A 56,752-nucleotide genomic window follows, 5' to 3' on the forward strand; every position below is an offset into this window, starting at 1 on the left:
GATCGACATGCCGATCGCGGTAATAAGCGGCGCCAGGCGGAACGATCCGCGCAGCGGACGATAAGCAACGCGCTCGATCGTCCAGTTCCACAAGCTCGTCATCAGCATCGCAACGACCAGCATCGCCAGCAGCAGAACTGCAACCGGAAGGCCCGCGAACATGGACGTGAGGACGAGAAAAACAATCAGGCCGGCAAAGCCGCCAAGCATGAAAATATCGCCGTGAGCGAAGTTGATCATGCCGATAATGCCGTAAACCATCGTATAGCCAATAGCCACAAGGCCATAGATGGATCCAAGAGTCAGCCCATTAACGAGCTGCTGGACAAAATATTCCATATGTCATTTCCCCTGGATGCAAGCCAGTTCAGCCAGCATCTCTTGTTATTAGAGCCTTTGATGAGCCCTTGATTAAGGATTTCATACCGCTTTCAAACCAAAAGGGAAGTGCAAAATCGCAAAGCCCCAAAGTTCTTTGTCGTTTTGGTGAAAATGACTTTTTTGCGTTCAAGAATTCGCTTTTTTTAGCATACTGAGCCCAAGAAAGCGCTTTTTGACTGTAAACGGCCCAGCTAAGCCAGAACCATCCCCCGGCGACCAGGCGCTGCAGCATATGTCCGCAGCTGAACGTCTCTCCCGGAGGTCAACGGCAGACCATGCGCGGGATAAGATTCCCATGGCCGCGAGAATTGCCTATATAAGGTAAGGCGCTTTGCGTAGGCGCAACATGTGACATCCGGAAGGCGAGCAATGCTCGAAACATTTGAGCGCGCCGCTCTGGAAGCGGGCAAGGCTATCATGCAGGTTTACCGGGAGGGATGCCCGTCGGCCAGGAAGGCAGACAACAGCCCGGTCACCATTGCCGACGAGCGAGCCGAGCGCATCATCATCGCACAACTTGAAACCGCCTTCCCCAACACGCCGATCATCGCTGAAGAATCGGTGGCAGCCGGCAACGTGCCTGTGATCGGCAGGTCCTTCTTTCTTGTGGACCCGCTCGACGGTACTCGGGAATTCATCGACAGGCGGCCCGAATTTACCGTGAATATTGCCTACATAAGCGACGGGCGCCCTCTCGCCGGCATCGTCTATGCCCCTGCCCTTGGCGTCGCCTTTGCTGGGGAAAACGACAAAGCCGAGAAGCTCCTTGTCGATGACCATTTTCAGGTGACCCAGCGGACTGTCATCCGGGTGCGCCCGCAACCGGCCGACCGGACGGCACTGGCAAGCAGATCCCACAACAGCCCCCAGACGGACGTCTTTCTCGCCGCAAATGCGATCTCGCAATGCACCAATATCGGCTCTTCGTTGAAATTCTGCATGCTGGCTGAAGGCCTGGCCGACGTCTATCCGCGCTTCACGCGCACGATGGAGTGGGATACGGCCGCCGGCGATGCCGTGCTGCGTGCGGCGGGTGGCTCGACAGTCACGCTGGACGGGTTACCATTGACCTACGGCAAGACGTCACAGGCGCATGACAGCGACTTCGCCAACCCGAACTTCATTTCCTGGGGCAGTGCAAGATCCGCGCTGGAGCGGGCATAGCCCCGTCGAAAAAACGCGCAAGATCAAGCGACACGTGGCCTTCGCCGTCCACGCTCGGTCTGCGGCATCTAGGATTTGCGGCGAATGAAACCACGCCGGGCGCCGGTCCGGCGGTTCCTGGAGCCGCCAACCGTGTCCGACCAGGCAAACAATCGCGCCCTGCCCTACATGCTGCCATCTCAGGCCCGCAAGCACGTGACCCACAACGAGGCGCTGCAGCGTCTCGATGCCATTGTCCAACTCTATCGCCGGCGAACCCTCCCTTCCGCCGTCCGACGCTTATGAGGGGGCAATGCCATCTCGTCGCTGAGGGCGCCGGCGGCTCCTGGTTTGGAAAGGACGGCATGCTCGCACTCCGCCAGGACGCCGCCTGGATGAAGCGGCACGCGATATCGCTCTGTCGATCAGGTCTGTAGGCGCCTAGAGGAGGCGGTAGCGGAATGCACGGGCAATTGCCTGCATGCGATTGACGGAATCGAGCTTTCGCATTGCGCTCTTCAAGTAACCGACAACCGTATGCGCGGAGAGGTCAAGAATAATCGCGATCTCTTCGCTACTCTTTCCCGCGGCCGACCAGCGCAGGCATTCGATTTCCCGGCTGCCGAGGCTTTCGGTCGGCTTCTCCACAGGGTTCTGCTGCCCGAATAGTTCCAGGAATTCCATCGCCCGAAAGACCTGCTCCATCACCTCCGCACGAGTGAGGTGCGCACGCTCACCCGAGAATGCGAAGATGTACTGCCGCAGGTGCATATCATGCAGTGCAAACGCAAACGTGGTCTTCAAGCCATGGACTCTGAAGAGCGCCGCAAGCCGCTGGTTCTCCCGGTTTGCCGCCGTGCTCTCGAACGACGCCTTATCGCAGAGGACCGGCATCGCTGTCTTCTTGAGCGCTGAGACCAGTTGACAGCAAGAGAAGACATCAACCTCCTCATAGAAATCAATGAGCTCTTGTGGCCAGTTGCAGGCAAGACAGTTGCTTGCGAAGCCGCTGCGGTCTCCACGTGGAAATTCCGCCAGCAAGTAGTGGTTGAATCCCGTCTCCCTTGCCATCTCGGCCACGCAATCATTGGCTCGTTCCGCCGACATTTTCTGCCCAGACGCGATGCGCGAGAAAACAGCATCATCCGCGCCGTCGCGGACGGCGCGTTCTTGTCTCTTCATTCTCTTGTCCCTCGGCGGCTAACTCCGGCTCAGTTTCTTCATTTGCCGACCCGAAAGTGGCCGCGCGGCGTCGTGGAAAAGCAAAAGACCCCGTATCAAAAGGATACGAAGCAAAAGGCCTTAGTCATTCCGGACACGACAATAAGAACGGAGACGAATTCTTGCGCTCACAACTATGTTGCGGCGCTTATAAATTGGCGATTATCAATTGCCCACCAACCATTACGCATGGCTCCTATGCGCTGACCACAAATTTACGTTGGGGAAGGCTGCGCGGGCGCAAATCGCTTCTTGGGAAGCCGACGCCTAAATTTCTTATCAAAGTGTTACGATGCGCTTAGGCAATTCTTAAATGTGACAAGCTAGAGTGGCTGGCGTGGTCTTGAGTTGTGTAGAGAGTCCAATGACCGAAATGATACGTCCCCGAGTAAAATATGTCATCGGCCCCGATGGCAGCCCGCTGACGATTGCGGATTTGCCGCCGCCGAATACACGGCGCTGGGTGATCCGCCGCAAAGCTGAGGTTGTAGCGGCGGTCCGCGGTGGCCTGTTGAGCTTGGAAGAAGCCTGCGAGCGTTACACGCTGACCGTCGAAGAGTTTCTGTCCTGGCAGTCTTCCATCAACAGCCACGGCCTTGCCGGTTTACGCACCACGCGCATCCAGCAGTATCGCCACTGACAAGCCCTTCCTGGGCAACGAATTCTGCATTTCGGGCCGCTTGCATTTCCTGAGGGGGATAGACAAACGGCCCGAAATCATTGACGCGGCCAGCAGATGCCCTGCTTCAACCAGCTGCGACAAGCTTCATCGCGAGTTCCGTGCCCATAGACCACTTGGCAGGAACTCGATCGGTGAAGCCGGCGTCGCACTGGGGGCCATTTCCCCCTCAGCTCATCGAACACAGTGTCCTCACCGACCGGCTTGGCGTCGCCAGCGTGATATGCGAGTTTCCACCAACAGCATACTGTTGATGAGGAATGGCAATGGACATCAGGAACGAAGAGAATCCCTCCGGCGGCCGCTACGTTGCAGACGTGGAAGGCCACGAGGCCGAAATGACCTACTCCCGCGCCTCGCCGAAGCTCGTCATCATTGACCACACCGGGGTTCCCGATGCACTGCGCGGCAAAGGCGTTGGCCAGGCACTTGCTCTGCACGCGGTCGAGGAAGCACGCAAGGGGGGATGGAAAATCTTCCCGCTATGCCCGTTCTTCAAGGCGCAGGCGCAACGCCACGAGGAGTGGCACGACGTCGTCAACGGCTAGAGCCACGCAACGCCAAAAGCCATGTATGACGGACGCGACAGCCCATCATGCATGGCTTTTCTTTCGAGGCGATGGCCAAGCGCCAAACGGCGCCCGTTTCCTGCCCTTAGGCTCTTGCCCGGACTGCGCCGTCGCGCTCTTCCAGCGCGGCTGCACGTGCGTATTCCGCCTGCATCTCTTCGAGCGCTTGTTCGAGCGACTCTTCCTGCATCTTCAGTTCCTTGATCGAGACCTGAAGATTGTCCGCGCGCTGGCGTGCTGCCTTTGCGAAGGTCGGATAGGCGAAGTGATTCGGGTCGGAAATGCCGGACTTCTTTTCTTCGACGACGATCTGGCTTTCCAGATCCTTCGTCATCCGATCAAATTCGGACATCATCATCTGCAATTGCTGCAGTTGGCGACGTTTTTCGTTCACCTGAAACTCCTTCAGACGAACTAGGCTCTCACGCGACTTCATACGCATTACTCCAGTGATGCGAGACCCCTGCTCCACTTAAACCGCCCCTGCGGGCCGTTTTGACGCGGCCCGCAGAAAAATTTCCGTCGGTATTAACAAAAACCTACCGTTGGTAACCTTTCGTTTACGGGCATCGTTAATGATAGTGCCGATGATTTAAGGGTCGGTAAACATAACTACGCGATTTCCGATACCGTTTCATTGGTGAGTCGAATGAATCGCTTACCGGCCGTTCTTAATGTAAAACTTAAGAATCTGGCTTTGCGAATTTTCGTTGGAAAACAGCGGAATGGACAAAATATTTAATAAATTCGTTACCTCTTGCCAGAGTGAATCAGAATTTGTTAACCATTTCGTGGCAGCTTCCAAATCACGCAGTGACATATTCGGTATCGCGTAGGGGGCCAGACCACCTTTCGGCGGCGGTAAAGGGGATAAGAATGCGGGTACTACTCATCGAAGATGATAGCGCGACAGCGCAGAGCATCGAATTGATGCTCAAATCAGAAAGTTTTAACGTCTACACCACCGATCTCGGTGAAGAAGGCGTGGATCTCGGGAAGTTGTATGATTACGACATCATCCTTCTCGATTTGAACCTTCCCGACATGTCCGGATATGAAGTGCTGCGCACTCTTCGCCTGTCCAAGGTCAAGACACCGATCCTGATTCTCTCCGGCATGGCCGGTATTGAAGACAAGGTTCGCGGCCTCGGTTTCGGCGCCGACGACTACATGACCAAGCCGTTTCACAAGGACGAACTGGTCGCGCGCATTCATGCAATTGTCCGTCGTTCCAAGGGCCATGCCCAGTCGGTGATCATGACCGGCGAACTGATCGTCAACCTCGACGCCAAGACTGTCGAAGTTGGCGGCCAGCGCGTGCACCTGACGGGCAAGGAATACCAGATGTTGGAGCTGCTTTCGCTCCGCAAGGGCACCACGCTCACCAAGGAAATGTTCCTGAACCACCTCTATGGCGGCATGGACGAGCCGGAACTGAAGATCATCGACGTCTTCATCTGCAAGCTGCGCAAGAAGCTGGCAAATGCTGCCGGCGGCGCGAACTACATCGAAACCGTCTGGGGCCGCGGCTACGTTCTGCGCGAGCCGGATGGTGCCGAGTACGCCGAAACCGCCTGACGTTTCATCCCCCTTTGCCAAGACGAAAGAAATCCCGTCCTTTGTGGCGGGATTTCTGTCTCTGTTTTCGATATAGAAAAAGCCGCCCGGAGGCGGCTTCGATCGGCTGCCAGAGGTGGGCAACTATGCCGCGATAGCGCGGTTGCCGAAAACGGCCGTCAGTATCTTGCGGTCGAACGGCTTGAGCAGAAAATCGGTGGCCCCTGCCCGCTTGCCCATCATCAGCTTCTTGAGATCGGCCTCAACCACGCAATAGTAGATCTTGACCTCCTTGCCGCCTTCCATGCCGCGAATGGTCGAAATCAACTCGAGCGCGCTGTCCATACCGGAATCGACGATGAGGTATTCGGGGAGTTGAACCTGGCAGTTGGAAAGAGCTTCGACAGCATTCGAGGCTTCGCTGACCATGAAATCAAGCTCGGAAAGGATGCGCTTGCCCACCTTCCGAACGACGTCAGATGAATCGGCGATCATAAACCTCTGCATGTCTGCTCCTTGCCCCAGCTTCTGTCGCGGCTGGCGTATTACCAGCCAAAGATAGAAACATTAGGCTAAGGATTTATTACCTCGGCGAGCCGAATCGCCGTCGAGGCCTCCATCAAGCGGCGACGACGTCAGCGGTAAATGTCAGTTCTTCGGTGGTCGCGCTGTGGCCAAGTTCCATGCCGCATTCATCGGCAAGCAGCACGGTATAATATGGCTGAATCGTGTGGGCATCGATGGCCTCCTCGATGTCCCCGGTCGAAATCTCCACGAATTTCGGCGGCAGGCGCATCAGCTTTCCCTTCGCGACGATCTTGAATTTTGCGTCGAGCTCGGGGTTCTCCAGCGTGACTTCGAGGATGCCGCCACGTGGAATCGACGAATAGGCCACGAGAAAGAGATTGAGCAGCAACTTGACGCGGTTCTTGGCGATAATCGCACGCGGGCCGCTCCAGGTAACTTCGGTCTTCTTTTCGGCCGCCGCGAAATCCTTTGCCGCGCGTTCGGCTTCACCAGTATCGATCGAGGCACCGACCGATCCGGAAGCACCGAAGGCAAGCCGGGCGAACTTCAGACGGACAGACGCGTTGAGCGCGCTCGTCCTGATGAGATCCATCGCATCGGCATCGGCGCCGCCTTCGTCCAGAAGCTCCAGACCATTGTTGATTGCGCCGACCGGCGAGATGACGTCGTGGCAGACGCGGCTGCACAGAAGCGCGGCCAGGTCGGGGCCGGTCAGGGTGAGGTTTGGATTCTTCGACATCATCGTCTCCAGGGGCGACAGGTTCATTGCGCCGTCTATCTTGCGTCATCTAAATTGCGCGAAGTTTGCGCCGTACTCGGCGCCATAATGACACCATATTTGGTAAACCGATTGTTAAGACCATACGCGCAAAATGAATGAAACGCCGGAAACGGCTCATCGTACCGACCATGATGAACGGATCACACCATGCGCTCCAATTTCCTCGGAAGATTTTTTGCCATCTGCCGGCTCTTCGTTGCGCTGACACTTTCGCCTCTCATGCTCGTTCCAACACAGGCATCGGCGCAGCAGTCCAACAACGGCCAGTATTCGATGCAGGAGATCGTCGACGCTGGACACTCGTTCTTCGGCTCGACCAGTGGTGGGCTGGCCAAGGTGATCGAAGCGGCCTTTCAGAAATATGGCCTTCCGAATGGTTACATTCTCGGCCAGGAAGGCTCGGGCGCCTTCATCGCCGGCCTCACCTACGGTGAAGGTCAGTTGAATACAAAGAATGCCGGCGAGCATCCGCTCTACTGGCAAGGTCCGTCGCTCGGGATCGATTATGGTGGTCAGGGGACACGCGTCATGATGCTGGTGTACGACCTGCCTTCGACCGATGCCATCTACGCACGCTTCGGCGGCGTCAGCGGTCAGGCCTTCGTGATCGCCGGCTTCGGCATGACGCTTCTCAAGAACAACAATGTACTTGTCGTACCGATCCGCACCGGTGTAGGCGCCCGCCTCGGACTGAACGTCGGCTACCTCAAGGTCACGCCGAATCCGACCTGGAATCCCTTCTGATTGCCATCTGCGCCAGCGAACTCTGGCTCGCCGTTACCTTTCCGCCACTTGCCCTACGCGTCAGGTCCGCTTAATCATTGTTCTGACGCAAATCAACTTTTGGAAGCCGTGGCCGCGCCGTGATCGAATATGCTCTCTTGTTCGGACTGGGCTTCCTGACAGCAGCGTTCCTCGTCTTCCTGGTATCGCCTGCTGTCCACCGCCGCATCGTCTGGTACACGGAAAACCGGATGCGCGCGACCATGCCGCTCAGCCCGCAGGAAGTGCGCGCGCAGAAGGATATGGTCCGAGCCCTCTACGCCGCCGAGAACGCCAAGACGACACAGCATCTGGTGCGCGAGCGCGAAAAGTCGCTGGCGCTGCAACTGAAGCATGACTCGCTGGCGCTCGATGCAGGACGGTTTGCCGCCGAGATCGGCGGACTGCAGGCCCAGATCAGCGATATGAGTGTCGAGGCCGCGGAACAGCGCTCGCGCCTGCGCAAGGACGAGAACTACATCAGCCAACTGAAGACGAGCCTTCACATCGCCGAGCAGGCAAGCGCCGCCAAGGAAGGCGAACTCGATGCCCTTCGCATGCGCCTCAACAAGCTTGCGGAGCAAGCCGACAATCTCAAGATCGATTTGGCAGCGCGCGAGACCGAAATCGAGAGCATGACATTTAAGGCGAACGCCGTCCGCGTCGAGCGCGACAATCTTCGCCAGGACGTCAGCCTGCTGCAGAAGCGCGCCAAGGATGCAGAGCAGACACTGGCCCAGCATGAGCACGCCGTCATTAGGCTCGAAGACCAGGCAGGTCGCGATGCGGCGTCGGCGGCCGACAAGGATACCCTTCTCGGACGCCGTCAGCAGGAAATCGCCAAGCTGAAGGAACAGATCAAGGCGGCGAACGCCGAACTGCGCAAGGCAAACCGTGCGTTGCGCAACGCTGGTCTTCCGCCCGTAGCCGTAGATGCGGTTTCAGAGGAGCGGGCAACCGAGGAAACGATGTCGAGCGAACTCGAGACAGCAGCGATTGCAACGCGCCTGAGCGAAGAAGCGCGCAAGCGCAGCGCCGCCGTCTCAAAACAACTTCTGAAAGCGAAATCCGACGCCAGCCACGATGGTGCCATACGCGAGGAGATAGCCGGCATTGCGGCAAGCATGGTTGCGCTGACCGCTATCAACGAAGGCCCGTCTTCGCCGATCCGCGACCTTCTGCCGGATGCCACCGACAATCAGGACGGCGAACGCATCAACCTCGCGCAACGGGCGGCGACGATCCTGTCCGAGCCGGGCTGAAATCAAATCAGTTTCGCGGCCGATGACATGGCGAAGAGAGCAATGCCCGTTGCCGTCGCCACATTCAGGCTGTCCAATCCCTCCGATTGCGGGATGCGCGCGCTGTGGAAGCGCTCCAGGACAGCAGGAGGCAGGCCCTCGCCTTCTGTGCCCACAACCAGCGCCATACGCTTCGTCGGGGGGATAGCTCGGATGTCGGCCTCGCCACGCGGCGAAAGCGTCCAGATTGCAAATCCGTTCGCCGCAAGCCGTGTCAGCACGTCGAGCCCAGTTCCTTTCCGTTCGTAGGGAACACGCAGTACCGAGCCGACTGAGACGCGCAATGCCTTGCGATAGAGCGGATCACACGACGTCTCATCAAGAAAGATGGCATCCGCCTTGAAGGCGGCCGCATTCCGGAACATGGACCCGGCATTGTCATGGTTGGAAATACCGCAGCCGACAAGGACGAGCGACCGTTCGGGCAGCCGGTCGATAAGCTCGGCTTCGACCACTTCTCGCCTGCCAAGCGCCAACACGCCGCGATGGAGATGAAACCCGACGATCCGGTCCAGCACCTGCGCCTGCGCGACATACACCGGTACGTCGTCCGGTAGCCTCTCGAGTATCGCAGCGACACCATCGACACGGTTCTTGAGCAACAGCACCTTTTCGGTCACAAAGCCGCCACCCTGGCTAGCCTCCACCAGCATGCGAAGGACGACCGTGCCCTCTGCGATGAAGCGGTTCTGCCGGCCGGTCAGATCGCGCTCGCGGATGTCGCGAAAATCGGCGATACGAGGATCGTCCGCACTCTCGATGGCAACGAGGCGAGAAGCCATTTTCCCTAGCCGCCGTTAATCGTCACATCAGCGACGATGCGTCCTGACTTGATATCGACGACGAGGGACTTCATGATTCCGTCGGCGGTTGCCCCAAAGAACATGATCTGGCCTCCTGACAGCGACGACGACTGAATGACGAAGCCCGGCGGCAACGTGGCCGTCACATTCACTGGCGCATCCGACGGCACACCCGCCGATGTCACGGCTGTTGGTTCCTTCGCGGGAGCCCGCATCGTCTTGTAGACAACGGCGCCGAAGACAGCCATAAGGCTCACGAACATGATGATGCCTGAGACGATCTGCAGGCGGATCATCTTGCGCCGGACACGTTCCATCACAGGATCCAGGGGCTTTTCGTCCTGATCGTCTTCTGGCTGGATATTCGTCATGTGTGGCGTTCCGTTCTATAAAATAATTCGGAGAAGAAGCGTCTTGAGCGACCCCTTTAAACAAGCATCCGGCATTAGAAAAGTCCTGACTGCCGACGAGAACGCCGAAGGCCGTCTTGACGCGTGGATGACCGGGCAGCTTGGTGAAGAGTTTTCGCGCAGCCGCGTGAAGGCGCTGATCAAGGAAGGCCAGGTCTCTGTGGCCGGCAAGGTCGTCGCAGATCCGCAGAAAAAGGTGCGTCCGGGCGACACCTTCGAGATCGTGCTGCCCGAGCCGCAGGATCCGACACCTCAGGGCGAAGATATCCCGCTCGATATTCTGTTCGAAGACGATGACATCATCGTCATCTCCAAGCCTGCCGGTCTTGTGGTGCACCCTGCGGCTGGCAATTGGACCGGCACGCTCGTCAACGCACTGATCTATCATTGCGGGGACAGTCTTTCCGGCATCGGCGGTGTCCGCCGTCCAGGCATCGTCCATCGCCTGGACAAGGACACCACGGGCGTAATGGTCGTCGCCAAGAACGACATCTCTCATCGTCATCTGTCACTGCAATTCGCCGATCACGGGCGGACCATGCCGCTGGAGCGCGCGTATCAGGCGATCGTCTGGGGCCGTCCTCGCTCGCTGACCGGAACGATCAATGCGCCGCTGGGCCGCGCCGTCGGCGACCGTACGCGCCGAGCCGTCAAACGACCCGAGACGCAGGATGCCGACGAGGCGATCACCCACTACGAAGTACTCGAGCGCTTCCACGAGACCCCCGACGCGACATCGCTCGCCTCCCTTGTCGAGTGCCACCTTGAAACCGGCCGCACGCATCAGATCCGCGTGCACATGGCGCACATCGGCCACCCATTGCTCGGCGACACCGTCTACGGAGCAGGTTTCAAGACAAAGGCAAACCTCCTTCCAGATACCGCCAGGAAGACCGTCAATGCCTTCGCAAGGCAGGCGCTTCACGCCTACATGCTGCAATTCGAGCATCCCCGCACAGGCGAGGTCATGCACTTCGAGGTGCCGCTGCCGCAGGACATGGAAGAGCTGGCAACCGCCCTGCGCGCCTAGCCAGAGTAACGCCTTCGTGAAGCGGCGTGTGGCCTTGAACCCCTGTTTAGCCATACTTATCTGTACATTGACTTAGTGCGGGCTCGGATAGAGCCGCACGTCCCGGTTCGCCTTTCGACGCAGGGGCGCGTTCCATTGGGAACCGGAATTCAGATAGGAGGGTGCTTTTATGGCCCGAAATAACTTGCCGTCCATTACCGCCGGCGAAGCCGGTCTCAATCGCTATCTCGACGAGATCCGCAAGTTCCCGATGCTGGAGCCGCAGCAGGAATATATGCTGGCGAAGCGTTATGCGGAACACGGCGATCGCGAAGCGGCACACAAGCTCGTCACCAGCCACCTGCGCCTCGTTGCGAAGATCGCAATGGGCTACCGCGGCTATGGCTTGCCGATTGGCGAAGTCGTCTCTGAAGGGAACGTCGGCCTGATGCAGGCCGTCAAGAAGTTCGATCCGGAACGCGGTTTCCGTCTTGCCACCTACGCTATGTGGTGGATCAAGGCTTCGATCCAGGAATACATCCTGCGTTCTTGGTCCTTGGTGAAGATGGGTACGACCGCCAACCAGAAGCGGCTGTTCTTCAATCTGCGTCGCCTCAAGGGCCGTATCCAGGCCATTGATGACGGCGATCTGAAGCCGGAACACGTAGCCGAGATCGCCACGAAGCTGAACGTCTCCGAGGAGGAGGTCGTTTCGATGAACCGTCGCCTGTCGGGCGACGCGTCGCTGAACGCACCCATAAAGGCCTCGGAAGGCGAATCTGGCCAATGGCAGGATTGGCTCGTCGACGACCATGACAGCCAGGAAGAAGTTCTGATCGAGCAGGACGAACTCGATACGCGCCGCCGCATGCTGGCGAAAGCGATGAGCGTTCTGAACGACCGCGAGCGCCGCATCTTCGAGGCGCGTCGCCTCGCGGAAGAGCCGGTAACGCTGGAAGACCTCTCGTCCGAGTTCGACATCAGCCGCGAACGCGTTCGTCAGATCGAGGTCCGCGCCTTCGAAAAGGTCCAGGATGCCGTGCGCAAGGAAGCACTCGAACGCGCCAAGGCCGTTCGGGTAGTCGAAGCCACAGCCTAAGGCACAAATTCTCTTCAAATGAAAAGGGCGGGACCAGATGGTCCCGCCCTTTCTTTTGTCTCAACCGGCAATCACTGGCTGGTCGATACGTCGCCGAAAGCAGCCCATTCCTTGATCGCGGCGTTGAAAGCCTCCCCACCTGTGGTGCCCTTCTGCATCGTCAGAAGCGCGCGGCGGCCGTTGCGATAGGTGATCGGAATATCGATCCAGTCGCGGCTTGCAAGAAGATCGAGGTTCGCCTTGCGCGCATCCGGATAGTCGTTGAGCGCAATCATGTGGAAATCGTCGGTGATCTTCGCCGGCACGGCAATCAGCGCGTCGCCACGATCCTGCTCGGTGCGCTTCAGGGAAATGCGCTGAACGCTCTCGATGGCTCCGCCTTCGAAATTCGGCGGCAGCGAGAAGACGACCTCGACGATGTGGCTCGCCGGCAGGGACGCATCGGAATTGCGTTTGAACGTCAGCTGCGCCGACAGATTGCGTTCCGGAACGGTTACGGTCGCCTGTACGGTCGCCTCCTGCCTGCCGTCCGAGCCCGCCTCGTGCTGGAGGGTCCAGACGACCGAGCCCTGGATGGCGGTCGGCGAGCTCTGGCCGATCCGCTCCTCGTACAGGAACATCTTCTCGGTGGAACCGAGCGGCGCGGCCTGCGTCGCTGCTCCCGCCGGCGGCGTCGCCGCTTTCGCGGTGGCGGCCGGGGCGCTCGCTGCGGGCGTCGCTGAGGTAGCTGGCGGCGTCGTATCGGCCGAAGCAACGTTCTGCTCGGCTACCGACTTTCCTTCCGCCGTCGGTGTTCCCGGAACGGAGGCGGGACCGCTGTCGACCTCGGTACCATCGGCAAGAAGCCGCTGGTTGAACTTGTTGTTGACGGAAGCGCCGTCATTCACGGAAGCAACTTCCTTGTTTGCTTCAGCCGGCTTTGCCTCACTGGTCTGCGGCCTTGCCGTGTCGGGCTTGGCAGGGGTCTGCTCATTCTTCGAGCTCTGCGAAGGAGCGGCGCTGACAAGGTTCTTCACCATTGACGACAGCGCATCCTGATTGGTCCAGGCGGCATATCCGCCGCCGCCGACCACGCCCAGCGCAACGAGGATCGTCACGATAGAGCCGATGCCGAAGCGGCGGCGCTTCGGTTCCATACGAAGGTTTTTGCCTTGGAATTTGGCAGCAACGGCGCTGTCGAGATCGGCGGCAGGAACGCCGTCATCATCCTCGGCAACGACGCCACGGTTGTCGTATCCGCGAAGCGGCCTTGCCTCTTGCCAGGCTGGATTGGTTTCCGGTGCAGCTTTTGCTGTCGGCGTCCCATGAACTTCCGAGAAGAGATCGCCGTCGTCGAAATGCGCGCTGATCGGGACCTTCTTGCCACTTTCGATCGGTGGCAGGTCGTCGAAGGCTGCAGCCTCCCAGGAGAAGCCCTCGTTCGCGGCGGGCATCTTCACGCCGGCCGGCGTGTGGTCGATCCCTGCGATGACGTCTTCGAACGCGCGCGCCGCTTCACTTGCTGGAGCAACTGGCGCTGCTTCGGAAAACTGCCTGAGTTCTTCGAGCGCCCAGTCCGTCTGCGCATCCTTAGCCGGCGGTGCAGGCGTTTCCTCTACGGGCTCGGCCCATACCGGATCGAAATGTCCGGCGGCATCCGCGTGGAGCGGCTCCTCCTGGCTGCGATCCACGAATTCTTCCGGCGGACGATCCAGCCCAAAGACCGGTTCGACCAGGCGGTTGGTCAGATCGTAGTCGCGCGCAATCGGCTGCAGAGCCGGTTCCTCGTGGGGCGGCTCGGCCGGTCCGACAATGGGCTCCTCAGGTGCGCCAACGGGCTCTTCGTGACCGTCGTGATCCTCGTGAACAACCTCTTCGGATTGGGCGGCATGCCAGTGCTCGACAGGCTCGGCTTCGCTTAACGGAGCCGGCGGCTCTTCATGCGCCCAATCTGCGTCCTGCTGCTCGGTATGTTCCGGCGCAGCAGCGATAGGCTCCTCATGATAAGGAGCAGGCTCTTGGTGATAGGGAGCGGGCTCTTCGGTCGGCTCTTCGTCGGCAGGCGCAGAGCCTTCGGCTGCCACACGGTCTTCGTGGACCGGCGTCTCATGTGCCGGCTCCTCGACTGCGGCCTCGCTGGCAAGCGGTTCGGAAGCGGTTGCTTCCGGGTCATTGCCGGCGTCGGCGCTTGCCTCGACCTCAGGCTCGGGCGCGAGCGCAGCATCGTCGAGCGGAACTGCTTCGGCATGCTCCGCTTCGACTTCGCGGATTGCAGCTTCGAGCTTTTCAAGCTGTCGTTGCAGCATCGCTTCCGGTGGGCGCGGTTTCATATTCTCGAGCTGCCGCTGAACAGCACCGCGAGCGCGCTCGTAGACTTTCACCCGCATCTCGGGAGTATTTTCAGACAGGCCGTCAACCGCCCGCCGGATAACTGCGATAAAATCCGCCATTCGAACTTTCTCTAAGAGTGCGGTCCGCCCTGCGAACCGCACAAATAATGACCCGCGACCTTAATCCTCAAACGGATCGGTCACAAGTATCGTGTCGTCTCGCTCAGGACTTGTAGACAAGAGAGCGACAGGCGCCCCGATCAACTCTTCGACCTGGCGGACATACTTGATCGCCTGGGCCGGCAGGTCGGCCCAGCTGCGCGCGCCGACAGTGGATTCCTTCCAGCCTTCAAGCGTCACGTAGATCGGCTCGACGCGGGCCTGCGCGCCTTGGCTGGCCGGAAGATGATCGATCTGCTCGCCGTCCAGCTTGTAGCCGACGCAGATCTTCAGTTCCTCCAGCCCGTCGAGAACATCAAGCTTCGTCAGCGCGATCCCGGTAATGCCGTTCGTTGCAACCGACTGGCGCACCAGCGCCGCATCGAACCAGCCACAACGACGCTTGCGGCCGGTTACCGTGCCGAATTCGTGGCCCTTTTCGCCAAGGAACTGGCCGATGTCGTCATGCAGCTCGGTCGGGAACGGCCCCTCGCCAACGCGCGTCGTATAGGCCTTGGTGATGCCGAGGATATAACCGAGCGATCCCGGGCCCATGCCCGAACCGGCCGCAGCCTGACCGGCAACGGTGTTCGAGGACGTCACGAACGGATAGGTGCCATGGTCGATGTCGAGCAAGCTGCCCTGTGCGCCTTCGAAGAGGATGCGGGCGCCCTTGCGGCGTTCCTTGTCGAGGAAAAGCCAAACGGTATCGCGGTAGGGAAGCACGCGGTCGGCAATCGACGTCAGCTCGGTCATGATCGTGTCGTGGCTGACCTCGGCGACGCCAAGGCCGCGACGCAGTGCATTGTGGTGCGTCAGGATGCGGTCGACCTTGCCCGGCAGCGTATCGAGATCGGCGAGATCCATCACGCGGATCGCACGGCGGCCAACCTTGTCTTCATAGGCCGGACCGATGCCGCGGCGTGTGGTGCCGATCTTCGTGCCGCTGTTGGACGCTGCATCTTCGCGGAAGGCATCGAGCTCGCGGTGCAGCGAAAGAATAAGGGTCGCGTTGTCGGCAATGCGCAGGTTCTCGGGAGAAATCTTCACGCCCTGCTTTTCCAGCTTCTCGATCTCGGCGATCAGCGCATGCGGATCGACGACGACGCCGTTGCCGATGACAGCCATTTTGCCGGGACGCACGACGCCGGATGGCAAGAGCGACAGCTTGTAGCTGGTCCCGTCGATGACCAGCGTATGGCCTGCATTGTGTCCGCCCTGATAGCGCACAACGATGTCCGCACGTTCCGAAAGCCAATCGACAATTTTGCCTTTGCCTTCGTCACCCCATTGCGAACCGACCACAACTACGTTCGTCATTCACGTCTTCCTGTTAAAGGCGGATTTAACCGCACCCTTCTCAAACCCGCGCATCTATAATGCTTTGTTACCGGGAAAGCGACCCTGTTATGCCGCCAGAATCGGCTTTTTACGTGACAAATCAGCCATCATCGGGCTATTGGCCGATCATACCCTGAGGTTGAGAACCGCATCGCCGCCATCTGAAAGAATCGCCTGTGCAGGTCGCCGCTTATATTTCTCTCGTCGTCGCAGCGCTGTGCTGGGGCGGAAACGCGGTGGCGGGCAAGCTCGCGCTTGGGCACGTCAGCCCGATGATGCTGACGTTTCTGCGCTGGTTCCTTGCAACAGCACTGATTGCCGCCGTTTCGTTACCGCAATTGAAGCGCGACTGGCCGGTTGTCCGCAGGAATCTGCCGCTGCTCTTCTTTTACGGCGTCATCGGGTACACGCTCTTCAACGCCATGCTTTACTCGGCCGTCAAGTATACGAGCGTGATCAACGTCGCGATCGAGCAGGCCGGCATTCCGATGCTGATCTTCCTGCTGAATTTCGTCTTCTTCCGCACAGGCGTCTCTACTGCACAAGTCGTCGGCTTCGCCATGACACTCGGGGGCGTTGCATTGACCGCCGCGCACGGCGACCTGGCGACCCTGCTGCGGCTTGACCTCAATCGCGGCGACGGTCTCATGCTGATCGCTGTCGCCGCCTACTCGGTCTACACGATTTTTCTTCGCTGGAAGCCGCCGCTCGACTGGCGCACATTGATGGCCATCCCCGCGCTCGGCGCGACGCTGACAGCCGTGCCGCTTCTCATTTGGGAGGGCAGCCAGGGCGCCGTTCGGCTGCCTGACAACAAGGGCTGGCTGATCGCCTTCTACACCGCGATCTTCGCCTCCCTGCTCGCACAGATCCTTTACATCAAGGGCGTTGAGGCGATCGGCGCAAATCGCGCAGGGCTCTTCATCAACCTCGTGCCGGTCTTTGGCACGCTGTTGTCGGTCGCCCTGCTTGGCGAGCAGCTGCAGGCCTTTCACTTGATTGCGCTTGCGCTTGCATTGGGCGGCATCGCCATTGCCGAAAAAGGCCGCCCCCAGCGAGCTGCCTCGACGGCACCTGCTTCGCCTATGGATTAGCCGAGCTCCAGCGTCGTTACGCCGAAGACGTTCTTGAGCGCGACGTTTGGCGCTGTTCCCCGATACATCCGGGCGGTTTCGAAGACAGGCGCCAAGCCCATGCTCTCGGCAAGCTCAACCGCCTCCCCATTGCTGGTCGGAATATCGATGAAGACCTTCGCTCCCCTGGCATGCGGCGTGAGGGCCGAAAGCAAGGCTGCGGCGCTGTCCTTGTCGGCTGCAAACAGCGGGCCGATCTTGAAGCCTTCATAACAACGACGGATGGTCCCGTAGCCACGAATCTTGCCGCTCTTGCGCACCACAGCCGAGTGCCGGTCCTTGCGCGTTGCACACCACGATGCCACAAACGCCGGCCGCGGAGCCGGAAAGATCGTCGCGTCATAGCGCAGCAATCCGTCAAGCTTGTCTGAGACGGCATGCGCGACCAATGTCGATTCGGGCACGGCTGATATCACGCCGCCGTAGCGAACCGTCCGATAGGCCTCTTCAAAACCGGCCTTGCGGTAATTGTCTTGCTGCGCGGGGACACCGTCCAGGCCGATGCTGCGGCCTTCCGCAGACGCCATGCCGGCATTCCAGATGGCTTTGCCGTAGCCCCTGCCCCGAAAATCCGGATGGACGATATAAAGCCCGAGGAACGCAAAATCCTCGCCATATTTGACGACGGAAATCGAGGCGACCGGCACCTCCCCCAACACGCCAACGAAAAAACCGGATGGGTCCGCATCGTGGAAGGCAATGGAATCGTCGAGGCCGGGATTCCAGCCCTCCTGACGTGCCCATTCAAGCACTAGCTCCAACTCACCGGGTCGCATCGGGCGAACGGCAAACTCCGAATTCATGCGGCATCCCTAAATCAGATCGACCGCAAGTACGCACTCGCGGGACAAATAAGAATGAAAGTCCAACAGCCGTAAAGCCAGCCGGCAGTGAAGAAACATGTTCATGGCTGAGGCGATCTGCATCGATCGTCATGACGCACGACGCGAAATTCTTCGCATCGCAGCATCATGGAACAGGGAGATTACAATCTCAAGGGAATTACTTAAGACAACATGAAGGCACGGCAAGTTCCCAGTAACGGCCACGTGAGGGCAACCAGTTTCTGCTTTGCGCCAAGATCGTCCACGTCGTTCGCATGCCCGAATTTTGGAGCCATAAGCTTCGAAAACAGCCGTCGCGTTCGCATGATGCCGAGATGGACGCCCTAGGAGATGGCGATTACCTCAAGCTCTTGTCCACCTACACTGACGACATCACCAATCGTTTTGCCGATGAGCGTCCTTGCCACCGGGGATACGAAGGAAATCGAGCCAGCTTTGGGATCAGCTTCGTCCTCTCCCACCACCCGATATGTCTGTACGCGTCCATCGTCACGACTGAAGGTCACGGTGCTTCCAAAGGCGACGTTGTCGAATGAAGTCGGGTCAGGAATAACCTGCGCCGTGCGAACTCGTGCGGCCAAATAACGTAAATCCCGCAGAGGGTTTGCTGCCTGCCGCCGTCGTTCATTCACGTCTTCTATGGTGCTCGCGGCACCGTAGGCTTCGCGAGCTTGCTGGAGCTGCAATTCCAAAGCCTTCAACCCCGCTTCCGTAACAAGGTTAGGATGCGGCGAAATTGGACGGTCAGGCAAAAGCGTTTCCGAAGCCGCTTCGGCACTTTCTTCTTTGACGAAGGCAACACTCAATTTCGAAACTCCGCTTTGGTGCTCTCTGTGCTCTCGCAGTGCATGAGCGATAGGTCCCGATTGATCGGAACCACACATACCCAGCAATAGTGCGGCGACATCGACCCGCAGGTGGCCGCAGCAATCGATCTTATACCATCTCTTCCGATGGTCACAGCGGCCACCAGAAGAACGACGGCACGCTTGCCTTCCAAAAGAGCCGCTCTCGAAACGCTTTGCCGTTTCGGCAAATGCGGCTCGGCCGCCAGCCAGAAGCCCGCCCGCGATCGGCTTGCCCAACCCACTGCGGAGAGGAGCCGCTCCCTCAAACGATTGGGGGCAAACTCCGGGTCCCAGAGCAGGTTGCCGTCCCTTATGGCATCGAGCTGCACCGCATCGGATTGAATGATGCGATCCTCGCGTTCCGGGAGTTGTCGGTCAGCCCGCTCGTGGTGGCCGTATCAGGGTCGAGCAGATTCTTTGAACCCGTATCGATAAGAACGAATGACTGAGCGGTGTCGCGAAGCGTCAGCGAGAAGACCACGATAGCACTCAGCACTCGGTCAGCACTAGGATTGGCAGACCCACCATCAGTATCGCGCGAGCTTGCCGGTGGGCTAATCAAATCGTCATTCGAAGGTCTGCGACATCGTTCATGCGAGCGCAAACGAATACTCGCTCAGGTTCTATGAGCAAACGGAGGCGCTTCACAACCACAGACAAGCTATTGGTCTATCAGCCTCCGCACTCGAAGGAGGCTGTCGGATGGCCAAGGGCCATTCGACAGGAGCCACTTAATGATACGGGTCGAAGAACCTGTGGATGGCGTCGATTTCGTTCTGTCGGATATCATGCCCACCTGCATGCCATTCCGTCGTGACAGAAGCATTCTGGGCTTCGAAATAGTCGGCCAAGGCCCTCGTGACGGGCGCAGGACTGATCGGGTCGCGCTCACCGGCGGTGATCAATATCTTGCGCCTAGCCAGTGCGGTGTTCGCCTTCGGCTGAAACGGGATCAGCGGATGCATCAGCACCGACGCATCGAACAGTCCCTTATCGATCAACACGTTGGCAAGAATATTTGCTCCGTTTGAGAAGCCAAGTCCGAGGATATCAGTGGCCTCATGTTCTTTCGCCAGCGATCCGACAAAAGCGGCCATCTTCTCCGTTGCTCGGGCAAGATCCGTCATGTCGTAGACACCCTCGCCAGTGCGTTTGAAGAAGCGTGCCGCACCAAACTCCGAGACGTCGCCGCGCGGCGAGACGATCGTCGAACCCGGCAATAGGCGCCGCGCGAAATCGAAGAACTGGTTTTCGTCGCCGCCAGTTCCGTGCAGCACGAACAGAATGGGCTTTCCGGGTGCACCGGCCTGCAGCCGGTGCACATATCTGTTATCGGTCATCGTACTTCCCCTTAGGCTTCAAGCGGCTGCAAGTGCTGCTCGATAAGAGCACGCAGGTGTTGGTGCTGCTGCGGCAGCTTCAATGCTTCGCCAAGATGTGCGGTGTCCTCGTCACGGTTGAAACCGGGCTCGTTCGTGGCAATCTCGAACAGGATGCCGCCCGGGGTCCGGAAGTAAATCGCCCAGAAATAATCACGGTCGATGACGGGCGTAACCTGATAGCCGGTGTCCATCAGTGCCTTGCGTACTTCGAGCTGCTTCTCTCGGTTTTCTACGGCGAAGGCCACGTGATGAACGGAACCTGCACCTGGCAAAGCGCGCGAAACGTTCGGCATCGTTTCAAGATCGACGAGATGCGCGCCGTTGCCGCCGGCAATGGTGAAGCGCTTTACGCCATCGCGTTCTTCCTGGACTTCGTAGCCCATGAACTTGAGCAGTTCGGACGTGGCACCGTCATCGCGCAACCGCATGGCAACCGAGTGGAAACCGCGGATCGCGTGATCCTCGCTGATGCCGCCGTGCGTCCAGGGCAAGCGATTGTCATCGTTGACTTCGACAAGAGCAAAACCGTCGCCATCAGGACCGGCAAAGTTCAGGCGCTTTTCGCCGAACGTTTCCTCGGTTTTCAGGCCGGTGATGTTCAGCTTGCTCAGGCGATCGCTCCAGAAACCGATCGAACCTTGCGGGACCGAGAAAACGGTGGTTCCGACTTCGCCGGTTCCAGGGCGACCTTGCGCCATCTTCGGGAACGGGAAGTAGGTCATGATGGTGCCAGGCGCGCCGGTTTCGTCGCCATAATAGAGGTGATAGACGTCGGGCGCGTCGAAGTTCACGGTCTTCTTGACGCGGCGCAGGCCGAGCGCGCTGGTGAAGAACTGGTTGTTGGTGCGGGCATCCTCCGCCATCGATGTGACGTGGTGCAGACCCTTGATTTGATCGAGCATTTGAGACCCCTTTCTTGCCCGCCTTGCGGGCTTCGGATGGGGTATAGATGATCGCTAAGGGCCGATTGGAATAGTCCCACCGACCGGAACGCATTGTCTCTTTCTAGTGAACGACAAAATGAAATCGTTCAGAAAGAGCTTAGATATCATCCGGGGCGGCGGGCAGCGGCCAGTCGATCGGTGCCCGACCGCGCGCCCGCAAAAACGCGTTGGCCTTGGAAAAATGGCCGCAACCAAAGAAGCCGTTGTGCGCAGAGAGCGGTGACGGATGCGGTGCCTTCAACACAAGATGGCGCGACGTGTCGACGAAGGCGGCCTTGCGCTGGGCATAGGAGCCCCAGAGCATGAACACGACGGCATCGCATTCGTCATTGACCTTGCGAATGACTGCGTCGGTGAAGCGCTCCCAGCCCTTGCCCTGGTGTGATGCGGCCTGCGCCTCCTCGACCGTCAGCACGCTGTTTAACAAAAGCACTCCCTGCCGCGCCCAGTGCTCCAGAAATCCGTGCCGAGCCGGGGGAATGCCCAGATCGCTCTGCATTTCCTTGTAGATGTTGACGAGTGACGGTGGGATTCGAACGCCCGGCCGAACGCTGAAACAAAGGCCATGCGCCTGGCCGAGCCCATGATAGGGATCCTGCCCCAGGATTACGACCTTGACATCGGCCAGTGGCGTCAGGTCAAGAGCGCGGAAGTACTCGGATCCCTTGGGAAATATCCGTTTGCCTTCCTGTTTCTCGGCGACGAGGAACGCTTTGAGTTGCTGCATGTAGGGGCTGGCGAATTCGCCGGCGAGGGCCTCTCTCCAGCTTTCCTCCAACGCAACCGACTGTTCATTCATGGACGGTCCTCGTCCGCTTGGATGCGCTTTCAGCTTGCCTCGAAGCGGGAATTGGCAGACATTTTATTGTTCGTCGGGGTTCACTATTTACGAACGCTGAGTAGATTGCGGTCGAATCGCTGGTGAATTCAAGCGTATCCGGGGGCTTATTCAGGATGAAATTCGGAACAAGTGGGCTTCGCGGCCTGTCTGTCGACCTCAAGGGGCGAGCTTCGGCGCTCTATGCCACCGCCTTCGGTCGCTATCTGCTCGACAGTGGAATGGCGCGCCACGGCGATGCCCTGCTGATCGGCAAGGACTTCAGGGATTCGAGCCCTGAAATCGCAGCAAACTGCGCCGATGCTTTGGCCGGCCTCGGCTTCGACATTCTCGACTGCGGCGCCGTCCCAACGCCGGCGCTTGCGCTCTATGGCCTGCAGCAAAAGGCCGCTTGCCTGATGGTAACGGGCTCGCACATTCCAGCCGATCGCAATGGCATAAAGTTCTATCGGCCGGACGGTGAGATAGGCAAGGCCGACGAGGTAACGATCACGGCCGAGGCCACAGAACTCGATCGCGCCGGTTTTGCGTTTCAGCCCCGCGGCACCAAACCACAGGATCGGTCTGTCGAATGCCTGGCAGCTTTCCGCGAGCGGAATGCCAATATTCTCCCCACAGACGCGCTCGACGGCGTCAAAGTCGGTGTCTACCAACACAGCACCGTCGCCCGTGACCTGCTGGTGGACCTCTTGAAGCATTTCGGCGCAACCGTCGTGCCATTTGGCCGTTCGGAAGCATTCATACCCGTCGACACCGAGGCCGTTTCGGAAGAGACGATTGCCAAGCTCAAGGATGTCGCAAGGCAGCATAGCCTCGACGCGGTTGTTTCTGCGGATGGTGATGGCGATCGCCCGTTGGTGGCAGATGAGACCGGCACGCCACTGCGCGGCGACCTGCTTGGACTGATCGCCGCAAACTTTCTCGGCGCGACATCGGTGGTGACGCCCGTGACCTCGAATTCCGGCATCGAAGCTGCCGGTCGTTTCAACATCATTCGCACCCGCGTCGGCTCTCCCTTTGTGATATCAGGCATGCAAGAAGCATTCGCAGCCGGGCAGACCCATGTCGCCGGTTTCGAGGCAAACGGAGGTGTGCTGACCGCGAGCGACTTCGACGTCAACGGCCATAAGCTGCGCGCCCTGCCGACGCGCGATTGCTTCGTGCCGATCCTGGCCACGCTCTCTGTCGCAGCATCCAGACGGAAGCCGCTTTCGGTCATCGCCGCCTCCTACCATCTGCCGTTTGCCGCGGCCGACCGCCTTGAGAATTTTCCGGTTGAGACCAGTGCCCGGTTGATGGCGTATCTCCGTGCCGGCTCGGCCAATCTCGCGGCGTTTCTGCAGCCGATCGGCGAGGTCGGAGGCGTCAGCGACATCGACGGGCTTCGCGTCACGCTGAAGGACCGACGCATCATTCATTTCCGTCCCTCCGGCAATGCCCCCGAAATGCGCTGCTACGCAGAGGCGGAAAGCGAAGCTGCCGCTCTGGGGTTGCTGCACGCCGGTCTGGAGCGAATACGCTGGTGGGCGCAGGCGAACTGATTGGCGAAGCAAAAGAGATATTCAAGGACACTCCAAATGACACAGAAGATCGTTCCCGTGATTATGGCTGGCGGCAAAGGCACTCGCCTCTGGCCGCTGTCGCGTGCTGCAGCACCGAAGCAATTCATACAGTTCATCGGCGACAAGACACTTTTCCAGGAGACGCTGCAGCGCGTGTCCGATCCTGCGCTCTACGAGGCTCCCGTCGTTCTCACCAACGAAGAGTTCCGCTTTCTCGTCGCCGAGCAGGCACGTGAACTGGACATTGGCCTCGCCGCCATTCTGCTCGAACCGGTTGCCCGCAACACCGCCGCCGCCGTTGCCGCGGCTGCGACGCTGGTGAGCAAACGCTTTGACCAAGACACAATCATGCATGTGCTTGGCTCCGACTATGAGATCGTCGCCGACGACACCTATTTTGACTGCGTCCGCATCGCAGCTGCGACAGCCGCCGAAGGCAAGCTCGTGACGTTCGGCATCCAGCCGAGCGAGCCGGCAACCGGCTACGGCTATATCGAAGGCGGAGAAGCGCTGCCAACAGGCGCACGGACGGTAGCGCGCTTCATCGAAAAGCCGCCGCTCGCCAAGGCGGAAGAGATGCTTGCGGCAGGCAGCTTCTATTGGAATTCCGGTATGTTCATGTTCTCGGTTTCACGCCTGATCGATGAGATGAACGCCTACTCGCCCCAGACGATGAAGGCCGCGCAAGAGGCTTTGGCAAGCGGAAAGACCGACCTGGACTTCACGCGCCTCGACAAGGCGGCGTTTGCCGAAGCCCCGAACATCTCGATCGACTACGCGATCATGGAAAAGACGAGCAATGCGGCGGTCGTCCCCTCGCCCTTCAAATGGTCCGACCTTGGCAGCTGGGATTCCGTCTGGAAGAGTGGCAGCCGCGACGAGCATGGCAATGTAGCCGCTGGCAACACGACGGTCGTCAATACCAAGAACTCGCTCATCATGACGCATGGCGTGCATCTCGCCGTCCAGGGCATGGACGACATCGCCGTCATCGCCAGCGAGGACGCGGTTTATGTCGGGCGGCTGCAGGACAGCCAGGACGTCGGAAACCTCGTGAAGATGCTCGCTGCCGCCCCGTCGACATCGCAGCTGACCGAGACGCACCCGACCTCTTACCGCCCTTGGGGCGGCTATACCTCGGTGCTGAACGGCGACCGTTTCCAGGTCAAGCGCATCTTCGTCACGCCGGGCAAGAAGCTGTCGCTGCAAAAGCACCACCACCGCTCCGAGCATTGGATCGTTGTCAAGGGCACGGCCGAGGTGACCATCGGCGAAAACGTACAGATGCTCAGGGAAAACGAATCCGTCTACATTCCGCTCGGAGAAATCCATCGCTTGGCCAACCCCGGCAAGATCATGCTTGAGCTGATCGAAGTCCAGACCGGATCCTATCTCGGCGAAGACGATATCATCCGCATCGTCGACGAGTTCGGGCGCAGCTGATCATCTCTGTCTTGAACTTATAAACGTCCCCCTGTAACACCATCGCGGCCCCCGCCAAATCGGCCGGGCCGCGATTGCTGTCCCAGGGAATGAATCCATGCGTATTGTGATGATTGGCTCGGGCTATGTCGGCCTTGTCTCCGGTGCCTGCCTCGCCGATTTCGGCCACCATGTCACCTGTGTCGACAAGTCCGCCGCAAAGATCGACGCCCTCGAAGCCGGCAAAGTTCCGATTTTCGAACCTGGTCTTGACAACATCATCGACCATAACCGCACCGCCGGTCGCCTGGATTTTTCGAAGGAGCTGGCGGCATCCGTTGCGGAGGCTGAGGTCGTCTTCATCGCCGTCGGCACGCCGTCGCGGCGCGGCGATGGCCATGCCGACCTGAGTTACGTCTATGCGGCCGCCCGCGAGATCGCCGCTGCGGTCTCCGGCTTCACGGTCGTCGTCACCAAGTCAACGGTTCCCGTCGGCACCGGCGATGAGATCGAGCGCATCTTCCGCGAGGAATTCCCCGAGAAGGATATTTCCGTCGTTTCCAACCCGGAATTCCTGCGAGAAGGCGCCGCAATTACCGACTTCAAGCGCCCGGATCGCATCGTTCTTGGCACCGACGAGCCGCGCGCCGTGGACGTCATGCGTGAGGTCTATCGCCCGCTCTACCTCAATGAAGCACCACTCTATTTCTGCGAACGCCGCACCTCCGAGCTGATCAAGTACGCGGCCAACGCCTTCCTGGCGATGAAGATCACCTTCATCAACGAGATCGCCGACCTTTGCGAACAGATCGGCGCCGACGTGCAGAAGGTGGCCAAGGGCATCGGCATGGACAAGCGCATCGGCGACAAGTTCCTGCATGCGGGCCCCGGCTACGGCGGTTCGTGCTTTCCCAAGGATACGCTGGCGCTGGTCAAGACCGCGCAGGATTATGACAGCCCGGTTCGCCTCATCGAGACGACGGTCGCCATCAACGACAACCGCAAGCGCGCCATGGGCCGCAAGGTCATCGCCGCCTGCGACGGCAATGTTCGCGGCAAGAAGATTGCAATCCTCGGCCTGACCTTCAAGCCGAACACCGACGACATGCGTGATGCGCCATCGATTACTATCATCCAGGCCCTGCTGGACGGCGGCGCCAACGTCCACGCCTACGATCCGGAAGGCATGGAGATGGCAAAGGAGGTTATCGGCCCGATCACCTACGGCAACGACCCCTACGAGATTGCCGAAGACGCGGACGCGATCGTCATCGTCACCGAATGGGACGAATTCCGGGCGCTCGATCTCAAGCGGATGAAGTCGCTGGTGAAAACCCCGAGGATCGTCGACCTGCGCAATATCTATCCCGTCGCCGAAGTGACCAAGCATGGCTTTGCCTATTTCGCCATCGGAAAGAAGGACGAGAAGAAATAGAGATGCGCTATTTCATCACCGGCACTGCGGGCTTCATCGGCTTTCATATTGCCCGCCGCCTGCTGCAGGATGGCCACGAAGTCGTCGGCTTCGATGGCATGACGCACTACTACAACATCAAGCTCAAGCACATGCGCAACGCGGCGCTGGTACAGTTTCCGGCCTTTCGCTCGGTGACAGCCATGCTGGAAGACCGCAAGGCCCTGGAAGAGGCCGTGGCGAGCGCAACGCCCGATGTGATGGTGCATCTCGCAGCGCAAGCCGGCGTGCGCTACAGCCTCGAAAACCCGAAGGCCTATCTGACGTCCAACCTGGAAGGGTCTTGGAACATCCTCGAGATCGCCAAGGATGTCGGCGTCAACCATCTCATGCTGGCCTCGACCTCGTCGATCTATGGTGCCAACCCGTCTGTTCCGTTCCGCGAGACAGACCGGGCGGACGAGCCGCTGACCTTCTATGCGGCGACGAAAAAATCGATGGAACTGATGGCGCACAGCTATGCCCATCTCCACAAGGTCCCGACCACAGCCTTCCGCTTCTTCACCGTCTACGGCCCCTGGGGCCGTCCCGATATGGCGCTCTTCAAGTTCGTGAAGAGCATGCTGGAGGACCAGCCGATCGAGATCTACGGCGAAGGCCAGATGAGCCGCGACTTCACCTATATCGATGACCTCGTGGAGGCGGTTGTCCGGCTCTCGTCCGTCGCTCCGTCGGAAGCCAACCGCGTGGCCGACGAACGTGTCGAGACGCTTTCGCATCAGGCTCCGTTCCGTGTCGTCAATATCGGCGGCGGTCAGCCCGAGAACCTGATGACCTTCGTCGAGACCGTGGAAAAGACACTCGGCCAGCCGGCAAAGCGCAAGATGCTGCCGATGCAAAAGGGCGACGTGCCGCGCACCTTTGCCAGCCCCGATTTGCTGGTGGCTCTGACCGGCTACAAGCCGGAGACGACGCTGAATGTCGGCGTGAAGGCTTTCGTGGACTGGTATCTGGAAGCCCGCGGCGAACTCGAGCCGTAAGCGCCCTACCGTTCAGGCTAGCTAACGACGAAGGTTGGCGGCCTGCGTCGCCTTTTTCGAAGCGAAGATGCTATCGATCTCGGATGCCGGCAGCGGATGTCCAAGCGCGAAGCCCTGCAACGTGTGGCAGCCGAGCTTGGCGAGCGTCACGGCATGGTTTTCGGTCTCGACTCCTTCCGCGATAATGTCCACACCGAGAGCCTTGCCGATCTCGACGATCGACTTGACGACGCGGCGCTGCTCGGAGGACGTATCCACCTCGCTCACCAGTTGCCGGTCGATCTTCAGGCGTGCCGGGCGCAGCCGGACCAGGCCGATGAGCGACGCGTGGCCGGAACCGAAATCATCGATCTCAATCTCGATTCCCATCTGCTTAATGCGGTCGACGGTCTGCAGGAGCTCGTCGTCGCAATCATCCAGGAAAATCGTCTCGACCAGTTCGAAAACCAGGGCACCTTCCGGTATCTCCAGCGTCTCCAGATCGTCGATCAATTGCGGATCGTAGAGGCGCTGTCCCGAAATGTTGACCGAGATCCGTGGCAAGGCCGTTGCATGCTGCCCCCAGCTCAGCCGGTCCGCGAGAACCCGCCTCAGGATTAAAGCATCGATTTCGGACGACAAACCGAACTCGTCGGCGATCTTCAGGAAAATACCGGGTGAGAGAGTACCGCGCTCGCTGTGATGCCAGCGCGCCAGTGCCTCGATGCCGACGATCTCGCGGGTATGGGCATCGAGCTGCAATTGGTAAAATGGAATAATATCGCCTTGCTCCAGCGCGAGCTTCAGCTCTTCTGCAAGGCGCCGCTTGCCCATAAGATCGTCTTTGAGCTGCTGTGAAAAGAACTCGACGCGGTCGCGCCCCGATGTTTTTGCCTGATAGAGCGCGATATCAGACTCAGCGAGCAGGTTGGAGCCAGAGCGATCTGCCGACCAGGAAATGCCGATCGAAGCTCCGGATTGCAGCATTTCGTGGCCGAAGCGAATCTTCTTCTTCAAGCGCCGCTGCACGTCACGCGCCATACGATTCAGTTCCGTCAGCCCTCCGAAATTGACGAGAAGGATGACGAATTCGTCTCCGCCGATACGTGCCGCCATTGCGGCTTTTGGAATGGCGGCCTCGATCCGCAAGGCCGCGGCACGCAGCACGATGTCGCCGGCGGCATGGCCATGACTGTCGTTGATCTGCTTGAACTCGTCGAGGTCGAGGTGGAGAACTGCAAGCGTCGAGACCGAGGCATCCTCGGCCAATTCGGCCAGGCGCTTGTCGAAAAGGCGGCGGTTGGGAAGACCCGTCAGATAGTCGTGTTCCGCGACATACTCGATGCGTGCACTGCTTTCTTCCAAAGCCAGGGCCCGCGCCTCGGCGACCGCCCGTTGGCGAGCCGCCTCGTTCGCAAGCAGTACGTCTGCGGTGACGTCCCACTCCGCGCCGATAAAGGAGGGTGACCCATCTTCGTTCACGTAGAAATGGGCCCGTGATCGGATATATCTTATCTCGCCGCCCGGCCAAACGATCCGGAACTCCGAATTATATTGCCCGCGTCTGGCAATGGCGTCCTCGAATTCCTGTTCGGCGCGCTCGCGATCGTCGGGATGAATTGCGTTTGACCAGATGGCAGTCGGGACCGGACCACTCTCTCTCCCGGTCTGGTAGAGCCGATGCATCTGGACATCCCAGGCGATCTCATTCTGATCGAGGTTGTGCTCCCACACACCGATCTGTGACGCGTCGAGTGCAAGCTCAAGGCGCCGCAGAATGTCCTGGAACTCTCGTTCGGACCGTGTGGGACTGCTCGATGCCAACGCCGTCCAAGCCTCATGCAGCTTCAAGTAACAGTATGGTGTCATGACGACACCATTGAAGTCCTTTTTACGTGCCGAACCAACCTTTTGGCGAGAGATTAATTAGAAGACCCTAAAAATCCATCAATAATTGTAGGCCGAACGCAGCGTCGATTTTGACAGAGATCCTGTGCACTAGGCAATTCAGCCTTTCGAGGAACGGTGATTCTTTTCTTCGAGTTGCAGCAGCAAACCGCTGTGATCGGGTTCGCCGCCGCCGTGGTCGACGAACTCCGCAAGCTCGGCGCGAACGGCCGGCGTCAGCGGCAGCGTTAGCGAGAGGCTCTGCGCAGTCGCATGTTGTTCAGATCCTTGAGCTACAGCCTCGAAGGACCGGCAGTTCCGAAATCGCGGTCGACCATCCGCTGACCGTGAATGTCCAGGATGCGGCTTTCCGCGAAGCCACCAACCGGTGTGACGACGTCGACGAGGGAAAGGCGACTGACGGCGTGACCTGCGAGCTGCCCGTCGGCGACGAGCCGCGCGGTCAGCTTGCGCCCAATCATTCCCGCTGCGCCGACCCAATCATTCCCGCTGCGCCGACAATGGCAATATGCATTGGCCGCCTCCATCAACCATTCACCGCGCGACCCCTCGCCCGGTTTTGTCCTTCGAGACATGGCCGCATGGTCAGCCCATGAAAACAGGAAAGGCGGAGCATTGCTCCGCCTTTCCACGTCTCGCCGCGCAGTGGGGGCTATTCGGCAGCGAGCCGTATGACTTTCGCTTCGTTCTCTTCCTCTTCGTGCTCGTGCTCCTTGTGCTGCACCAGCGCACGGTTGCCCGTCAGCCTGCGAACCAGCACGTAAAACACTGGCGTCATGAAGATGCCGAAGAACGTGACGCCGATCATGCCGGAGAACACGGCCACACCCATGGCGGCGCGCATCTCGGCACCTGCACCGGTTGAAACGACCAACGGCACGACGCCCATGATGAACGCCATCGAGGTCATCAAGATCGGACGCAGGCGCAGGCGGCTTGCTTCGATTGCCGCCTGTACCGGCGTGCGGCCTTCGAATTCCAGCTCGCGAGCGAATTCCACGATCAGGATCGCGTTCTTCGCCGAGAGGCCGACAAGGACCACCAGCCCGATCTGGGTGAAGATGTTGTTGTCTCCACCGGTCAGCCAGACGCCTGTCAGTGCCGCCAGCACGCCCATCGGCACGATCATGATGATCGCGATCGGCAGGGCAAGGCTCTCATACTGTGCAGCGAGCACGAGGAAGACGAGCAGCAGCGCCAGCGGAAAGACGATCACGCCGGAATTGCCCGCCAGGATCTGCTGATAGGTCAGATCCGTCCATTCGAAGGCGATGCCCTTGGGCAGCGTCTCGTCGGCGATCTTCTCGATCGCCGCCTGAGCCTGGCCTGAGGAAAAGCCCGGAGCTGGACCGCCGTTGATATCGGCGGAGAGGAAACCGTTATAACGGTTGGTCCGCTCCGGCCCGGTTGTCGCGTTCACCTTCAGGAGCGCAGACAGCGGGATCATTTGGCCCGATGCCGAACGAACCTTCAGCTTGCCAATGTCCTCGGGCTGGGCACGGAACTTGGCATCGGCCTGGACGCGCACGCTGTAGGTGCGGCCGAAGGCGTTGAAGTCGTTGACATAGAGCGAACCGAGATAGATCTGCAGTGTCTCGAAAACGTCAGTCACAGGGACACCCAGCTGTTCCGCCTTCTCACGGTCGAGATCGGCATAGAGCTGCGGAACATTGATCTGATAGGCAGAGAATATGCCCGTCAGTTCAGGCGTCTGGTAGGCCTTGGCGATCATCGCCTTATTGGCCTCGTCGAGCACCTGATAGCCGAGACCGGCCCGGTCTTCGAGCTGCATCTTGAAGCCGCCCGTCGTGCCGAGACCATTGACCGGCGGCGGCGGGAACATCGCAATGAAGGCATCCTGGATCGCCCCGAACTTCTGGTTCAGGGACATGGCGATCGCACCGCCTGAGAGCGCTGGCGACTTGCGTTCCTCGAAATCCTTCAGCGTCACGAAGACGATGCCGGCGTTCGAGGAGTTGGTGAAGCCGTTGATCGACAGGCCCGGGAAGGCGATGGCATGCGCGACGCCGGGTTCGGCCATGGCAATGTCGCTCATCCGCTTGATGACGTCTTCGGTGCGGTCCAGGCTCGCAGCATCCGGCAGCTGGGCAAAGCCGATCAGATATTGCTTGTCCTGAGCCGGCACGAAGCCGCCCGGTACGGCATTGAACAGACCGTAGGTCGCGCCGGCGAGCGCCAGATATACCAGCATGACGATGCTCTTGCGCGACACGAGGCCGCCGACGCCCTTTCCATAGCCCCGGGAACCGGCACCGAAGGCCTTGTTGAAGCCCCGGAAGAACCAGCCGAAGACGGCATCCATGCCGCGTGTCAGCCAATCACGCTTGGCGTGATGGTCCTGCAGCAAGAGGGACGCGAGTGCCGGTGACAATGTCAGCGAGTTGAAGGCCGAGATGACGGTCGAAATCGCGATCGTCAGCGCAAACTGGCGATAGAACTGTCCCGACAGCCCGCTGATGAAGGCGAGCGGCACGAAGACGGCGACGAGCACAAGTGCGATCGCGATGATCGGGCCGGAGACTTCCTTCATTGCCTTGTAGGTTGCAGCACGCGGACTGAGCCCGTTCTCGATGTTTCGCTCGACGTTTTCAACGACGACGATCGCGTCGTCCACCACGATACCGATCGCCAAGACGAGGCCGAAGAGGCTGAGCGCGTTGATGGAGAAGCCGAAGACGTACATCACAGCAAACGTGCCGATGATCGAAACCGGAACGGCAATCAGCGGAATGATCGAGGCGCGCCATGTCTGCAGGAACAGAATGACGACGATGACGACGAGCGCAATGGCTTCGAGCAGCGTGTCGACGACCTTCTCGATCGACGAACGGACGAACTTCGTGGTGTCGTAGACGATCTCGTAGCTGACGCCGTCAGGCATTGCGGTCTTCAGCTCTTCCATCGTCTTTTGAACTTCGTCCGAGATGGTGATGGCGTTGGAACCCGGAGACTGGAAGACCGGGATAGCGACTGCCGGCTTGCCATCGAGGATCGAGCGCAGCGAATAATCGGCAGCGCCGAGCTCGATGCGGGCAACGTCGCGAAGACGGGTGATCTCGCCATTGGCGCCCGTCTTGACGATGATGTTGCCGAACTGCTCGGGCGTCTGCAGGCGGCCCTGCGCATTGACGTTGAGCTGCAGGTCTACACCTGACAGGCTCGGCGAAGCGCCGATAGTGCCGGCTGCGGCCTGCACATTCTGGCCGCGGATCGCATTGGTGACGTCGCTGGCGGCAAGGCCATGCTCGGCAGCCTTCTGCGGATCAATCCAGACGCGCATGGAATAGTCGCCCGAACCGAAGACCTGAACCTGACCGACACCGTCGATACGCGCCAGCCGGTCCTTGATGTTGAGGACGCCGTAATTGCGCAGATAGGTGATGTCATAGCGATTGTCGGGCGAGATCAGGTTCACGACCATCATCAGGTCGGGAGAGCTCTTGACCGTCGTTATGCCGATGGTCTTCACCTCTTCCGGCAGACGCGGTTCGGCCTGCGAAACGCGGTTCTGAACGAGCTGCTGTGCCTTGTCCGGGTCCGTGCCAAGCTTGAAGGTGACCGTCAGCGTCATGACGCCGTCGGAGGTCGCCTGGCTGGACATATAGAGCATGCCCTCGACGCCGTTGATCTGTTCTTCGAGCGGCGTTGCGACCGTCTGCGCGATGACCTCCGGGTTTGCGCCAGGATAGGTGGCGCGCACGACGATCGATGGCGGAACGACTTCCGGATATTCGGAAATCGGCAGCGCGCGCAGGCCGAGCAGACCGGCGACCACGATGAGGACCGATAGGACTCCGGCAAACACCGGACGGTCGACAAAGAATCTGGAGAAATTCATTTCAAAGCCCTCTCCGGGATGAAACTGGGATGCAACGGCCCTCTCCGGCGGTTGGGAGGCCGCCGGTGAAGCACGTCATTTCGGAATTTCCGCGGAGCGCCGAGACGCTCCGGATGCCTCGGCTTATTGAGCCGTGGCGACTTTCTCTTCGGCCTGCGGCGCAACCACTGCGCCCGGACGGATACGCTGCAGGCCATTGACGACGATCTTGTCGCCGACAGTCAGGCCGCTTTCGACGATACGCTGGCCTTCCGCCGCCGCACCGAGCTGGACAGGCCGATAGCTCACCTTGTTGTCCGCATCGACGACGAACACGAACTTCTTGTCCTGGTCCGTGCCGATGGCGCGGTCACTGATCAGGATCTTGTTCTCTGCTTTCGGCTCGCCCATGCGGACCCGGACGAACTGGCCGGGGATCAGCTTGCCGCCGGGATTGTCGAAGACGGCGCGAACGCCGATCGTGCCGCTTGCCGCATCGACCTGATTGTCGATCAGTTGCAACTTGCCCTTGATCGGCGTGCCCTGATCCGCCAGCGTGCCGACCTCGACCGGGATCTGCTCGACGGCGGGGACGGCGCCATCGGCAGCCGGTAGTTCGGCAAGGGCCTTGGTGACCATCTCTTCGCTGGCATTGAAGCTTGCGTAGATCGGATCGACCGACACGAGCGTCGTCAGAGCGGGAGATGTGGAGCCAGCGGCAACAAGGTTGCCAACGGTGATCTCGATCTTGCCGACACGGCCGGCAACCGGCGCATGGACCTCGGTGTAGCCGAGTTCGAGCTGTGCCGAACGAAGCGCCGCCTGGGCGGTGCGGAGGCCGGCCTGCGTTTCAGTGAAGGCATTCTGACGCTGATCGAGATCGCTTTGCGAAATCGTCTTGTTGTCTGAGAGCCTGCGGCCGCGTTCCAGCTCGATCTGCGCGAGGTTGACCTTCGCCTCGGCAGATGCCACCTGGCCCTCGGCCTGGGAAACAGCCGCCTGATAGGGCTCGGGGTCGATGGTGAAAAGCAGATCGCCCGCCTTCACCAGCGCGCCTTCGCGGAAGTGCACGGCTTGGATGGCGCCGGCCACGCGCGAACGGATCTGCACGCGGTCGACGGCCTCGAGCCGCCCGGAAAACTCCTGCCACGTCGTCACATCACGGCTGGCGACAAGGGCAACCGTCACCGGCACAGCGGGAGCCTGTGCGGGTGTGGAAGCGGCCGTGGCGGTCGTGCTCATCGGCAGTTCGAAAAAGATGGCTGCGGCCGAAACGGACGCAGCAAGTCCTAAGCCAGCGCCCACGAGGGCCCAGCGCTTCTTACTGGACGTCATTGTTACTCTCCTTGCGGCCCTTCAAATGGCCGGATTCAATCAGTTCGTCTTCAATGCAATAGGTTGGCTGCTAATATCCCGAACAAAGCCCTCGAACTGGTCAGCGATCGTCTGTTGCCAATTCGATGCGTGTTCGGATTTCCCGCCGTAAAGGGATGGCCAACCTGTCCCGGCGGGGAGGACATTCCGGCGAACTGCAACACCAGCCTGTTTCAGGCGATCCGCATAACCGAGCGTCTCGTCACGAAGGGGATCATCCTCTGCCGTCAGAACAAGTGCCGGCGCGACCCCTGCGATACGGGAACACAAACACGGCGCGGCATAGGGATGACAGCCGCCGCCACTGAGATAGTGGCTCCAGCCTTCGGTCCAGCGCTGGCGCATACCGATGCCGTCAGCTTTGCGGATGGACGACGTTCCCATGAATGGGTCAAGCAGCGGCGAAATCAGAACCTGACCATCGAGTGCATCGGCATAGTGGTCACGTGCCTTGAAAGCGACACCGGCAGCAATGTTGCCACCCGCCTCTTCGCCAGCCACAATAAGCAGCGAATTGCGATCGCCGAGACCCGACGCGCGCTTGTTGGCGAGATAAGAAAAGATCGAATAGCCGACTTCGAGCGGCTTCGGAAAGACATTGCCGAGCGGCCCATTGTAGTCCGGTACTGCGACGATTGCGCCGGCTTTCGCCAAGCTCTCGGCAACCACGCTGTCGTTGATGCCCGACTGCAGAAAGGCGCCGCCGTGAAAAAACAGTACGATCGGCGAACCCTTGCCGAACTCGGCGCCCTGATAGACACGTGCGGAAACGGGGCCGATGGCCACCTTCTCCATCACTATGTCTTTCACCTGCACCGCCATCGTTCCGGCTCGCGTTTGGCCCACATAACGTATTGCCAGCCAAGATGGCTTGCAATTTCTGAGGAAAACATATTGTTATTCCACTGTCGGAATAAGAAGTGATAGTGCGATTACACTGTTCCGAATTTCGAACAATACCGCAGTGCAACCTGCTTAGGTGATTTCCGATGGACCAGCTCTCGGCAATGCGCGCTTTCATCCGCGTCGTAGAGACGGGCAATTTCACACGGGCCGCCGACACGCTCGCCATGCCCAAGGCGACGGTGACCAATCTCATCCAGGGGCTTGAGGCGCATCTGCACACCAAGCTTCTCAACCGCACCACGCGCAGGGTCATGGTGACGACCGACGGCGCGCTCTACTATGAACGAGCGGCCCAGATCGTCTCCGAACTCGAGGAGCTGGACGGCAGCCTGTCGAATTCGCAGGGACTGCCGACCGGACGTTTGCGCGTCGAGATGGCAGGCGCTTTTGCCGACTGGATCGTCGTGCCCGCGCTCTGCGACTTCTACCAGAAATACCCGGATATCCGCGTAGACCTCGGCGTTGGCGACCGCACCGTCGACTACCTCGCCGAGAACGTCGACTGCGCGCTTCGCGGCGGAACGCCCGCCGATCAGTCACTGATCGCAAGGCGGGTCTCAGAAGTCGAGATGCTCACCTGCGCGGCACCGCTCTACATCGAAAAATTCGGCATTCCAACCCGCCCCGAGGAGCTGGAAAATGACCATTATTCAGTGAGTTACTTCCGTGCCCAGACCAACCGGACACTCCCATTCGAATTCCGCAAGGACAATGAAGATTTGGAGATCAATCCGCGTTACCTGCTGTCGGTCAATGACACCCGAACTTTCGTCAATGCGGCATTGAACGGTCTCGGCATTGCACAGCTGCCGCGTTTCATGATCCGCGAGGCATTGGCGAAAGGCGACCTCGTGGAAATTCTGCCGGAATGGAGCCGCGAGCCGTTGCCGCTCTACATTGTCTATCCGCCGAACCGGCACCTCAGCAACAAGGTCCGCGTCTTCGTAGACTGGCTGGTGAAATTGCTCTCGGACGCCAAACTTAATGACGCGTGACGCAATTGCGGCCCGGAAGGAGTTCCTTCGACGGGCCGCAACTGTCTGTCATCAAATTCCTTTCAGACCCTGCCGCGTCACCAGGGAAATGGCTCGGCCGGTATCTGAGGTTGGCGCCTGGAGTTGGAGGTCTTCCAGTCGCCTTCACTTACTCACTATAAGCCGGCTCTTGCCCATTTGTTAAGAGCTTATTGGTGCACAGCAAGTTCGCGAAAATGGAACAATGGCGGACACCGCCATTTAGCGAATGACTGGCTTGAGGAGATCTTCCAGACCGATTCGCCGGAACATTTCGGCACGAACCCGGTCGGCGACGCCATTGACGACCTCGGCACCGTCCTCAGAGGGGTCGACATGGGTGCGGAACGGACGCTTGCCAAAGGGCATGGCGATGACCTTTGCGATCGACGTTGCGACCGAGCCTGCATCGGCATCGGCAGGTTCGAGCGCGGCAAGCCCCTGCAGCGCCTGCTCCGGCACGCCCCTGTAGGGGCCGTCATTGTATTCCGCTGCCCGCGCCGCGTCGGCCGGCGAACCGGAGTGGGCGAAGTGATTAGTGCCCTTGGTAAAGGCGCCTGGCACGATGATCGCCGTTTCGATGCCCCATCGGGCAAGCTCCGACGCGTAGGAGACGGCAACCGAGTCCATCGCGGCTTTGGTAGCGAAGTACGGCGCAAGGTAGGGAGGCGTGCCGCCGCGTGTGCTGGAGGAGGAAACCCAGACGACCAGTCCCTTGCCCCGCTTGCGCATGTGGGGAAGCGCAGCACGGTTCACCCGCTGCGTCGATAGTACGTTGATGTCGAACAGCTCTGCATATTGCTCCGGCGTGAAAGCCTCGGCCGGGCCAAACGACATATGGCCGGCATTATGGATGACGACGTCGAGCCCGCCCGCCTCCGCGATGACCTTGGAAATCCCGGCTTCGACAGACGCGTTGGAGACCACATCAAGTTCGACCGAACGCAAATCGACATTGTTCTCCCGCGAGAAGGCCGCGATATCGGCAACGGCTTTCGCGTTGCGGCCGGCCGTATCGCGGATCCCGGCGTAGACGACATGCCCTTCTCCGGCGAGGGTGCGGGCGGTGAGAGCGCCGAAGCCGCTGGATGCTCCGGTGATGACGATGACCTGCTTGTCCATTTTCCAATTCCTTCGATATTCGAGGGTTACTGTTTTATGCGGGCGTTCGCAGAGCGGCGGCAGGACAAGCCTGCCGAAGTCGAAGATCAGACCATGCCGCCGTTGGCGCGCAGCACCTGACCGTTGATCCAGGAACCGTCTGAACCAGCGAGGAAGGAGACCGAGGCGGCGATATCCTCCGGTGTTCCCAGACGCTCCAACGGGTTCATCTTGGCCATACGGGCGATCAGCTCATCCGATTTCCCGTCGAGGAAGAGGTCGGTGGCTGTCGGACCCGGAGCCACGGCGTTGACGGTGATGTTGCGGCCGCGCAGTTCTTTCGACATGATGGCCGTCAGCGTTTCGACGGCTGCCTTGGTCGCTGCGTAGACGCCATAGTTTTCGAGCTTCAGACCCACGACGCTCGTCGAGAAGTTGACGATACGGCCGCCATTGCGCAGGCGCCTTCCGGCTTCGCGCAAGGTGTTGAACGTGCCCTTCAGATTGACGCTAACCTGACGATCGAAGTTGGCGTCGTCAGCATCGGCAATCGAGGAAAGCTGCATGATACCGGCATTGTTGACGAGCACGTCGATGCCGCCGAAGGCTGCTTCCGCTGCATCGAACATCCGGCGGACGGCTTCTGGGTTGCTGACGTCAGCTTGCGCGGTCAGTGCCTTGCCACCAACCCGTTCGATCTTCTGCACAAGCTCTTCGGCGAGAGCGGCGTTCCCGGAGTAGTTGACAACGACGGTGAAACCGTCCTTGGCCAGCCGTTCCGCGATCGCGGCGCCGATCCCTCTCGAAGCGCCCGTGACCAGTGCGACCTTGTTCTCGTTGCTGCTCATTGCCTTTTTCCTTCCTTCATTGTGCCTCAGCGCGTTTTCGATGGGGAGAAGATGCCTCTTTTCACATCGCGGATAATCAGCCATTATTCGGCATCACTATCCGAATAATCCGAACAAATAAGATGGACAGATTCGATGCCATGCGGGTGTTTTCCCGCGTCGTGGAGCGCCGCAGCTTCACGCTCGCCGCCGAAGACACCGGCCTGCCGCGCTCCACGGTGACCGATGCCGTCAAGCAGCTGGAAGCACGCCTCGGCGTGCGTCTGCTGCAGAGGACGACGCGCCATGTCAGCCCGACGCTCGACGGCGAAGCCTATTATCAGCGCTGTATCTCCATCCTCGCGGATATCGAGGACGCGGAGGGCGCCTTCGCCGGCACCAAGCCGAAGGGCATGCTGCGCGTGGACGTGCATGGCACGCTTGCCCGGCATTTCGTGCTGCCGAGCCTACCGTCTTTTCTGGAGATGTATCCGGACATCGAGTTCTACATGAGTGAGGGCGACCGTCTGGTCGACCTCGTTCGCGAGGGCATCGATTGCGTGTTGCGGGTCGGCACGCCTGATGACAGCGACATGGTGGCGCGTCGCGTCGCGATGCTGGAGGAGGTTACCCTTGCCGCTCCCGTCTATATCGAAAAGCATGGCCTGCCCGAGCATCCGGACAGGCTCGATGGCCACCGCATGGTCGGTTTCCGCTCGACTGCGACGGGCGGCGTTCTACCACTGGAATTCATGGTCGGCGGCAGCATCTGTAACATCACCTTGCCCGCGACGGTGACCGTCAATGCGGCGGAGAGCTTCATGTCGGCGGCGAGGCTCGGCCTCGGCCTGATACAGGTGCCGCGGTATCACGCCGAAAGTGACCTCGCGGCTGGCACGCTCGTTCATGTCCTGCCGGATTTCCCGCTGACACCAACGCCGGTCTCCCTGCTCTATCCGCGAAACCGGCAGCTGTCGCCCCGCGTTCGCGTTTTCATCGACTGGCTGGGGAAGGTCTTTGCTCGACAATCCTAGCGAAAAGCGTTTCACTTGGGTCAACTGTCAGAACCGGGAGATCTTCCATGGCCATCACAGACGTCACCGTGCATCCGAAGGAAAGCAGTTTCGTTGTCATCTTCACGGAGCAGTCGGGCAACAGCATATCGGTCACGCTCTACGCCGCTGCCTCCCCAGGGCTGACGAACGACAATGCGATCACGCGCGCGCGAGCATTGCTTGCGACAACCTTGCAGAGTTCGCAGGCTGATGGCGCGCGCGGCAAGGATGCCGCCCTGCTCGAAGAAGAGTTGGAAGAAGGTCTCGAGGATACCTTTCCGGCAAGCGACCCCGTATCGGTAACCGGCTCCTCCATCTCGGGCCACGACCCGAAGGTCGGTCATTAGTACCTTGAAGCAAAGCGCCGGAGCCCGAAACAGATGACGTATGCCGCTGCTGCGATCGGCGCCGCTCCCCTCGCCGGCCAGGAGCTTCAGCGTTTTTTCGAGCGCGATGCGATTGCCGTTGCCCGGGATCTGCTCGGTTGCCATCTGCATGTTGGCGATGCCGGCGGTCGCATAACGGAGACGGAAGCCTACTTTCCCGACGACGAAGCCTCGCACAGCTTTCGCGGCCCGACGCAACGAAATGGCGCCATGTTCGGTCGACCGGGCAATGTCTACATCTATCGCATCTACGGCATGTATTGGTGCCTTAACTTTGTCTGCACGACGGGCTCGGCCGTGCTGATCCGCGCAATCGAGCCGGCAGCCGGCATCAAGACCATGACGGAGCGCCGCGGCAGCGACGTGCTCACGCAGCTTTGCAGCGGCCCCGGCAAGCTGTGCCAGGCGCTCGGCATCGACCTCTCGCTGAACGACAGACTGCTCGACCGCCCGCCGTTCTCGATCACACCCTCAGCTCCCGTCGAAATTGTCGCCGGCAAACGGATCGGCATAACGAAAAATGCCGAAGCACCTTGGCGCTTCGGCATCTCCGGGTCTCGCTATCTCAGCAGGCCGTTCCGCTGAACATCACTCCATCACGGCGCTATGGTCCATCGCCGGAGCGACTTTCGGTTTGCGCAGCAGCAGCACGAGCGGAATGACCGCAAGCGACATGAGCATCAGCAGCTTGAAATCGTCGATATAGGCGATAACAGTCGATTGCAGCGTGATCAGTTCATTGAGCGATGCCCGACCCGCCGCCGTCAGCGGGCTCAGCGCCTGCGCCGCCGTCGCCTCGAAGGCCCGGTTGAACGGTGTGACATAGGCCGCAATCGTCTCGTGATTGACCTGGGCATTTTCGACAAGGAGGGCCGATACGATCGAGATGCCAACACTTGAACCAATGTTTCGCGACAGGTTGTAGAGACCGGTTCCGTCGCCGCGCATGTGCGCCGGCAGCGTCGAGAAGGCGATCGTCGTCAGCGGCACGAACAGGAAGCCAAGCCCGGCGCCCTGAACGAAGCCGACGGAAATGATCGTCCACTGCGAGACATCAGGCGTCCAGCCAGTCATGGCGTACATCGCCCAGGCCGTCAGCCCGAGACCGAGCACCAGCAGCACTCGCGTATCGACCTTGCCGATCAGCCTGCCGACGATGAACATGCACAGCATGGTGCCGAGGCCGCGCGGTCCCATGACGATGCCGGCGGTCATGACGGGATAGCCCATCAGTGTCTGCAAATAAGGCGTCATCAGTGCCAGCGAGGCGAGATAGGTGATGCCGATCACGAAGATAAAGAGCATGCTGACGCTGAAATTTCGGTCCAGAAACAGCTTCGGATTCACGAACGATTTCTCAGCCGTCAGCGTATGCACGATCAACAGGTAGAAGGCCGCGGCGCAAACGATCGCCTCGATCATGATCTCGCCGGATGCGAACCAGTTCAGCTGTTCGCCGCGGTCGAGGAACAGCTGCAGCGATGCAATGCCGAGACTCATCATTCCGAAGCCAAACCAGTCGAGCTTCGCCAGCGCATCCAGCTTCGTCTCGGTGACGTAGGTCACGATACCGGCAAACGCCAGCGCGCCAATCGGCACGTTGATGTAAAACACCCAGCGCCAGCTGATGTTATCGGTCAACCAGCCGCCGATCACGGGTCCGAGGACCGGCCCGACCATGACCGAGACGCCAAATAAGGCCATGGCCGAGCCGCGCTCCTCGACACTATAGATGTCGAGGAGGATGCCCTGAGAGAGTGGAACCAAAGACGCGCCGAAGAGGCCCTGGAGAAGTCGGAAGGCAACAATCTGAGGAAGGCTTTGAGCCAAGCCACACAAGACCGAGGCAACGACAAATCCCGCGATCGCCGCCAGCAGCACCCGCTTGCGCCCGAACTTCGCGGCCAGAAAGCCGGACGGCGGCGTCATGATCGCAGCCGCCACGATATAGGAGGTCAGAACCCAGTTGATCTGGTCAGCGCTCGCCGAGACGCTGCCCTGAATATAGGGCAGCGCCACGTTGGCGATCGTCGTGTCCAGTGCCTGCATGATCACGGCCAGGATGACGCAAGCCGTGATCGCGCCGCGATTGGCTACCGGGGTGGCCGGCGATGATGCAGCGTTACTCATGGTCCTTGCCGCCGGAGCGGCCCAAAAGCTTAGAAACGAAATCCGGAAGACCGCGGGCACGACCCGTATCGACGTCGACGACCGTGCTCATGCCGACGCGAAGCGGCGGCTTGCCGGCGGCGTCATCAATACTGACCCGCATCGGAATGCGCTGCACGACCTTGACCCAATTGCCAGTTGTGTTCTGCGCCGGCAGCAGCGAGAAGCTTGAACCAGACGCCGGGCTGATGCTCTCGACCTTGCCCTTCCACTCCGCGCCCGGGTAGGTGTCGACATAGATCGTCACCGGCTGACCGGGCTTGACATAGGTCAGTTCCGTTTCCTTCGGACTCGCGGCGATCCAGAGGTTGCTTGCCGAAACCAGCGAGAAGGCCTGCGTGGACGCCTGCAGGTAGGAGCCCGGCTGCAGCGAGTTGACGTTTGTCACGATGCCGTCGAACGGCGCCTTGACCACGCTGTGGTCAAGTTCGCGCTGCGCATCGTCCACCTTCGCCTTGGCTTCGAGATAGAGCGGATTGTGTTCTACCGGCTGGTCGGCATTGCCGCCGAGCTGCGCCAGCGTCGCTGCCGCTTCGGCCTTGGCAACGGCAACCTTCTGATGGCCGGCGTCGAGATTGTGCTTGGCCTGGTCGTAGGCAACACGTGTCGCAGCCGAGCTGTTCAGAAGGTTCTGCTGGCGGTCGAACTCGGTCTGATAGTAGGGAATGTCGGCTTCGGCCTGTGTGATCTCGGCAAGCGACTGCTGATAGCTGGCCTTCAGATTGAGGATCTGGTTGCGCACGGCGCCAAGCTGCGCCTGCGCACCGTCGAGTGCGATCCTGAAAGAATCCTGGCGCAAGCTGAAGAGCACCTGGCCCCTCTTGACCGCCTCGTTCTCGTGCACGTTGATCTGGTCGACGATACCGGACACGTCGGTCGTCAGGCCGACCATGTCGGCCTGGATATAGGCATTGTCGGTCGACATGATCTGACCGCCGTTGACGTAGTAATAGCCGCCGACGACGAGCGCGACCGGCAGCAAAGCGAACAGAACGGGCCGCGTGAGGCTGCGCCGGCGGCGGACCTGAGTGCCGCCGGGCGCAGCCACGGCAGTAGCGGGCGCTGAATTGGATGAAGGCGCCTCGGCTACCGTTTCCTCGCGGGGGGAAGTGTCGTTTTCTTCAACTGGGTTTTTGGCATTTGCGTCGGCAACGACGCGCAGGGAGGACTTCTCAGCCATGTCGGGTCTCATTTTCGGCTACCGGGGTTCGGCAGGCCTGCACTAGGTTCGTCTTCATTGCGGATAGGATGTCGAACAGCAGGTCCCGCTGCTCGGGAGGGATACTCTGGAATGCTTCGCTGCGTGTCAGCTCACCGAGCGTGCGCATCTCAGCGAGCAGCGGATGTGCTTCCTCGCGCACGTAGAGAAGCCAGATGCGGCGATCGCTCGGATGTTGACGGCGCTCGATGAGACCGCGGTCGGCGAGTTTGTCAAGAATGCGGACAAGTGTGATCGGCTCGATTTCCAGGATCTCGGCAAGCCCGCCCTGGTGGATTCCCTCGTTGCTGCTGAGGTAGGCAAGCGTCTGCCATTGCGACCGCGTGAGCCCAAGGCAACGCGCGCGCTGCTCGAACCGCTTGCGAAGCAGCCGTGCAACGTCGTGCAACAGGAAGCCGAGAGTAGGATTGCCATTCATAGGAGACCGTGCCGATAATTGATAAGCACACTTATAATATGCCTAGATATATTAAGCGTGTGCAGAGCACAATAGGCGCCCTCCAGATTCCGCAGCTGCGGCCAAAATGCCGCACTGGAATACGCGCGGAGATTTCGGAGGGCTTTCGAAATTGCAACCAGTTGGCATTTGCAATTTCGATCGGCAGCCGTTTAAAGTAGAAATCCAGAGGGTTATCGGAAGTGCAGCGGTCTCGGTCGACCGGTTTTCTCGATGACGAGCACGCATGCGCGGCCGACCGCCGCGATCGTAAATTTGCAATGGCATAGGTGAATGAGGCCAGCGCCCTTGTTCAGAGACATCAAGACATGAACCGCATCACATCAGCATAAGCGACGGCGGCGCTTGCGGCCGTCCGGATAAGGAAACCGCCATGCCTTCCTCGCTTCGACGTCTGCTCACTATTGGCACCTTGGCTCTCCTGCCGTTCAACGCGGCGATGGCGCAGCAGCCAGCCTCCCCCCCGCCCGTTTCCGTCGCCAAACCTGTCGTGCGCGATGTCGTCGACAATGACGAATTCATTGGCCGCTTCGAACCGGTCGATCAGGTATCGGTGCGCTCGCGTATCGGGGGCTACCTGCAGGAAGTGCATTTCACCGACGGCGCACTCGTCAAGCAGGGCGATCTGCTTTTCGTCATTGACCAGAGGCCGTTCAACACCGCGCTGAACGAAGCGAACGCGGCACTGGAGGTGGCCAAGTCCACGCTCGTCTACGCCGAGGCTCAGTTCAAGCGGGCCGAGAGCCTGGCGACGAGCGGCAGCCAGTCGATATCGATCCTTGACGACCGCCGGCGCGAATGGGTTTCGGCACAGGCGAACGTCCGCGGCGCGCAAGCGACGGCTGATCGCGCGGCACTCGACCTCGAATATACGAAGATCACGGCCCCGATCGGCGGGCGCATCGACCGCCGGCTGATCTCCGTCGGCAACTTGGTCCAGGCCGACCAATCGGTGCTGACCACCATCGTTTCGGTGGATCCGATCGACTTCTACTTCGACGTCGACGAGCGCCGCCTTCTTAACTTCGCGCAGACTGCCCGCGAGCGCGGGGTTGATCTGCAGGAGGGCGGCGGCGGCGTCGAGGTCCAGGTAAGGATCACGGATTCGAACGAAAAGCCATTCAAGGGCAAGCTGGACTTCGCTGAAAACCGCATCGACAGCGAGACCGGCACGAAGCGCATACGCGCTCGCTTCGACAACCCGAACTATGTGCTCCAACCGGGCCTATTCGGTCGGGTGTCCGTCGAGGCATCGAACGTTTACAAGGCGATCCTCGTCCCCGACGAGGCGATCGGTTCGGACCAGAACCAACGCGTCGTCTATGTCGTTGGAGATGACGGAACGGTCACGGCAAAGCCTGTGCGCCCCGGCCCGCGCCTCTATGGTTATCGCGTGATCCGTGAGGGCATGGACGGCAACGAGACGATCGTCATCAATGGCCTCCTGCGGGCACGCCCAGGCTCCAAGGTCACGCCGCAGGTGGTCGAGCTTCCGCAAAGCCGCGAGGAAATTGCGCCAGAAGCCGCCGGCCTGGAGCTCAGCCGATGAGATTTGCGCACTTCTTCGTCGACCGCCCGATCTTCGCGTCGGTGCTCTCGATCGTGCTGCTCATCGTCGGCGGCATCGCCTATTTTCAGTTACCCGTGGCGCAATACCCCGAGATTGCGCCACCGACCATCGTTATCCGCACCTCCTATCCCGGCGCTGATGCCGAGACGATCGCCAATACCGTTTCGACACCGATCGAGCAGGAGGTCAACGGCGTCGAGGACATGCTTTACATGTCCTCCTATTCGACCGCTGACGGCTCGATGGCACTGACCGTGACCTTCAAACTCGGCACGGACCTCGACAAGGCGCAAGTCCTTGTCCAGAACCGCGTTGCCATCGCCGAACCACGCCTTCCCGAAGAGGTTCGGCGCATCGGCATCACGACGGCAAAGAGTTCGCCCGACCTGATGATGGTGGTGCATCTGCTGTCCCCGAACTCTCGGTACGATCAGCTTTACGTCTCCAACTACGCGCGCACACGCATCCGCGACACGCTTGTTCGCCTTGATGGCGTTGGCGACGTCATCCTGTTCGGCGAGCGCGAGTATTCGCTGCGCATCTGGCTCGATCCGCAGAAACTGTCAGCCTACGGCATGACGTCGAGCGACGTCGTCGATGCGCTGCGAGAACAGAACGTGCAGGTTTCCGGCGGCTCGATCGGCGGACCGCCGGCTGCCGGCACCAACGCCTTCCAATATACGGTGACGACCCAGGGACGCTTCTCGGATGCAAGACAATTCCGCTACGTCATCGTCAAGGCGACCGCGGAAGGGCGCCTCGTTCAGCTGCAGGATATCGCCCGCATCGAACTCGGCGCCAAAGACTACGTCACAAATAGCTATCTGAACGGCAAGCCGGCCGTCGCGCTCGGCATTTTCGCGCGTCCCGGCACCAATGCGCTCGCCGCCGCAGCCGAAATCAAGAGGACGATGGACACCGTCGCTCAGGATTTCCCGCAAGGTCTCAGCTACGACATCGTCTACAACCCGACTGAATTCATCGCGGAATCGATCAACGAGGTCTACAAGACGATCGCTGAAGCCGCCCTGCTCGTCGCCATCGTGGTTCTCATATTTCTACAGTCATGGCGAACGGCAATCATCCCCATCGTCGCCATCCCGGTCTCGCTGATCGGCACCTTTGCCTTTCTGCTCGCCTTCGGCTTCTCGCTCAACATGCTGACGCTGTTCGGCTTGGTGCTGGCAATCGGCATCGTCGTCGACGACGCGATCGTCGTGGTCGAAAATGTCGAGCGCAACCTGGCAAAGGGAATGACACCGCGGGAGGCCGCGCATGTGACGATGAACGAAGTCGGCACGGCAGTCGTCGCGATCTCGCTCGTGCTGATCGCCGTCTTTGTGCCGACCGCCTTCATCCCCGGCATTTCGGGTCAGTTCTATCGCCAGTTCGCGGTGACGATCTCGGTGGCCACCGCAATCTCGGCGCTGAACTCACTGACCCTCTCGCCGGCCCTCGCTGCACTGGTGTTGAAGCCCCACGAGGAGCATGAGAAGCGTCGCAATCCGATTGCGCGTTTCGGAAGCGCTCTTGCGAACGGATTCAACAAAGGGTTCGACAGGTTGAGTGCGGGCTATTCATGGATCGTCCGTCACACGGTGCAGACGGTCGCCGCACGATTGCTCGCCCTGCTCGTCTTTGTCGGCCTGCTCGGCGCGACATACTATATGAGCCGGATCGTTCCGGGTGGCTTCGTCCCCGTGATGGACCAGGGCTACGCCATTGTCGTCGTGCAACTGCCGGACGGTGCAGCCCTTTCCCGCACCGACGCCGTTATCGAGCGCGCTTCGGAAATCATCCGCAACACACCAGGCGTGAAGAATGCCGTAGCCTTCTCGGGCTTCAGCGGCGCGACATTCACCAATGCCTCCAACTCCGGCGTCGTCTTCGCTGCCTTCGACACCTTCGAAAACCGCCTGGAGCACGGGCAGACGGCGTCCAAGATCATTGGACAACTCTACGGGAGCCTGCAGGCAATCCAGGAAGCCTTCATCATCGCTATCCCGCCGCCGCCGATTTCCGGTATCGGCAATGCGGGCGGCTTCAAGATGCAGCTTATGGATCGCGAAAGCTCCGACATGCGCCGCATTCTTGGCGTCGCCTACCAGCTGATGGGCATGGCCAACCAGACAGAGGGCCTGACGGGCGTCTTTACGACGTTCTCCGCCAACAGCCCGCAGTACTTCCTCGAAATCGACCGCGACAAGGCGCGTACGCTGAACGTACCGATCTCCAACATTTTTGATACGCTGTCGATCAATCTCGGCACATCCTATGTCAACGATTTCAATGCTTTCGGGCGTGTCTACCAGGTGCGGGCCCAGGCCGACCAACAATATCGCGTCGAGCGGGACGACATCCTCGCCCTGAAGGTAAGATCCGCCACCGGCGCACTCGTCCCGCTTGGCACGCTGGTCGATATCCGCGACACCAGCGGCCCCTCGCTCGTCCAGCACTATAATATGTACGTGTCCGTACCCGTGCAGGGCAATGCCGCCCCCGGCGTTTCGACGGGCACTGCATTGGACAAGATGGAAGGCCTTGCCAAGCAGCTACTGCCAGCGGGAACAACCTTCGAGTGGACCGAAATCGCCTTTCAGGAACGCAACACCGGCAACACGGCGATCTATATCTTCGCCCTGTCGGTCGTCTTCGTCTTCCTGGCACTGTCGGCGCAGTATGAAAGTTGGGTCCTGCCGCTTGCCATCATCCTGATCGTTCCCCTTGCGATCCTGGCCGCCTTGATCGGCGTTCACCTGCGCGGGATGGACAACAATATCCTGACGCAGATCGGGTTGATCGTGCTGATCGGCCTGGCAGCCAAGAACGCCATCCTGATCGTGGAGTTCGCGAGACAGGCGCAGGACGAGGGCAAATCGGCGGTCGAGGCCGCCATCGAGGCCAGTCACCTCCGTCTGCGGCCGATCCTGATGACCGCCTTCGCGTTCATCTTCGGCGTCGTGCCGCTGATGATCGCCACCGGCCCCGGCGCCGAAATGCGTCAATCGCTCGGAACGGCCGTTTTCTCAGGGATGCTTGGCGTAACGATTTTCGGCCTGTTCCTGACACCCGTCTTCTACGTCGTGCTGCGCGCGCGCCGGCGAAAACCAGTTGCGCAGACCGAGACCGCGCCGCCCTCCGAGGAAGCTGCCACCGAAACCTCTTCATGAAGGGCGCCGCTCGACCGCGTTCTGTTTGAGCAGGTCTGACGACAGGATCTTCCGGAGCGGCTTCTCGACAAGCTCGTAGGCTGCGGCTCCGAGGATCGTGCCTCCTATGACGGCGATTACGATCGTCGGCGTTGCCGACAGCCCAAATGCGCCTGCAGCCTTGACGATCACGGAGATCGCCAGCGTATGCCAGAGGTAGATCGAATAGGAAGCATCACCGAGATAGGTGAGAAGCGGTACGCGGCCTATGCTGCCACCCGCCTCGAGGGACACCATGCCGTAGACCAGCGCCATGGCGAGCGGCCCGCAGATCGCTTCATCGAAATTGGCTCCGATCAGGAAGATGGTGGCAAAGCCGGAGAGCGATGCGCCGACGCAAGCTAGCCCCAGACTGGTGCCCGCAATCCAGCGTCGGATCCACAGTTCCGCCAGGAAGACACCCCCGAGGAATTCCAGAATGATTGGCCGCGTATAGGTGCTGAGCACGGGCGATGCTGGCTTAAAGAGAAGGCCGACAAGGAAAAAGCCACCGAAGATGACCGTCAGATAGGCCAACCGCCAGCGACGCGGCAGGAAGAGCGCACCGGCAAACAACACGTAAAAGAACATCTCGAAATTCAGCGTCCAACCCTGAACGAGGACCGGCCAGATATCACCGGTGCTCGGCGACTGGGCAGGAATGAAGAAGAGTGAGGCAATGATATGGGCGCCAGTGAGCTTCAGGTTCGGGAAGAGGCCGATCACCGCGCCGGCGATCATCACGCTCGTCACCAGCCAGTAGGACGGCGCGATGCGACGAATGCGATCAAGCAGGAATCCCTGCGGCGTCATCGATCGGCGGTCGCTGATGACCCACATGATGAAGCCGCTGATGACGAAGAAGACGTCGACGCCGGCAGCGCCAATGGCGAAATGCTCACCGGACTTTTCCGCTGCATGGAAGACCACGACGGCAAGTGCCGCAAAGGCGCGCAGATATTGGATGCCGTAAAGTGTCTTCATCCGGATTCCTCGGAAGACCGGTCGAGCGCCGGTCGAAAATGCAATGACGTTATTGAGTGACGGGCTCTGGCGACGTCTGTCGTTGCCATGAGCTCACCGCCGGTTGGCGGCGCGCTATCGCCAGCTTCCCGGCGGCAAAGTAGAAAAGAAACGTTCCGACGTTGTATGGGGTCAGAATGTCGATCTCGACAAAGGAGCGGATCGTCAGCAGCACCGCGATCGAAAACAGCAGATAGGATTCATCGTTCCTGAAATCCTCGATGACCCGGCGCAAGTGCCCCCACAGAATCCGCAACAACATGACGGCAAGAACGATGACGCCCGCCAGTCCCAGCTCGACGGCCGTTTCGATGTAGGTGTTGTGGAAGTGGAAGCCGCTGCGCGATCCGATGAAGAACTCTTCCCACAGCCGCTCCGGCTCGGAGAAGCCCTGGACCCAATAGGCCTGGTAGCCGATTCCCAATACCGGGTTTTGCTTGGCCGCCTCGATCCCCTGCTGCCATAGATAGGTACGCCCGGTCAGCGTGGAATCCTTGCCGAAGATGCCGAGAACGGCATCGACCGCCCCCAGATAGACACCAGCAACGGCAAGGACGATCACGGCGACGCCGCCGCCGACCACCAGCAGCTTGCGATGGTCGGGGGCAAGTGCGAGGACGACGCGCAGTCCCATCATCAGGGCGATCACGACGGCTGTCGTCAAAACCGACGTCGCAGACTGGCAGGCGATGAGGCAGTAGGCCGATAGCAGCCCGACCACGCCCGAAGCCGCCATCCAGAGGCGTCTCTCACCGAAGATGAAGACAGCCGCAAAAGCGACGATCAGGCCAAGCGACGCATAAAAGCCAAGCTGGTTCTTCGAGGCGAAGGCCCCCACGAAACTGAAGGTGCCATCCAGCGGATCGTACTCGTAGTAGCCAAACAGCAGCGAGTACACGAGAACGATCCCGACGCCCGCGACCATCCCCACCGTCAGGGTTCTCACATCGAGCACCCGCACCGCGATCAGGGCACAGATGACCTGCGTCAGATACTGGATGCTGGCGCGTAGCGAAATGCTGGGAACCGCCGACCAGAAGACCGACAGGAAGGCAACCGCCGCAAAGGCATAGATCCAGAGGTAGCGACCATGGCTGCCGAGTACCTTCTTGTAGTCAACGGCGATGAGCGGCAGCCAGAGCGCATAGTAAAGCAGGATCGCCGCCTGCCCGAACTTGATCGAGTAGGCGAAGCAAAAAAGCGACAGCGCCACGGCGGGGATGGCATAGGCCGCGTTCCCGCCTGGCTGGATGAGCACCGATTTTGCGATCCGCATTGCGGCCTCGTTATCTCATAGCCAATCCGGCGGTGATCTTGATCAGGTCGCCGGGCTGCAAGGCTGTGTTTTCCTGAACCGGAATCTCCTTCGCCTTCCCGTCGACCTCGCGGATGATCGAATAGGCAATGCTGGCAGCGCCGCTCGTCGTGTCGAAGCGTGCCGCATCAGTCGATTGCGTCAGGGCTTCCGACATCAGCGAGTTGCTGGTGTTCAGCTTGAGATTGAGTTCGTCGAGTTGGGCGTCGGCATTCTGAAGTTCCTGGGCAAGCTGCGCATCCCAGTCGTTGCGAAGCGTGATCTCGTCCTGATTGGCCTTGCTGATATCCTGCTTGGCCTTCAGCGAATTGGTATCGATATCGAGGAGCGTCGCCTCGGTATCGGCAGCGCGCTGCTCGGCCGCCATCTTGCGGGCACTGAGCGCAAGACCCTTTTCGGCAAGATCTTCGACCTTGTCGCGATCCTCCGTTGCGAGCTGCAGCTGCCGTGTCTGCGTTTCGGTCTTCTTGGCAAGAGTCTCGACTTCGCTTTGCAGCAGTTGCTTGAGGTCAGCAAGCGCCTGAAGCTGCAGCGTCAGCCGCTTCTTGCGCGTGTTCAGGAGAGCCGTTTCGCTGTCAAGCAGGGCCTTAGCCTCCGGCTTGTCCTGAAGCTCCTTCGGCATTTCGATCGTGTCCTGGCCCGCGGTCTCGGCGCGCAGCCGCGCCTGCTTCACCAGCAGGCGTGCACGGTCGGCCATGTAGACGACAGCGTCACCCTTGGCATTGATGAAGTCGCGCGCAAACCGCTGCCCGGCATCCGCACGGCGCAGACCGCCGGCAAGGCTCACGGCCTTTACGACCGTGAGATTGGGCGCAAACGGGTATTCGCCGGGCTTTTCGACGTCGCCTGACAGATAAACCGGCCGGAATTCCGACAATTCCACCGAGGCGGACGGCCGGTCCTTCAGAGCAAATTGCTTCTGCAGAGCCGAACCGATCTCCTGGGCGATCGCGTCGGTGGTTTTGCCCGATGCAGGCAAATCGCCGACGAAAGGCAGGGAAATGCTTCCTGAAGGCCCGACCGTGTAGTCCCCACTGACGACTGACCAGTCGCGGATGCTGCCATCCGCGGTCTGCCATTCGGCCACCCGGATCTTCAGCTTGTCCATGATGCCGAGACGGTAGTCGTCGGCAAAAGCAAGCGATGACGACGCCAGAAAAGCACCAAATCCGGCTGCGAAAACAATACCGGATCTTAGCGTGCGACGTCGTGCGGCCCTGCCGTCAAGAAAGCGTTTTTCCATGTACCTTCCCCGTGTTTCAGCACGACAAGCCGCAAGGCGTTGCCGCGCAGTACTCTTTGGGTTTTGAGATGCGGCTTAGTAGCTGCCGCGTTGAGCGCATACCGCCGGGATTGTGCGTGCGATGATCACGACATCCCGAACCAGCGACCAGTTTTCGACATAGTGCGTATCGAAGGCGACGCGGGTTGCGTAAGAAACGTCATTGCGTCCGCTGATCTGCCAGAGGCCCGTCAGGCCAGGGCGGGACTGCAGATAATAGACGGCCGCATTCTCGTACATTTCGAGTTCGTCTCGAACGACCGGACGCGGACCGACGACGCTCATTTCGCCGCGGATGATATTGAAGAGCTGGGGCAGCTCATCAAGGCTCAACTTGCGTAGAACGGCACCGACGGCAGTGACCCGGGGGTCGTCCTGCAGCTTGCGCGTTGCACGCCACTCTTCCATGGCCTTCGGATTGTTGCGCAGGTACTCCTGCAGAACCTTGTCACCATTGGTGACCATTGTCCGAAACTTCAGGCAACGGAACTCCTGGCCATTATGGCCGATGCGGCGATGCCCGTAGAAGATCGGCCCCCTGTCGGAAAGCTTCACAAGCAACATCACCATCAAAAAAAGCGGGCTCAGAAAGATGAGCCCGAGGCAGGCGGCGGACATATCGAATGCCCGTTTTGCGATCCCGCCAGTCGGCGGAAACACGCTCTGATGAACTACGCCATAAAATGGCGAACTGTCCGATCTCGTCGCAGACTTCATAGAGGTAACTCCACTTATGTTTGCCGTTTGGTCGGGTAGGCTCAGGCCACTTAGCTGGCGCTGACGAATTCGAAGTGTATGAGGTGATTTTGTTTTTTTAAGCCACAATTTTAAGACCGGGGCTTTACGACGTGTTTTTGTAGCCGCCGTTCAACTTTTTTGTTTTTAAGTTTCTGCTGAAACAGCTATACAATTCTCTGGCGATCTGGAAATAATCTCTGCGTGTACCAATAAAAGTCTCGGCCATTGCTATGCGCACGAAAGATACTGAAGTCTAGGTCCTTCGGGCATGGTGCCGACAATTGGTGGTTTGCATTGGCGGCTTCTGGAAAGGCCGCGGATTGTATTTGTCGAAAGACCCCGTTTATTGCATTGCACCATCAATTTTGCACTGCAAAAGCTAACCGATTGAATTTAAAACTTTGTAATAAAAGTTGAACGGACAACCGCTCGGACCCACCCCGTATGACCGACATTGTGGCACTAATGGATACGTGTATTGCCCAATTGCGCGCAACCAAAGATGGATGCAATATTTTTTAATCATCTTTCGCGAATCCGATGGAACGGTGGCAGCACGTGGCATTTTTACCAATAGCCGGAAGAAACCCTTAAGATCGTCGCTGTACTACCCATTTCGCAGACGCAAAAAACGTCTCCAGAGCTTCAGTTCAAACAGGAAGTCCTGTAAAACATTATCCCTAGGAAGGATCCTGGTGGCGCTTTCGTCTTCAATGATTGTTCGTTGAACGAAGCTCCGATGGAGGAGGCAACGATGTATGCACCTCGCGTTATCTTCAGCATGCTCGGCGCATTGGCCGTATTTGCTGTTGCGACGTATTGGCTGAGTGGTTCTCTGACCGGCACCGCGATCAAGACGGCGATTTGTGCCGTCCTGCTTCAGACCGGCTACTTCGGCGGCATCCTATACCTCGTTTGGAAGGAAGCCCGCAGCCGCACGAGCCGCCCCGCAGTGAAGCGCGAAGAGGCCGAAAAGCTGCCTGTCAGGCCGTTCAACGGCTCTGAACCCTTCAACCGCTAAGCGTTGCGATTCGCGGCGCTGCTGTCGCTCTCCAACATGGAAAGCAGCCCCCGTTCGTAACATCATTTGAACAGCCGACCGTTGTCCGCCACATCTTGACGTCCTAGTTGTTGGGAGAAACAACGGAGGTAAAGCGTGGCAAAAACCGCAAGCATTTGCGTCATCATCGCTGCCAAGAACGCAGCGGACACCATCGAAACCGCCGTTAGATCGGCCCTTCGGGAGCCGGAAGTGGCCGAAGTGGTCGTCGTCGACGATGGCTCCAGCGACGGCACGGCAGAGGCCGCAAGACGTGCGGATGACGCCAGCGGCAGGCTGAATGTCGTCAGATTCGACCAGAACAAAGGGCCGTCTGGCGCCCGAAACCACGCCATCGACATCTCTTCGGCACCCCTGATCGCAATCCTCGATGCGGACGATTTCTTCTTCGATGGACGCTTTCGCCGGATGCTCGCGGAAGACGACTGGGAGTTTGTTGCCGACAACATCGCCTTCGTCGACGCTGATACGGCGAGCCAGGCGCCCCAGCGGCTCCAGCAATTTTCCGAAAGTCCGCTTTTCCTCGACCTGCCCACCTTTGTCGATGGCAACATTTCCAAGCGTGGCGTCCGCCGCGGCGAGATCGGCTTCCTCAAGCCGATCATGCGCCGGGCCTTCCTGGACAAGCATGGCTTGCGTTACCGCGAGGAGATGCGGCTTGGAGAGGATTACGACCTCTACATCCGCGCCCTGGCGCTCGGCGCGCGCTACAAGGTGATTCACAGCTGCGGCTACGGGGCTGTCGTGCGCGGAAATTCGCTCAGCGGCACCCACCGCACCGACGATCTTCGCCGCCTTTACGAGGCCGATCGCGCGCTCCTGACGTCATCGAGATTGACGCCAGAGGCCGCAGAAGCCGTGCGTCGGCATGAGCGGCATGTGCGCGGCAAATATGAGCTGCGGCGGTTCCTCGACATCAAGTCGCAATCAGGCCCGCTGGCAGCAATCGCCCACATCGCAACGCACCCTGCGGCGTTCCCGTCTGTCGCAGCAGGCATCCTGATGGACAAGACGGAGCGGATGCGCAATCCCGGTGGCGTCTCCGTCACCGCGCAGGGCAATGGCTTGCGATATCTTCTGAGCGCCCCGGCCAAGTAGCCGGGGCTCGACTATCTCGAGAACTTGCCGGCAGCCAGCTGCAGCGCGCTTTGAAGCAAACGGGGATCGCGCGCTGCCCAGCGTGCGAGCAACTTGAAATCGGGCTTCTTGCGGCGACGCAGAAGCCCGATCTGGCTCCAGATCGCCTGCTTTCGCGCGGTGTTCTTGTGCGCCTTGATCGTTTCGACCTCCTGCGGCCTGCCAGAGAAGCGGCTCTCCAGTTGGTCAAGCGCCATCCAGGTGATGAACTGCTGCTTGAGGAACTCCGGTGAGGCGTTGTCGACGCCGTGGAAGATGTTGATGCCTTCCCCGCGCAGCGCCCCCGGCTCTGCGCAAAGCAGCACCTGTTTCGCCGCAATGATGCAATCGCAGAAGAACAGGACATCCTCGGCCGCCAAGCGCAGGGCCGCGTCGAAACGAACCCTTTCGAACAGCGGTCGGCCGATGACCATGCAGGACATGTGCAGGAAGGCCCAGTTTTTCAGCATGACGCCGGCGAGATCCGGCACATCGAGGATCAGCGGCCTGTCCAGCAGACGCCGAGCCCCGTCTTCTCTCTCGAGCGCGGCGATACCGAAATGATAGTCGAATTCCTCGCCCCCTTCGATCGACGCCCAGTAGCAGTCGCCACCGAAAGCTTCCATCGCGTTGGCCGCATTCGCCAGATGATCGGGTGTCCAGACGTCGTCGGAGTCGAGGAAGGCAACATACCGCGTCGCTTCCGGCACATGATCGAGACCGGTATTTCTGGCTCCCCCTGGCCCAGCGTTGGGCTGAGCGATCACCGTGACGCGCGCCCTGTCCTTCTCCGACAGGCGAGCCAGGTCCGCATCGGGGGAGCGTGGTGACTGGTCGTCGACGACGATGACATCAACATCCTTGAAGCTTTGCGAGAAGACCGACGCCAGGGCGCGGCTAAGAATGCCGTCCTCACGCTGATAGAAGGGGATGATGATCGTGAAGGCCGCCATATACTCTCCTTGAGATACGCGAAGTGATGTTTCTACCCCAGCGCATCTAGGGGTGATTGAAAGCCAAGCAAGTCTGCTGCACTGCAAAAGGATGACGTTCATTTCGGCCGAAGTTTGTCAAAGCGGATTGGTAGATCGCACCAGAGCCGATCGTATCGAAACGAAACTGCTGCCCGGTCGCCGGTCGCAATTCGGCCACGATCGGAGCGGTTCGTCAGCCCCGCCTTGTAACAATCGTTCACCAGTCAACAAAAACTTTTGCCCTGCGTGGCGAGGGAAATAGCCAGAAATTGATGAATATCATCATGTTATGAAATACACTGCTGTCGTTGACGTTCGGGACGATTCAGGCAGGCCGACATATAGGCTTTTTCCCATACTGAGCCAGGACAGGACGACTGTTACGAAGTGGGACCCCGATCACTTTTTGCTGCACTGCCATATTTTCTTCCGTGAATCCGCCCTAACTTCGGCGTGCGGGCTCGAGTCTGCTCTGATTGAAAACGGTCGCAAGGGGAGGTGCGGCCCAAAAGGGGTGACTGATAACGTGAATGTTGATGCGAACGTATCGTCGCGGATCAATCTGATGCGCATCGTGCTCATTTCGGGCATTGTGTTCGTCCATATACCGTTCGACGCCGCCAGCAGTCCCTACGACGGGACCTACGGCGCATTTGACTGGATCCGGGTTTTCCTGACGGAGGCGCTCTTTCGCGTCGGCGTTCCCTGCCTGAGCGCGATCTCGGGCTATCTGCTGTTTCGCAGTGGACAGGAAAACTTCAGTTACAAGAAAGC

52 protein-coding genes and 1 pseudogene (2 of these 53 running past the window's edge) are annotated in these 56,752 nt (G+C 59.8%); 23 read left to right on the forward strand and 30 right to left on the reverse strand.

Annotated elements, in window-relative coordinates:
• Both ACSQ9D_RS13590 and ACSQ9D_RS13595 read right to left on the reverse strand, forming a co-directional pair.
• On the reverse strand, positions 1-339 hold the beginning of the coding sequence (locus ACSQ9D_RS13590; protein ID WP_024315665.1) for a branched-chain amino acid ABC transporter permease. It extends 564 nt beyond the left edge of the window; 339 of the gene's 903 nt are visible here — the first part of the coding sequence; it begins with the start codon at positions 337-339; its stop codon lies beyond the left edge, outside the window.
• 28 nt (positions 340-367) lie between these two features.
• Entirely contained in the window at positions 368-613 is a 246-nt protein-coding gene (locus tag ACSQ9D_RS13595) for a hypothetical protein (RefSeq protein ID WP_436282654.1), read from the reverse strand.
• A 137-nt stretch (positions 614-750) separates the two neighbouring features.
• Between ACSQ9D_RS13595 and cysQ the strand changes: the two genes are divergently transcribed.
• Positions 751-1,545 (forward strand): 3'(2'),5'-bisphosphate nucleotidase CysQ, encoded by a 795-nt coding sequence (gene cysQ / locus ACSQ9D_RS13600; protein WP_436282655.1) that lies wholly within the window; start codon positions 751-753, stop codon positions 1,543-1,545.
• 84 nt (positions 1,546-1,629) lie between these two features.
• Positions 1,630-1,830 (forward strand): hypothetical protein, encoded by a 201-nt coding sequence (locus ACSQ9D_RS13605; RefSeq protein WP_436282656.1) that lies wholly within the window; start codon positions 1,630-1,632, stop codon positions 1,828-1,830.
• Positions 1,831-1,965: 135 nt separating this feature from the next.
• Here ACSQ9D_RS13605 and ACSQ9D_RS13610 read toward each other — a convergent pair whose 3' ends face one another.
• Positions 1,966-2,706 (reverse strand): helix-turn-helix transcriptional regulator, encoded by a 741-nt coding sequence (locus ACSQ9D_RS13610; RefSeq protein WP_436282657.1) that lies wholly within the window; start codon positions 2,704-2,706, stop codon positions 1,966-1,968.
• A 403-nt stretch (positions 2,707-3,109) separates the two neighbouring features.
• On the opposite strand from ACSQ9D_RS13610, the gene sciP reads away from it, so the two are divergent.
• Together sciP and ACSQ9D_RS13620 are read left to right on the forward strand one after the other, a co-directional pair.
• Positions 3,110-3,385 (forward strand): CtrA inhibitor SciP, encoded by a 276-nt coding sequence (gene sciP / locus ACSQ9D_RS13615; protein WP_007533628.1) that lies wholly within the window; start codon positions 3,110-3,112, stop codon positions 3,383-3,385.
• Positions 3,386-3,690: 305 nt separating this feature from the next.
• On the forward strand, positions 3,691-3,972 hold the full coding sequence (locus ACSQ9D_RS13620) for a GNAT family N-acetyltransferase (protein ID WP_436282658.1): 282 nt from the start codon (positions 3,691-3,693) through the stop codon (positions 3,970-3,972).
• A gap of 106 nt (positions 3,973-4,078) precedes the next feature.
• Here ACSQ9D_RS13620 and ACSQ9D_RS13625 read toward each other — a convergent pair whose 3' ends face one another.
• Complete coding sequence (locus ACSQ9D_RS13625; RefSeq protein ID WP_024315661.1) at positions 4,079-4,429, reverse strand: hypothetical protein; 351 nt, start codon at positions 4,427-4,429, stop codon at positions 4,079-4,081.
• A 440-nt stretch (positions 4,430-4,869) separates the two neighbouring features.
• On the opposite strand from ACSQ9D_RS13625, the gene ctrA reads away from it, so the two are divergent.
• Positions 4,870-5,571, forward strand: a complete 702-nt coding sequence (gene ctrA / locus ACSQ9D_RS13630) for a response regulator transcription factor CtrA (protein ID WP_003542362.1) — start codon at positions 4,870-4,872, stop codon at positions 5,569-5,571.
• A 123-nt stretch (positions 5,572-5,694) separates the two neighbouring features.
• On the opposite strand, the gene ACSQ9D_RS13635 is transcribed toward ctrA, so the two are convergent.
• On the reverse strand, positions 5,695-6,057 hold the full coding sequence (locus ACSQ9D_RS13635) for a response regulator (RefSeq protein WP_436282659.1): 363 nt from the start codon (positions 6,055-6,057) through the stop codon (positions 5,695-5,697).
• Between the two features lie 112 nt (positions 6,058-6,169).
• Positions 6,170-6,817, reverse strand: coding sequence for a histidine phosphotransferase ChpT (gene chpT, locus ACSQ9D_RS13640; protein WP_037124282.1), 648 nt, complete (start codon positions 6,815-6,817; stop codon positions 6,170-6,172).
• A 189-nt stretch (positions 6,818-7,006) separates the two neighbouring features.
• On the opposite strand from chpT, the gene ACSQ9D_RS13645 reads away from it, so the two are divergent.
• Positions 7,007-7,603, forward strand: a complete 597-nt coding sequence (locus tag ACSQ9D_RS13645; protein ID WP_436282660.1) for a DUF1134 domain-containing protein — start codon at positions 7,007-7,009, stop codon at positions 7,601-7,603.
• A 119-nt stretch (positions 7,604-7,722) separates the two neighbouring features.
• On the forward strand, positions 7,723-8,883 hold the full coding sequence (locus ACSQ9D_RS13650; protein ID WP_436282661.1) for a hypothetical protein: 1,161 nt from the start codon (positions 7,723-7,725) through the stop codon (positions 8,881-8,883).
• A 2-nt stretch (positions 8,884-8,885) separates the two neighbouring features.
• On the opposite strand, the gene ACSQ9D_RS13655 is transcribed toward ACSQ9D_RS13650, so the two are convergent.
• Both ACSQ9D_RS13655 and ACSQ9D_RS13660 read right to left on the reverse strand, forming a co-directional pair.
• Complete coding sequence (locus tag ACSQ9D_RS13655) at positions 8,886-9,704, reverse strand: TrmH family RNA methyltransferase (protein ID WP_436282662.1); 819 nt, start codon at positions 9,702-9,704, stop codon at positions 8,886-8,888.
• A 5-nt stretch (positions 9,705-9,709) separates the two neighbouring features.
• On the reverse strand, positions 9,710-10,096 hold the full coding sequence (locus tag ACSQ9D_RS13660; RefSeq protein WP_436282663.1) for a hypothetical protein: 387 nt from the start codon (positions 10,094-10,096) through the stop codon (positions 9,710-9,712).
• A 43-nt stretch (positions 10,097-10,139) separates the two neighbouring features.
• On the opposite strand from ACSQ9D_RS13660, the gene ACSQ9D_RS13665 reads away from it, so the two are divergent.
• Positions 10,140-11,165: an RluA family pseudouridine synthase gene (locus ACSQ9D_RS13665; protein ID WP_436282664.1), complete on the forward strand. Its 1,026-nt coding sequence runs from the start codon at positions 10,140-10,142 to the stop codon at positions 11,163-11,165.
• Positions 11,166-11,334: 169 nt separating this feature from the next.
• Entirely contained in the window at positions 11,335-12,243 is a 909-nt protein-coding gene (gene rpoH / locus ACSQ9D_RS13670) for an RNA polymerase sigma factor RpoH (protein WP_024315654.1), read from the forward strand.
• Between the two features lie 71 nt (positions 12,244-12,314).
• Here the strand turns inward: rpoH and ACSQ9D_RS13675 are convergent, their stop codons facing one another.
• Both ACSQ9D_RS13675 and ACSQ9D_RS13680 read right to left on the reverse strand, forming a co-directional pair.
• Positions 12,315-14,672 carry a hypothetical protein gene (locus ACSQ9D_RS13675; protein ID WP_436282665.1) on the reverse strand — a complete coding sequence of 786 codons (2,358 nt, stop codon included), beginning with the start codon at positions 14,670-14,672 and terminating at the stop codon, positions 12,315-12,317.
• A gap of 60 nt (positions 14,673-14,732) precedes the next feature.
• Positions 14,733-16,031: an adenylosuccinate synthase gene (locus ACSQ9D_RS13680; RefSeq protein WP_436282666.1), complete on the reverse strand. Its 1,299-nt coding sequence runs from the start codon at positions 16,029-16,031 to the stop codon at positions 14,733-14,735.
• A gap of 197 nt (positions 16,032-16,228) precedes the next feature.
• On the opposite strand from ACSQ9D_RS13680, the gene ACSQ9D_RS13685 reads away from it, so the two are divergent.
• Positions 16,229-17,146, forward strand: a complete 918-nt coding sequence (locus ACSQ9D_RS13685; RefSeq protein WP_436282667.1) for a DMT family transporter — start codon at positions 16,229-16,231, stop codon at positions 17,144-17,146.
• Here ACSQ9D_RS13685 and ACSQ9D_RS13690 read toward each other — a convergent pair.
• The 5 genes from ACSQ9D_RS13690 to ung form a co-directional block, all read right to left on the reverse strand.
• Complete coding sequence (locus ACSQ9D_RS13690; protein WP_436282668.1) at positions 17,143-17,988, reverse strand: GNAT family N-acetyltransferase; 846 nt, start codon at positions 17,986-17,988, stop codon at positions 17,143-17,145. The two genes, ACSQ9D_RS13685 and ACSQ9D_RS13690, sit on opposite strands and share 4 nt — an antisense overlap.
• A gap of 365 nt (positions 17,989-18,353) precedes the next feature.
• The gene (greA, locus tag ACSQ9D_RS13695; RefSeq protein WP_436282669.1) at positions 18,354-18,836 is read right to left on the reverse strand and encodes a transcription elongation factor GreA; all 483 of its coding nucleotides are present in this window, start codon (positions 18,834-18,836) and stop codon (positions 18,354-18,356) included.
• A 773-nt stretch (positions 18,837-19,609) separates the two neighbouring features.
• Positions 19,610-20,218, reverse strand: a complete 609-nt coding sequence (locus tag ACSQ9D_RS13700) for an alpha/beta hydrolase (RefSeq protein WP_436282670.1) — start codon at positions 20,216-20,218, stop codon at positions 19,610-19,612.
• 11 nt (positions 20,219-20,229) lie between these two features.
• Positions 20,230-21,162, reverse strand: a complete 933-nt coding sequence (locus ACSQ9D_RS13705) for a VOC family protein (protein ID WP_436282671.1) — start codon at positions 21,160-21,162, stop codon at positions 20,230-20,232.
• 139 nt (positions 21,163-21,301) lie between these two features.
• Positions 21,302-22,003, reverse strand: coding sequence for a uracil-DNA glycosylase (gene ung / locus ACSQ9D_RS13710; RefSeq protein ID WP_436282672.1), 702 nt, complete (start codon positions 22,001-22,003; stop codon positions 21,302-21,304).
• Between the two features lie 155 nt (positions 22,004-22,158).
• Here ung and ACSQ9D_RS13715 point away from each other — a divergent pair, with 155 nt between their 5' ends.
• The 4 genes from ACSQ9D_RS13715 (at position 22,159) to ACSQ9D_RS13730 (ending at position 27,480) form a co-directional block, all read left to right on the forward strand.
• Positions 22,159-23,583 (forward strand): phosphomannomutase, encoded by a 1,425-nt coding sequence (locus tag ACSQ9D_RS13715; protein ID WP_436282673.1) that lies wholly within the window; start codon positions 22,159-22,161, stop codon positions 23,581-23,583.
• Between the two features lie 36 nt (positions 23,584-23,619).
• On the forward strand, positions 23,620-25,047 hold the full coding sequence (locus ACSQ9D_RS13720) for a mannose-1-phosphate guanylyltransferase/mannose-6-phosphate isomerase (protein ID WP_436282674.1): 1,428 nt from the start codon (positions 23,620-23,622) through the stop codon (positions 25,045-25,047).
• Positions 25,048-25,144: 97 nt separating this feature from the next.
• Positions 25,145-26,461 (forward strand): UDP-glucose dehydrogenase family protein, encoded by a 1,317-nt coding sequence (locus ACSQ9D_RS13725; RefSeq protein ID WP_436282675.1) that lies wholly within the window; start codon positions 25,145-25,147, stop codon positions 26,459-26,461.
• 2 nt (positions 26,462-26,463) lie between these two features.
• Entirely contained in the window at positions 26,464-27,480 is a 1,017-nt protein-coding gene (locus ACSQ9D_RS13730) for an NAD-dependent epimerase/dehydratase family protein (protein WP_436282676.1), read from the forward strand.
• Positions 27,481-27,501: 21 nt separating this feature from the next.
• Here ACSQ9D_RS13730 and ACSQ9D_RS13735 read toward each other — a convergent pair whose 3' ends face one another.
• The 5 genes and pseudogenes from ACSQ9D_RS13735 to ACSQ9D_RS13755 all read right to left on the reverse strand — a co-directional run bounded on the left by ACSQ9D_RS13735 (position 27,502) and on the right by ACSQ9D_RS13755 (position 35,401).
• Positions 27,502-29,328 (reverse strand): putative bifunctional diguanylate cyclase/phosphodiesterase, encoded by a 1,827-nt coding sequence (locus ACSQ9D_RS13735; protein WP_436282677.1) that lies wholly within the window; start codon positions 29,326-29,328, stop codon positions 27,502-27,504.
• A 138-nt stretch (positions 29,329-29,466) separates the two neighbouring features.
• A pseudogene (locus ACSQ9D_RS13740) lies at positions 29,467-29,729 on the reverse strand (NAD(P)-dependent oxidoreductase); the annotation flags it as partial.
• A gap of 290 nt (positions 29,730-30,019) precedes the next feature.
• The gene (locus ACSQ9D_RS13745; RefSeq protein ID WP_436282678.1) at positions 30,020-33,226 is read right to left on the reverse strand and encodes an efflux RND transporter permease subunit; all 3,207 of its coding nucleotides are present in this window, start codon (positions 33,224-33,226) and stop codon (positions 30,020-30,022) included.
• 123 nt (positions 33,227-33,349) lie between these two features.
• On the reverse strand, positions 33,350-34,540 hold the full coding sequence (locus tag ACSQ9D_RS13750; RefSeq protein ID WP_436282679.1) for an efflux RND transporter periplasmic adaptor subunit: 1,191 nt from the start codon (positions 34,538-34,540) through the stop codon (positions 33,350-33,352).
• Positions 34,541-34,579: 39 nt separating this feature from the next.
• The gene (locus ACSQ9D_RS13755) at positions 34,580-35,401 is read right to left on the reverse strand and encodes an alpha/beta hydrolase fold domain-containing protein (RefSeq protein ID WP_436282680.1); all 822 of its coding nucleotides are present in this window, start codon (positions 35,399-35,401) and stop codon (positions 34,580-34,582) included.
• A gap of 167 nt (positions 35,402-35,568) precedes the next feature.
• Between ACSQ9D_RS13755 and ACSQ9D_RS13760 the strand changes: the two genes are divergently transcribed.
• A complete protein-coding gene (locus ACSQ9D_RS13760; protein ID WP_436282681.1) occupies positions 35,569-36,480 on the forward strand; it encodes a LysR substrate-binding domain-containing protein in 912 nt (303 codons plus the stop codon).
• A 240-nt stretch (positions 36,481-36,720) separates the two neighbouring features.
• Here ACSQ9D_RS13760 and ACSQ9D_RS13765 read toward each other — a convergent pair whose 3' ends face one another.
• The gene (locus ACSQ9D_RS13765; RefSeq protein WP_436282682.1) at positions 36,721-37,620 is read right to left on the reverse strand and encodes an SDR family oxidoreductase; all 900 of its coding nucleotides are present in this window, start codon (positions 37,618-37,620) and stop codon (positions 36,721-36,723) included.
• 86 nt (positions 37,621-37,706) lie between these two features.
• The gene (locus ACSQ9D_RS13770; RefSeq protein WP_436282683.1) at positions 37,707-38,447 is read right to left on the reverse strand and encodes an SDR family oxidoreductase; all 741 of its coding nucleotides are present in this window, start codon (positions 38,445-38,447) and stop codon (positions 37,707-37,709) included.
• Positions 38,448-38,569: 122 nt separating this feature from the next.
• Here ACSQ9D_RS13770 and ACSQ9D_RS13775 point away from each other — a divergent pair, with 122 nt between their 5' ends.
• Genes ACSQ9D_RS13775 through ACSQ9D_RS13785 form a run of 3 tightly spaced genes read left to right on the forward strand, consistent with a single transcriptional unit; the run spans position 38,570 to position 40,452 of the window.
• Complete coding sequence (locus ACSQ9D_RS13775; protein WP_436282684.1) at positions 38,570-39,460, forward strand: LysR family transcriptional regulator; 891 nt, start codon at positions 38,570-38,572, stop codon at positions 39,458-39,460.
• A gap of 47 nt (positions 39,461-39,507) precedes the next feature.
• Positions 39,508-39,828 carry a hypothetical protein gene (locus ACSQ9D_RS13780; protein WP_436282685.1) on the forward strand — a complete coding sequence of 107 codons (321 nt, stop codon included), beginning with the start codon at positions 39,508-39,510 and terminating at the stop codon, positions 39,826-39,828.
• Between the two features lie 33 nt (positions 39,829-39,861).
• The gene (locus ACSQ9D_RS13785) at positions 39,862-40,452 is read left to right on the forward strand and encodes a DNA-3-methyladenine glycosylase (protein ID WP_436282686.1); all 591 of its coding nucleotides are present in this window, start codon (positions 39,862-39,864) and stop codon (positions 40,450-40,452) included.
• Positions 40,453-40,455: 3 nt separating this feature from the next.
• On the opposite strand, the gene ACSQ9D_RS13790 is transcribed toward ACSQ9D_RS13785, so the two are convergent.
• The 3 genes from ACSQ9D_RS13790 to ACSQ9D_RS13800 are packed head-to-tail and all read right to left on the reverse strand — an operon-like array spanning position 40,456 to position 43,673.
• Positions 40,456-41,997, reverse strand: a complete 1,542-nt coding sequence (locus tag ACSQ9D_RS13790; RefSeq protein WP_436282687.1) for a DHA2 family efflux MFS transporter permease subunit — start codon at positions 41,995-41,997, stop codon at positions 40,456-40,458.
• The gene (locus ACSQ9D_RS13795) at positions 41,990-43,216 is read right to left on the reverse strand and encodes an HlyD family secretion protein (protein ID WP_436282688.1); all 1,227 of its coding nucleotides are present in this window, start codon (positions 43,214-43,216) and stop codon (positions 41,990-41,992) included. Before ACSQ9D_RS13795 ends, ACSQ9D_RS13790 begins: the two co-directional genes overlap by 8 nt.
• Entirely contained in the window at positions 43,209-43,673 is a 465-nt protein-coding gene (locus tag ACSQ9D_RS13800; RefSeq protein ID WP_436282689.1) for a MarR family winged helix-turn-helix transcriptional regulator, read from the reverse strand. Before ACSQ9D_RS13800 ends, ACSQ9D_RS13795 begins: the two co-directional genes overlap by 8 nt.
• A gap of 412 nt (positions 43,674-44,085) precedes the next feature.
• On the opposite strand from ACSQ9D_RS13800, the gene ACSQ9D_RS13805 reads away from it, so the two are divergent.
• Both ACSQ9D_RS13805 and ACSQ9D_RS13810 read left to right on the forward strand, forming a co-directional pair.
• Positions 44,086-45,261 (forward strand): efflux RND transporter periplasmic adaptor subunit, encoded by a 1,176-nt coding sequence (locus tag ACSQ9D_RS13805; RefSeq protein WP_436282690.1) that lies wholly within the window; start codon positions 44,086-44,088, stop codon positions 45,259-45,261.
• A complete protein-coding gene (locus ACSQ9D_RS13810) occupies positions 45,258-48,452 on the forward strand; it encodes an efflux RND transporter permease subunit (RefSeq protein WP_436282691.1) in 3,195 nt (1,064 codons plus the stop codon). Before ACSQ9D_RS13805 ends, ACSQ9D_RS13810 begins: the two co-directional genes overlap by 4 nt.
• On the opposite strand, the gene ACSQ9D_RS13815 is transcribed toward ACSQ9D_RS13810, so the two are convergent.
• The 4 genes from ACSQ9D_RS13815 to ACSQ9D_RS13830 form a co-directional block, all read right to left on the reverse strand.
• Entirely contained in the window at positions 48,447-49,454 is a 1,008-nt protein-coding gene (locus ACSQ9D_RS13815) for an acyltransferase family protein (RefSeq protein ID WP_436282692.1), read from the reverse strand. The two genes, ACSQ9D_RS13810 and ACSQ9D_RS13815, sit on opposite strands and share 6 nt — an antisense overlap.
• A 49-nt stretch (positions 49,455-49,503) precedes the next feature.
• The gene (locus ACSQ9D_RS13820; RefSeq protein ID WP_436282693.1) at positions 49,504-50,769 is read right to left on the reverse strand and encodes an O-antigen ligase family protein; all 1,266 of its coding nucleotides are present in this window, start codon (positions 50,767-50,769) and stop codon (positions 49,504-49,506) included.
• A gap of 10 nt (positions 50,770-50,779) precedes the next feature.
• Positions 50,780-52,051: a polysaccharide biosynthesis/export family protein gene (locus tag ACSQ9D_RS13825; RefSeq protein WP_436282694.1), complete on the reverse strand. Its 1,272-nt coding sequence runs from the start codon at positions 52,049-52,051 to the stop codon at positions 50,780-50,782.
• A gap of 75 nt (positions 52,052-52,126) precedes the next feature.
• Positions 52,127-52,807, reverse strand: a complete 681-nt coding sequence (locus ACSQ9D_RS13830; RefSeq protein ID WP_024317323.1) for a sugar transferase — start codon at positions 52,805-52,807, stop codon at positions 52,127-52,129.
• 775 nt (positions 52,808-53,582) lie between these two features.
• Between ACSQ9D_RS13830 and ACSQ9D_RS13835 the strand changes: the two genes are divergently transcribed.
• The gene (locus ACSQ9D_RS13835; RefSeq protein ID WP_037120891.1) at positions 53,583-53,849 is read left to right on the forward strand and encodes an exopolysaccharide production repressor protein; all 267 of its coding nucleotides are present in this window, start codon (positions 53,583-53,585) and stop codon (positions 53,847-53,849) included.
• Between the two features lie 135 nt (positions 53,850-53,984).
• Positions 53,985-54,986, forward strand: coding sequence for a glycosyltransferase family 2 protein (locus ACSQ9D_RS13840; RefSeq protein ID WP_436282695.1), 1,002 nt, complete (start codon positions 53,985-53,987; stop codon positions 54,984-54,986).
• Between the two features lie 11 nt (positions 54,987-54,997).
• Here ACSQ9D_RS13840 and ACSQ9D_RS13845 read toward each other — a convergent pair whose 3' ends face one another.
• A complete protein-coding gene (locus ACSQ9D_RS13845; protein WP_436282696.1) occupies positions 54,998-55,957 on the reverse strand; it encodes a glycosyltransferase family 2 protein in 960 nt (319 codons plus the stop codon).
• A 547-nt stretch (positions 55,958-56,504) separates the two neighbouring features.
• Between ACSQ9D_RS13845 and ACSQ9D_RS13850 the strand changes: the two genes are divergently transcribed.
• On the forward strand, positions 56,505-56,752 hold the start of the coding sequence (locus tag ACSQ9D_RS13850) for an acyltransferase family protein (RefSeq protein ID WP_436282697.1). It continues 871 nt past the right edge of the window; the window shows 248 of its 1,119 coding nt (coding positions 1-248); its start codon is at positions 56,505-56,507; its stop codon lies beyond the right edge, outside the window.

Origin of the sequence: Rhizobium sp. LjRoot258 (assembly GCF_964254185.1) — a bacterium.
In the GTDB taxonomy this organism is placed as follows: Bacteria; Pseudomonadota; Alphaproteobacteria; order Rhizobiales; family Rhizobiaceae; genus Rhizobium.

Coding starts and splice junctions, on each gene's coding strand:
- ACSQ9D_RS13795 (WP_436282688.1), bottom strand. CDS start 43,216: ATGGCTGAGAAGTCCTCCCTGCGCGTCGTTGCCGACGCAAATGCCAAA.
- ACSQ9D_RS13810 (WP_436282691.1), top strand. CDS start 45,258: ATGAGATTTGCGCACTTCTTCGTCGACCGCCCGATCTTCGCGTCGGTG.
- ACSQ9D_RS13635 (WP_436282659.1), bottom strand. CDS start 6,057: ATGCAGAGGTTTATGATCGCCGATTCATCTGACGTCGTTCGGAAGGTG.
- ACSQ9D_RS13595 (WP_436282654.1), bottom strand. CDS start 613: ATGCTGCAGCGCCTGGTCGCCGGGGGATGGTTCTGGCTTAGCTGGGCC.
- ACSQ9D_RS13790 (WP_436282687.1), bottom strand. CDS start 41,997: ATGAGTAACGCTGCATCATCGCCGGCCACCCCGGTAGCCAATCGCGGC.
- ACSQ9D_RS13820 (WP_436282693.1), bottom strand. CDS start 50,769: ATGCGGATCGCAAAATCGGTGCTCATCCAGCCAGGCGGGAACGCGGCC.
- ACSQ9D_RS13680 (WP_436282666.1), bottom strand. CDS start 16,031: ATGACGAACGTAGTTGTGGTCGGTTCGCAATGGGGTGACGAAGGCAAA.
- ACSQ9D_RS13675 (WP_436282665.1), bottom strand. CDS start 14,672: ATGGCGGATTTTATCGCAGTTATCCGGCGGGCGGTTGACGGCCTGTCT.
- ACSQ9D_RS13835 (WP_037120891.1), top strand. CDS start 53,583: ATGTATGCACCTCGCGTTATCTTCAGCATGCTCGGCGCATTGGCCGTA.
- ACSQ9D_RS13725 (WP_436282675.1), top strand. CDS start 25,145: ATGCGTATTGTGATGATTGGCTCGGGCTATGTCGGCCTTGTCTCCGGT.
- ACSQ9D_RS13765 (WP_436282682.1), bottom strand. CDS start 37,620: ATGGACAAGCAGGTCATCGTCATCACCGGAGCATCCAGCGGCTTCGGC.
- ACSQ9D_RS13845 (WP_436282696.1), bottom strand. CDS start 55,957: ATGGCGGCCTTCACGATCATCATCCCCTTCTATCAGCGTGAGGACGGC.
- ACSQ9D_RS13815 (WP_436282692.1), bottom strand. CDS start 49,454: ATGAAGACACTTTACGGCATCCAATATCTGCGCGCCTTTGCGGCACTT.
- ACSQ9D_RS13610 (WP_436282657.1), bottom strand. CDS start 2,706: ATGAAGAGACAAGAACGCGCCGTCCGCGACGGCGCGGATGATGCTGTT.
- ACSQ9D_RS13760 (WP_436282681.1), top strand. CDS start 35,569: ATGGACCAGCTCTCGGCAATGCGCGCTTTCATCCGCGTCGTAGAGACG.
- ACSQ9D_RS13735 (WP_436282677.1), bottom strand. CDS start 29,328: ATGACACCATACTGTTACTTGAAGCTGCATGAGGCTTGGACGGCGTTG.
- cysQ (WP_436282655.1), top strand. CDS start 751: ATGCTCGAAACATTTGAGCGCGCCGCTCTGGAAGCGGGCAAGGCTATC.
- ACSQ9D_RS13785 (WP_436282686.1), top strand. CDS start 39,862: ATGACGTATGCCGCTGCTGCGATCGGCGCCGCTCCCCTCGCCGGCCAG.
- ACSQ9D_RS13705 (WP_436282671.1), bottom strand. CDS start 21,162: ATGCTCGATCAAATCAAGGGTCTGCACCACGTCACATCGATGGCGGAG.
- ACSQ9D_RS13780 (WP_436282685.1), top strand. CDS start 39,508: ATGGCCATCACAGACGTCACCGTGCATCCGAAGGAAAGCAGTTTCGTT.
- ACSQ9D_RS13770 (WP_436282683.1), bottom strand. CDS start 38,447: ATGAGCAGCAACGAGAACAAGGTCGCACTGGTCACGGGCGCTTCGAGA.
- ACSQ9D_RS13745 (WP_436282678.1), bottom strand. CDS start 33,226: ATGAATTTCTCCAGATTCTTTGTCGACCGTCCGGTGTTTGCCGGAGTC.
- ung (WP_436282672.1), bottom strand. CDS start 22,003: ATGAATGAACAGTCGGTTGCGTTGGAGGAAAGCTGGAGAGAGGCCCTC.
- ACSQ9D_RS13800 (WP_436282689.1), bottom strand. CDS start 43,673: ATGAATGGCAATCCTACTCTCGGCTTCCTGTTGCACGACGTTGCACGG.
- chpT (WP_037124282.1), bottom strand. CDS start 6,817: ATGTCGAAGAATCCAAACCTCACCCTGACCGGCCCCGACCTGGCCGCG.
- ACSQ9D_RS13655 (WP_436282662.1), bottom strand. CDS start 9,704: ATGGCTTCTCGCCTCGTTGCCATCGAGAGTGCGGACGATCCTCGTATC.
- ACSQ9D_RS13660 (WP_436282663.1), bottom strand. CDS start 10,096: ATGACGAATATCCAGCCAGAAGACGATCAGGACGAAAAGCCCCTGGAT.
- ACSQ9D_RS13830 (WP_024317323.1), bottom strand. CDS start 52,807: ATGAAGTCTGCGACGAGATCGGACAGTTCGCCATTTTATGGCGTAGTT.
- ACSQ9D_RS13645 (WP_436282660.1), top strand. CDS start 7,007: ATGCGCTCCAATTTCCTCGGAAGATTTTTTGCCATCTGCCGGCTCTTC.
- rpoH (WP_024315654.1), top strand. CDS start 11,335: ATGGCCCGAAATAACTTGCCGTCCATTACCGCCGGCGAAGCCGGTCTC.
- ACSQ9D_RS13750 (WP_436282679.1), bottom strand. CDS start 34,540: ATGACGTCCAGTAAGAAGCGCTGGGCCCTCGTGGGCGCTGGCTTAGGA.
- ACSQ9D_RS13625 (WP_024315661.1), bottom strand. CDS start 4,429: ATGAAGTCGCGTGAGAGCCTAGTTCGTCTGAAGGAGTTTCAGGTGAAC.
- sciP (WP_007533628.1), top strand. CDS start 3,110: ATGACCGAAATGATACGTCCCCGAGTAAAATATGTCATCGGCCCCGAT.
- ACSQ9D_RS13605 (WP_436282656.1), top strand. CDS start 1,630: ATGAAACCACGCCGGGCGCCGGTCCGGCGGTTCCTGGAGCCGCCAACC.
- ACSQ9D_RS13690 (WP_436282668.1), bottom strand. CDS start 17,988: ATGAATTCGGAGTTTGCCGTTCGCCCGATGCGACCCGGTGAGTTGGAG.
- ACSQ9D_RS13730 (WP_436282676.1), top strand. CDS start 26,464: ATGCGCTATTTCATCACCGGCACTGCGGGCTTCATCGGCTTTCATATT.
- ctrA (WP_003542362.1), top strand. CDS start 4,870: ATGCGGGTACTACTCATCGAAGATGATAGCGCGACAGCGCAGAGCATC.
- ACSQ9D_RS13805 (WP_436282690.1), top strand. CDS start 44,086: ATGCCTTCCTCGCTTCGACGTCTGCTCACTATTGGCACCTTGGCTCTC.
- ACSQ9D_RS13720 (WP_436282674.1), top strand. CDS start 23,620: ATGACACAGAAGATCGTTCCCGTGATTATGGCTGGCGGCAAAGGCACT.
- ACSQ9D_RS13700 (WP_436282670.1), bottom strand. CDS start 20,218: ATGACCGATAACAGATATGTGCACCGGCTGCAGGCCGGTGCACCCGGA.
- ACSQ9D_RS13620 (WP_436282658.1), top strand. CDS start 3,691: ATGGACATCAGGAACGAAGAGAATCCCTCCGGCGGCCGCTACGTTGCA.
- ACSQ9D_RS13775 (WP_436282684.1), top strand. CDS start 38,570: ATGGACAGATTCGATGCCATGCGGGTGTTTTCCCGCGTCGTGGAGCGC.
- ACSQ9D_RS13715 (WP_436282673.1), top strand. CDS start 22,159: ATGAAATTCGGAACAAGTGGGCTTCGCGGCCTGTCTGTCGACCTCAAG.
- ACSQ9D_RS13755 (WP_436282680.1), bottom strand. CDS start 35,401: ATGGCGGTGCAGGTGAAAGACATAGTGATGGAGAAGGTGGCCATCGGC.
- ACSQ9D_RS13825 (WP_436282694.1), bottom strand. CDS start 52,051: ATGGAAAAACGCTTTCTTGACGGCAGGGCCGCACGACGTCGCACGCTA.